Source organism: Bacillus salacetis (genome assembly GCF_003581585.1).
In the GTDB taxonomy this organism is placed as follows: domain Bacteria; phylum Bacillota; class Bacilli; order Bacillales; family Bacillaceae_B; genus Rossellomorea; species Rossellomorea salacetis.
Genome location: NZ_QXIR01000033.1, coordinates 1 through 56,936, shown reverse-complemented (window position 1 = coordinate 56,936; position 56,936 = coordinate 1). Strand labels below are relative to the sequence as shown.

Here is a 56,936-nt window from a genome sequence, read left to right as displayed (position 1 = left end):
GTAGTTGGGGGATCTCCCCCTGTGAGAGTAGGACGTCGCCAGGCTGTTATGAATTTTATATCGTCGCGGGGTGGAGCAGTTCGGTAGCTCGTCGGGCTCATAACCCGAAGGTCGCAGGTTCAAATCCTGCCCCCGCAATACCATTTTTGTCAAAATATCCTGCCTTGAGGCAGGATGTTTTGACTCTTATATCTCTCGTTACTTTAAGGAAGGATATTATCACTTAGTATCTGCTCCTTATATTAAGGATAGATAATTTGATAAGTAGTATCTGCTCCTTACATTAAGGAGAGATATTTTGACAAGTAGTATTCGCCCCTTAAATTAAGGAAGGATATTTTGCTTGTCAGCAAAAATCCCTGGTCCGGTAGTTCAGTTGGTTAGAATGCCTGCCTGTCACGCAGGAGGTCGCGGGTTCGAGTCCCGTCCGGACCGCCATCTATTAAATTGTGAGATTAGCGAAACGATGTTTCGTTATTTTTTTTGTCTTCATGAAAGATTTTTTGCTCAACCCGTGGAAATCGGGTAAACTACATATATACTTCATCCTTAGGAATTGATCATGCTCCTAAGGTTTTTTTATACTATTAAAGGAGAATTGTATGTCTGTATATGAATTAGAGACAAGCAGCCCTGAACAAACAACTGAATTTGCCATGCGGCTTGCTGAACTGCTTCAGGAAAATGATCTCCTGACACTGGAAGGTGATCTGGGAGCGGGTAAGACCACTTTTACAAAGGGGCTTGCCAGGGGTCTGGGAGTCAGGCGCAATGTGAACAGTCCCACTTTTACCATCATCAAGGAGTATCAGGGACGGCTGCCGCTGTATCATATGGATGTTTATCGGTTGGATGATTCCTTTGAGGATCTGGGATTTGATGAATATTTCAATGGCGGAGGGGTAACGGTTGTTGAATGGGCGCATTTAATAAAAGAGCAGCTTCCGGATGAGAAGCTTGCGATATCGATTATGAGAAAGTCCGACGATGAGAGGGTCATTACACTTAACCCGTCAGGTCAGAGATATGAAATGTTATGTAAGGAGATTTTTGAATGAAGATCCTTGGGATTGATACTTCCAATTACCAATTGGGAATTGCTCTTGCCAGTGATGAGGAAATCATTGGCGAATATATCACAAATATAAAGAAGAATCACTCTCTTAGAGCCATGCCGGCTGTGGAGATGCTTATGAAGGAGTGCGGTGTTTCTCCGGCTGAATTGAACAAGATTGTGGTTGCAGGCGGCCCTGGTTCCTATACAGGGGTAAGAATCGGCGTGACGATTGCGAAGACCCTTGCATGGACTCTTAATATTCCTGTTATCGGGGTTTCAAGCCTTGCCGTTTTGGCATCATCAGGAAGATATTTTGATGGGCTGATCTCTCCATTATTTGATGCGAGGAGAGGGCAGCTTTATGCTGGGCTATATAAATACAGTGAAGGCAAGCTGCAGTGTATGATCGATGATGCTAATCTGCCAGCAGAAGAATGGGCTGACAGCTTAGCGAGGTATGGGGAGAAGATTCTGTTCGTCGGGCATGATGTGAAGATTCACCAGGATGTCTTAAAAGATAAACTTGGAGAACAGGCAGTGCTCGCTGATATGACAAGCAGCAATCCCCGGCCATCCGAACTTATCAGGATTGGGATGGGGATGCCCGTGGAAAACGTCCATGGGCTTGTACCGAACTATATCAGACTGGCTGAAGCAGAAGCAAAGTGGAGAGAAGCGCAAAAATAGCAAGTAAACTGGGGAATGGTTATGAGTGAGTATACAGTAAGGTTGATGAATACAGAGGATTTGGACCAGGTCATGGAAGTGGAAAGCCATTCATTTTCCATACCCTGGAGCCGGGATGCATTTTTTAATGAATTGGAAACAAACCATTTTGCTACATATATTGTCATTGAGGACAATGATCAGGTCATCGGGTACTGCGGGGTCTGGATTATCGTCGACGAGGCCCATATTACCAATATCGCAGTTCTTCCCTCATACAGGGGCAGAGGCCTAGGCGGGAAGCTGATGGGGAGTATGATTGAGATTGCAAAGGAAATGGGTGCCAGGACCATGACGCTTGAAGTAAGGGTCAGCAATGATCCTGCCCAGTCTTTATATAGGAAGTTCGGCTTCCATGATGGCGGGATCCGCAAAAATTATTATTCTGACAACCAAGAGGATGCATTAGTTATGTGGGTGAAATTATATGAGTAAAGACACGTTTATCTTAGGAATGGAAACAAGCTGTGATGAGACAGCTGTTGCTATTGTCAAAAATGGAAAAGAGATTCTTTCTAATGTGGTAGCGTCTCAGATAGAAAGCCACAAACGCTTTGGCGGGGTTGTACCTGAGATTGCTTCCAGGCATCATGTTGAACAAATTACGATTGTGATCGAAGAAGCATTGAGCCGGGCTGGAATGACAATGAAAGAAATGGATGCAGTTGCGGTAACTGAAGGGCCGGGATTGGTAGGTGCGCTTTTAATTGGAGTCAACGCGGCTAAGGCTTTGGCTTTTGCCCATGGACTGCCTCTTATCGGGGTTCACCATATTGCCGGGCACATTTACGCCAACCGTTTAGTGACAGAAATGAAGTTTCCTCTTCTTTCATTGGTCGTCTCTGGCGGGCACACCGAGCTGGTTTACATGAAAGAGCATGGTTCCTATGAAGTCATTGGGGAGACGCGGGATGATGCAGCTGGTGAGGCCTATGATAAAGTAGCCAGGACCCTCAGCCTTCCTTATCCAGGCGGCCCGCATATCGACCGGCTTGCTGCTGAAGGTAACCCGGAAATTAATTTGCCTAGGGCATGGCTGGAAGCTGATTCTTTTGACTTCAGTTTCAGCGGCTTGAAGTCAGCGGTCATCAATACTGTCCATAATGCGGAACAACGTGGGGAAAAGATTGCACCGGAAACCCTTGCTGCCAGCTTCCAGGAAAGCGTCATTGATGTATTGGTCACCAAGACACTTAAAGCTGCAAAACAATATGAAGTAGAGCAGGTCCTGCTTGCAGGTGGAGTTGCAGCGAATAGAGGATTAAGAAGCAGGCTCGAAACGGAATTCGGGTCCCTGGAGGGTATAGAACTCGTAATACCCCCATTATCACTCTGTACAGATAATGCAGCGATGATAGCTGCTGCCGGGACGATTGAATTTGAAAAGGGAAAACGGGGGTCGATGGCGATGAATGCCAACCCTGGTCTGGATATCGAGAATTTTTAGGCTTGAAAGAGAAATCTTTCAAGTCTTTTTTATTTTCCGGGCTTGTCTGCAGCAGCTTTGGGGACAAGTTGTGGATATGAATTGGATCTTTGAAGGATGGCTGACACCATGGAGGGATACAGGAGCTGATTTGTATTAGAGTGGGGGTAAAAGTGTGGAAATGGCTACAATTTCTGCGTGTATTTGTAGGAGAGTGACGGACTGAGCGGGATGATACATACAAAAAGGGTTCAGATTAGTACTAGAGTGGGGATAAAAATGTGGAAAAGCCTACAAATCCCGAGGTATTTGTAGGAGAGTGACAAGCAGAACGGGAAGAAACCTACAAAAAAACATCCATATTTTTATTAGAGACAGAAAAGAACGTAAAATCACCTGCCAATCCTGGGTTCATCCCCAGGAAAACCACCTCCACACTAAAAGTTACCCTCAGGTCATCCACAATGCCCCTAAAAACCGCTAAAAAGTTTAAGGTTATTAAAAACAGGGAATAAGAAAATATATAATTTTGCCTAAATAAGAACATGTGTTTTGTACACAGGTTGTGGATAAGTTGTTAGTAAGTCAAGCTGCAGTTGTGTAAAAACACGAGGAAAAATTTCCTATTTTTTTGTGAGTAATGGGGATAATTGTGGATTAAATTGTGGATAATGTGGAAAAGTCTAGTGAATAAAGAGATATAAGCAACTCTTCTGTTAATAACTTTGTGGAATAAAGAGCATCTCAATGAAAATGAAAAACGGCTCAGGGTCTGTCTGTCCCTGAAGCCGTTTTTATTAAGGTTGGAGAAGTTCTTCGATTTCAGCCCATTCATCCATGTATTCCTCCAGTGACTTCTTGGAGGATTCCAGCTTTTCATTCAGATCCGACACTTTTTCATGATCTTGGAAGACATCCGGATCACATAGCTCTGTCTCCAAGGTGCCAATGCTTTCTTCCAGCTCTTCCATCAGTGCCTCGAGTTCTTCTACACGCCTTCTCCGCTGCCTATCAAGCTTTTTCGCTTCTTTATCCTGTTGATAATTTTGCTTTTCCACTTTTACAGGAGCATGGCTTTGAACCTGCTTGCTTTCTTCGAGTTGAGCCAGTTCGAGGATTTCATTTTTCTTTTGAACATAGTAATCGTAGTCACCGAGAAATTCGACTGCCTCGTCGGGAGATAACTCGACTACCTTGGTGGCAATCCGGTTGATGAAATAGCGGTCATGGGACACAAACAGGATGGTTCCCGGATAATCAATCAGTGCGGATTCCAATACTTCCTTGCTGTCGAGATCCAGATGGTTCGTCGGCTCATCCAGAATCAACAGATTTGCCTTCTGGAGCATCAGTTTTGAAAGAGCAAGCCTGGCTTTTTCCCCGCCGCTGAGAGTGGTGACAGGCTTTAGCACATCTTCACCGGAGAAGAGGAAGTTGCCCAATACTGTCCGGATTTCCTTCTCATCCTTCATCGGGTATTCATCCCAGAGCTCATTCAAAACGGTTTTGTTGGAAGAAAGCTCGGCCTGTTCCTGATCGTAATAGCCGATGGATACATTTGACCCAAAGGAAAAACTTCCGCTGACTGGCTGCAGCCTCTTGATGAGTGTTTTTAACAGCGTGGATTTTCCGACTCCATTTGGCCCCACAAGGGCAGCACTATCCCCTTTGGACAACGTCATATCTATCGAGGAGGAAATTGCATCATTTTCATATCCGATTGAAAGATCATTGACTTTAAGGACATCATTTCCGCTTGGCCGATCGATGGTAAAAGAAAATGTTGCCGACTTTTCATCCCCTTGAGGACGGTCCAGCAAGTCCATTCTTTCAAGTTTCTTTCGCCTGCTCTGGGCAAGCTTGGTGGTGGACGCACGCGCAATATTTTTCTGGATGAAGTCCTGCAGTTTGGCGACCTCTTCCTGCTGTCGCTCGTACTGCTTCATTTCCCTTTCAAACATTTCCGCTTTCATCTCAAGGAACTGGCTGTAGTTTCCGTGGTATTTCTTTGAATTGGATCGGGAAACCTCATATACCTGGTTTACGACCTTGTCTAAAAAGTAGCGGTCATGGGAAACGATGAGGATCGCACCTTCATATCCTTGAAGATACTGCTCGAGCCATGACAATGTATCGATATCAAGGTGGTTGGTAGGCTCGTCCAGAATCAGGATATCCGGTTTGGTCAATAACAGTTTTCCCAGGGCAAGGCGTGTCTTCTGCCCGCCGCTCAAGGTTGAAATCGGCGTGCTGTAGTCGAACCCGGCAAAATTCAAACCGTGAAGGACGGAGCGTATATCCGCTTCAAACTGATAGCCTCCGGATTCTTTGAATTTCACTTGGATGTTATCATAATCTTTCAGGATTCTATTATACCTATCCGCATTCTCGTAGATATCCGGATCAGCCATTTCCTGTTCGAGCTTGCGAAGGTCTGTTTCCATTTTGAGAAGATCGTCAAAGACCGAAAGCATTTCTTCCCAAATGGATAATCCGGATTCCAGGCCGGTATGCTGGGCAAGATAACCGATGGAGACCTCCTTGGGTTTAATGATTTCTCCTGAATCATAGGAGAGCTGTCCGGAAATAATCTTTAATAAGGTAGATTTTCCGGCGCCGTTCCTTCCAACAAGAGCAACGCGGTCCCGGTTCTGGATTTCGAGTTTAATATTGGATAAGATCACATCAGCCCCGAAGGACTTTACGATTTGATTGACTTGTAATAATATCATTTCATTCACCTCTATATAGTAGGCTCTCATTTTTTTAAAGGCTGGCGTCACATACTTTTATAGCAGAAAAGGCCCTGGTATAAGAGTAAGTAAAACCAGTCATGGTTCTATTAGTATAGTGTATCTCAAAATCAATGGGGACGGAAGCGGAAGCCTCCTGGCACAACAGACAGCATAGGCAAAATAGTGTATGATAATAGAAACGGAAACGGCGGGAATATAGGGTTTACCATGAAAAGGAATTGACATATTGCTGTAACAAGCACAGAATGAAAAGGGTGACTTCGTACGCTCTGATGGAAGCGTTATCAGATGGTATGAAGTGAGAGGCAGGTAAAAAAAGCTCAAGCGAATACAATGTGGGGGAATGGCAATGAATCAGGAAAGTACAAAGATTCCACAAGCGACAGCTAAACGGCTGCCGTTATACTATAGATTCATCAAAAACTTACACTCCTCGGGAAAGCAGAGGGTGTCTTCTAAAGAGTTGAGTGAAGCGGTAAAGGTAGATTCCGCAACGATCAGGCGTGATTTTTCGTATTTTGGTGCGTTAGGAAAGAAGGGGTATGGGTACAATGTTAACTACCTGTTATCTTTCTTCAGTAAAACGCTTGATCAGGATGCACTGACAAAGGTCGTGCTGATCGGTGTCGGGAATCTGGGCACAGCTTTTTTACACTATAACTTTATAAAAAATAATAACACAAAAATTGAAATGGCATTCGATGTCGATCCGGGCAAGGTAGGTTCTATCATTGGCGATGTCCCGGTATACAGTCTGGATGATATGGAAAAGCATCTAGAGGATAATGGAATTGAAGTGGCCATCATGACCGTCCCGGCAGGTGCCGCCCAAAATATCACCGACAGGCTCGTGCAGGCAAACATCAAGGGAATCTTGAACTTCACCCCTGCAAGGCTGACTGCACCGGACCATATCAGGATCCACCACATCGACCTGGCAGTAGAGCTGCAATCGCTGGTCTACTTCCTGAAGAATTATTCTGAAGATGACACCGAAATGTCACAAGAAGAAAATAGAACATGATAGCAATAATAAACCGGATAAGTTATGATAGAACAAGGAGGTGAGCGTTATGCCACTAGGACCAGGTAGCCTCATATTGATCGCAATTGTTGCTCTATTGATTTTCGGACCGAAGAAATTGCCGGAATTGGGGAAAGCAGCAGGAAACACTTTGCGTGAATTCAAAAACGCAACAAAAGGCTTAGCAGATGACGACGACGATACAAAGAATAAAGATGCTAAGTAAATGTAAGGATTGAACGCTATGAGTCATAATGAAATGACACTTTATGAACATATAGGAGAACTCAGGAAACGGCTCATGTTTGTAGTCGTTTTCTTCATGTTGGCGTTTCTTGGCAGCTTCTTCCTCGCCGAACCGCTGATCAGGTACTTACAGCATGCGGATGAAGCAAAAGAACTGACAATGAATGCATTCAGGCTGACAGATCCGCTGAAGATCTATTTGGAGATGATGGTGTTCATCGCTCTGATCATCACCTCTCCGCTCATCCTTTATCAATTGTGGGCATTCATCAGCCCCGGCTTGCTTGATAGAGAGAGAAAGGTAACATTAAGCTACATCCCGATTTCGCTGTTGTTATTTCTGGGAGGATTATCGTTTTCTTATTTCATTCTCTTCCCATACGTAGTCAAATTCATGATGAACTTGTCGAATGAATTGAACATCCAGCAGGTAATCGGCATCAATGAATACTTTAACTTCCTATTCCAGCTGACACTTCCTTTCGGCTTGCTGTTTCAGCTGCCGGTCGTGATGCTGTTTTTGACAAGGCTGGGGATCATCACCCCGATGTTCATGGGCCAAATGAGACGCTATGCGTACTTCATTTTGCTTGTCATTGCAGCCTTCATCACGCCGCCGGACATCGTCTCACATATGATGGTAACCGTACCACTGCTGCTTTTATATGAAGTCAGTATCTGGATTTCAAAGATCGGTTATAAAAAAGTGCTCCAGGCGGAACAGGAACTGCAAAGGGAACTATATGAAGAAGAAAGAAAGAGAGAGGAATGACCTGACGGGTTGTTCCTTTTTGTGTTGTTCAGGGTGTTACCATCCCATGGGGCTTAAGTGACTTTCATATATTGTAAAACCAGCGGCTGTCCTGACTTGTCTAATGGCAGACGTTGCACAAAAAATGGAAAACAAGGATGAAAACCCAAGAATATTCCTCCGCTGGTTCATAGTCTATATTGTCTCTGATAAAAAAAAGAATGAGGAGGAATATGTGTATGAATCACAATGGATTTAATCTTCAAGATCAAAGGGTTTTTGGCCGGCCGGGGTTCGGATTTGGCGGATTTGGGCGTCCAGGCTTTGGGTTTGGCTTCGGCAGACCTTTCGGGTTCGGGTTTGGGTTTCCATTCTTAACGGGGTTGGCAGCAGGAGCTTTGCTGGCACCACGGCCGTACTACTACCCGTATCCTTACTATCCGTATGCCCCGTATCCTTACTATTATTGAGTAGAAAAGCTCTCCTGTTGACGCGGGAGGGTTTTTTGGTTTGATTGCCGATCAGGAAAAAGCGGCCTTTGAGGTGGTCGAGGTTTTTTTTAAGATGTTTGATGTGTCATAGACATAGGATAGAGCGTGTAAGGGGTTATGGAATTCAGTTTTGGAAAAATCGATAGGTCATAGAGGGTGAATGAATGCGTGGAATTCAGTTTTGGAAAAATCGATAGGTCATAGAGGGTGAATGAATGCGTGGAATTTAGTTTTGGTGAAAAAGAGGAGGTCATAGAGGGTGTATGGAGGTGTGGAATTCAGTTTTGGTGAAATCGATGAGGTCATAGAGGGTGTATGAGGGTGTGGAATTCAGCTTTGGAAAAATCGATGCTGTCATAGTAAACGAAAGAAGAAGCAGAAGGGGGTATTTTTAAAACAAACAGCCATAGACCAAGCAGCCCGGATGCAGACTTTTTTTCTCCGAATCACCGCCCAAAAAAAGAAGCCCCAAAAGGACTTCTTCTATTTCTTGTTATTCAAATGTTTCTTGATCTTGAAGTGCATGGCGACCATCCTGATCCCTGATCCGAAATCAAGTGTGGCCAGCAGCACCATCAGGTATGAGAAAAATCCCCATCCATGGTCATTTACATTTCGAATGGCAAAGTACGTAAATAGAACCCCGAGGAGGATATAAAGTATGCCGCTGAACAAAGGTGATCTCCTCATTAAAAGAATCCTCCTATAAATCCTTGTATTTTTTCTGCTTCCTGCATCATTCTTTCAATATCTTCCCTGAAGATGGACTGCATCAAAACCACCAGGGAGTTCATCGAGACGTGGGCAATGATCGGTACGATGATTCTTTTCGTTCTTACATAAAGGAAAGCAAAGGTGAAGCCCATGGCCGAGTACAACAGAACATGCTCCGGCTCGAAGTGGGCAAAGGCAAAAATGACCGAACTGATCAGTGCAGAGATGATGAAGGAAAACCGCTCATATAGAAAACCGAAAATGATTTTCCTGAACACAATCTCTTCAAGGATAGGGCCGATTACGGCAGCAACGATCATGGCCAGGGGCACATAGTCAATGATGCGGACGATATTCTGTGTATTCTCGGAGCCCATTTCAATTCCAATCAACCGCTCGATATTGATTGCCAGGCCTTGGGCAAAGAATGCCATGAAGATACCCGCAATTGCCCAGAGAGCTGAAAATAGGGCTGACATGGGTGCTTCTCTTTCAAGCTTCGTGCTTGTCTCGGTTTTCCTTAACAGGACCCAAACGACGATGAGCGCAATCGAGAATGAAAAAATCAGCCAGTATCCCGGAACAATCGCTTTCGCCTGTTCGCTCGTCTGGTTGAACCAATTCACAGCGATATTATAAAAAACCGGAATTCCGATAATGCTCGATAGCTGCATGATGATATAGGCGATAAGAACGTAGCCGTACTGTTTTTTCAAGATGATATCTCCTTATATAGAATCAGTTAAGGTGATCCTTATTAGCTTCTGCTTTTCTTTACAATTTTACTAATAAAGCGGCTTTTTCGCAAAGAAAGAGGTCTTATACTTGTATACGATAGCGCCTGTCTTAAAAGAACCCGAAGTTAACAAATTTGAGCAGGAATCACAATTGCATAATGATAGCCAGTCCCGCATAAAATAAGAGGGTGTGTTTTTTGATGGAATTTGACGAAAAAAAATTTAAGCAGGACTCTTGCAAAATGAAAACGAATTATTTATTATAATAAATGTGTTAGCACTCACTGTTAATGAGTGCTAATAATAAAGAATACTTACATAATATATGAGGAGGTTGTTTCACTTGTTAAAACCACTAGGTGATCGCGTCGTTATTGAGCTAGTAGAGTCAGAAGAGAAAACAGCAAGCGGTATTGTTCTGCCGGATTCAGCTAAGGAGAAGCCTCAAGAAGGCAAAGTTGTTGCTGTAGGTGCAGGCCGTGTTCTTGATAATGGTGAACGTGCAGCTCTTGATGTAGCTGCCGGCGATAAAATCATCTTCTCTAAATATGCTGGTACAGAAGTGAAATACCAAGGCACAGAATACCTGATCCTTCGTGACAGCGACATTCTGGCTGTAATCGGCGAATAATCGATCTTTAACTGAAAAAATAAACCTAACCACTTACAAGGAGGTCTTTTATAATGGCTAAAGATATTAAATTCAGCGAAGAAGCACGTCGTTCCATGCTTCGCGGTGTGGACCAATTAGCAAATGCGGTAAAAGTAACTCTTGGACCAAAAGGACGCAACGTGGTACTTGAGAAAAAATACGGTTCGCCGCTAATCACAAATGATGGTGTGACAATCGCGAAAGAAATCGAACTTGAAGATGCATTCGAAAACATGGGTGCAAAGCTTGTTGCCGAAGTAGCGAGCAAAACAAACGAAATCGCTGGTGACGGTACAACAACTGCAACGGTTCTTGCACAAGCGATGATCCGTGAAGGTCTTAAAAACGTTACAGCTGGCGCGAACCCTGTAGGTATCCGCAAAGGTATCGAAAAAGCGGTTCAATCAGCAGTTGAAGAACTTAAAAACATCTCCAAGCCAATCGAAAGCAAAGAGTCCATCGCACAGGTTGCGGCAATCTCTGCTGCTGACGAAGAAGTCGGCCAATTGATCGCTGAAGCAATGGAGCGCGTTGGTAACGACGGCGTCATCACAATCGAAGAATCTAAAGGATTCTCTACAGAGCTTGACGTTGTGGAAGGTATGCAGTTCGACCGCGGATATGCATCTCCTTACATGGTGACTGATTCTGACAAAATGGAAGCAGTCCTAGATAACCCGTATGTCTTGATCACTGACAAGAAAATCGGAAACATCCAGGAAATCCTTCCGGTACTTGAGCAAGTTGTTCAACAAGGCAAGCCATTATTGATTGTTGCTGAAGATGTTGAAGGCGAAGCCCTTGCAACATTGGTAGTGAACAAACTTCGCGGAACATTCAATGCAGTGGCTGTTAAAGCTCCTGGATTCGGTGACCGCCGTAAAGCTATGCTTGAAGACCTTGCCATCCTTACAGGCGGTGAAGTGATCACAGAAGATCTTGGACTTGATCTTAAATCTGCGAACATCAGCCAGCTTGGACGCGCAGCGAAAATCGTTGTTACAAAAGAAAACACTACAGTTGTTGAAGGTGCAGGCGAGCCGGATCAAATTTCTGCCCGCGTGAATCAAATCCGTTCTCAAATGGAAGAAACAACTTCTGAGTTCGACCGTGAAAAATTACAAGAGCGCCTTGCTAAGCTTGCAGGCGGTGTAGCGGTAGTCAAAGTTGGTGCGGCTACTGAAACAGAATTGAAAGAGCGCAAACTGCGCATCGAAGACGCCTTGAACTCAACTCGTGCGGCTGTTGAAGAAGGTATCGTTTCCGGTGGTGGTACTGCCCTTGTGAACGTATACAACAAAGTAGCTTCCCTTGAAGCTGATGCCGATGTGAAAACTGGTATCAACATCGTTCTTCGCGCACTTGAAGAGCCAATCCGTCAAATCGCACACAACGCTGGCCTTGAAGGATCCATCATCGTTGAGCGCCTTAAGAAGGAAGAAATCGGAACTGGCTACAACGCAGCAACTGGCGAGTGGGTAAACATGATCGACTCTGGTATCGTTGACCCAACAAAAGTTACGCGTTCAGCACTACAAAACGCAGCATCTGTTGCAGCAATGTTCCTAACAACTGAAGCAGTAGTTGCAGACATCCCTGAAGAAAACCCAGCCGGCGGCATGCCAGACATGGGCGGAATGGGTGGAATGGGCGGCATGATGTAATCTGCTCCCTCAATCCCTTGTAATATAAGGGTTTATGAGTATTTGCTAACATAATGCTAACATGATATTAAATAGAAGCTTCTCATTAGTTAAATTAACTTATGAGAAGCTTTTTTTATTTCCCAAGATTCAAAAAGATTACTAACCCATTTTTAAAAATTTTAACACTTTACTGGAAAAAACAGGTTTATTTTACAAAAAGAAGTGGTAAAAAATACTGATTTATCTACAAAGAAGTCATGACCATTGTACTACCACCTAATTTATTGGAATAAAAAACCATACAAAGGATCTATTTAATTTTAAGTAATATTCTGGAAAAATAAAGTGGAACAGTTTTGCCTTCTAGTATTTATTACCACATGATCGTGATGATTCGCAATAAGATAACAGAGAGCTTAATATTTTCAATATCACCCCAGCACTGTAGTTTGCATAATTCTTCTCTTTTTCGTGTAATTCATACTGATGATTAAATCATTTGTTATCTTGCATAACCAATAAAACCAGGAGGATGAGAAAATGACGGAAATCAAAATGGAATACGGAGAGATTGAAGTAAATCTGAATGAAATTCGGAATGCTTGCGGATCACTTCAACCCCAAGGAACACAACCTATAGAGGGAAACATGCTTGAATGCACAAGAAGACTGGAAGAGACTACAAAGAGCCTTCAAAACTTGTTATTTAGATACCAAAAAATTTTAAATCAAAATATATCATCGACTTACAAATCAGTGGATTTCATGAGGGAAACAGATAGACAAGTTTCAGGGAACATTAAAGATCATGTGCAAATCCAGGAACATAGGTAAATGAGGTGAGAGAGTGAAAGTACTAAAAGCACTGCCTTTTCACGAAGGCATTAAAAGTCAGCAGGAGAACTTGAAACGCTTGCAGGGAGAAATTGAAGCTATTCTAGAAGCAATCGAAAGCTTTTCCAGAATGGAAGAATCTCTTAAAGGAAAGGGAGGAAGTGCGATAAGGGCATTTTATAGAGATTGTCATGTTCCTTTTTTAGAATTTTTCTTAACCTTTAGGGACAAATTCAACATTATGCTAGATCAAATGCTGTCTGCATTAAATTCTCTTGAACCTCATTCTTCTGGTGTCATACGGGAGGATTTCCTAGAAGGTGAGATCCAGTCAAAATTAAATGAAGTAAGACAGCTGACTGCCAGTCTCACTGATGAAGGAAATGCTATTATACGCTCTGTTTCGGATATTGTTATGATTCCTAAGCTGAATGATGAAAATTTTCAAGATAGCGTCTGGAGAGCTGTAAAGAAAAAAGATGATACAATTACTGACCTTCACCAATTTGACCGGTCTCAAACTACTGCAATGGACATGATTGCAGATGACATTGAAACTATGGAGCAATGGCTGTCCGATCTTGAGGGTATGATTAAGGATGGACTGGTGAATAACAACTTTCCTACTAAACAGTGGAAAGAGTATATATCTGTTTCGCCCTTAACAACTGAACTGGCAAAGCGAAATGGGGAGGAAGTTAAGGAGGACCTTCGGCTTAAGCAAAAGGAAGATGTTTCTTCCCAAAAAAGGTATAATGCTATTGTATCTGGTGCTATTACAAGCTTTAGAATGTTTAGAGCAGGGCGAAAAGACGGGTTAAGAATAGAAAAAGTGTACAATCCGCAGACAGGAAAACATTCTTATAGAATGTATGCAACAGAGCGAGCTCTAGAGTCTTTTGGTGTGCTGCCTGATAGAAAAGCTAAGGGGGAGCTGATGAAAAGTCTCCCTAAAAACATGAGAAAATATACAGAAAAGCATAAAATTATTGCGGAAAATAAAGTAGTTACCTTAAAATATGCTTCTAAAAAGCCAGGTCAGTCGGGATGGTCAAAGGTCGGAGATGATATACTCAAAGAACATGCACCGCTTGCTTATTGGAATAACCAGGCTACCAATACTGAAAAATTGAAAACTGTTGGTAAAGCTGCTATTTCAGGAGCGGGTAAATCTTTTAAAGATGCAGTAGACTTTAAAGGGATTGCTACTAGCGGTCCGGGAAAAAGCTCCATAAAAGCTCTAGGACCACTAGGTGCAGGACTCACCTACTATAGTAACCATCATAAAGCAGTAGAAGATGGTCTTACTGGAAGTGCAGCGGTGGGGAGAGCAACTGTAGATACTACAATTGACCTCGCTGTTTCGGGTGCGGTACAAGCTGCATTTACTGCTGCTGGTACAGCGTTTATTCCAATTCCGGGAGTAGGAACTGCCATAGGGATTGGAGCCGGTATGTTTGCAAACTACCTGTTAAACAAGAAAAGCGAGAAATCGGGCAAATCCGTTTTAGACAACATCAAAGGCTGGTTTCGCTAAATTGGAGGATGTAAGATGTTTAAAAGATTGACAGAAGAAGATTTTGCCGTATTAAGAGAGCCACTGAGATCTGGCAGACAAAGCCCTGGTTCCCTCGGTGGTATCCTTTTCCTTGGCTGCTTTCTGCAATTCCTGCTTTACTATTTAATTTATTATATCGCTGCTGAAAGTACAGTTTATCCCAATGTGGAAAAGATTAAAATAATTCATTTTTGGATTACCATTCTATTAACTGTTTTTTCGGCTATTTTTGCAATTTCAGCCGTGTATAAGAAGTTTGAAAAAACTCAGTACCTAACGTCAATTATCGTTTCTCAAAACCTTTTCGGAGTATATCTTTACATTGGTGCTCTGTTTTTAATCGGTGAAAAGGATGGTGCAACAGCAGAATTTCTAATCTCTTTTACATTTATCACGTTATCGGTCGCTGCAGCCCTGTTTCTGGCTGTATTTGTCCGTTTTTACGTTCTTCTTCAAAAGGGACAATACCGTGAGGGCTCAGCAAAAGGGGAACTAAGAGAGAAGTTTGAAGCTACCTCGTATATTCCGATTGCCATTATAGGCGGCACAGGAGTTGTCCTTATTGTCAATTCTTTGTTGAGAAATGGAGTAATGGGAGGGTCTCTTGAATCGAATATATTTACAGTTCTTCCACTGCTCATATTCTATACAATGATTTTCGTCTTGCCCGAGCAACTGGTGATTCTTTATTGCAAATTCCGTTTTAAAAGCTTTAATTTTAACTGGAGCGGTCATTTGTACCCTATGGAGGATCCAAAACCTAATGCTTTAAAAAAGACCAGGTGATTTTTAGGAAGTATCTGAAGGTGGATGTTAAGGGTGAAATTACTTTTAAATTACCGATCTATAACAATATGCACTATTGCTCAGGCAGATTGAGACTAAACTAGATAAGATATAACAGATGACTTTTTAATAAAGAGGGTGAATATCCTTGCTAAATAAATTACCTGAGCACTATTTTGAAGTTTTAAAAGCACCCATTATTACAGGGAGGCAAAGTCCTAATTCTTTTGGGGGAAATATGATTATGGCTATCCCTCTTCACTGGCTGCTTTATTATATAACTCATTCTACGGCCTCTTCATACACAAAGTATCCTGGTACAGAAACGATAAAGGAGATACATTTTACAGCAACCATCTGTATCAGTATATTAAGCTTGTTGTTCGGAATCCCTGCAATTTATAAAAGGTTTGAGAAACTGCAATATCTTGTGTCAATTCTGGTTTCTCACATGCTTTTTACTGTTCCGGGTCTATTATGGCCCCTGTTTACCATTGGACAAGGAGAAATAGCTACTGCAGAGTCTTTAGTAACTTTTACTGTAATTATTTTTACCACTGCAGCAATTTTACTGGGAGTTACAATCTTTCGTTTTTTAAGGCTGTTAAAAAAAGGAGAGTATCAGGAAGGATCAGCACGAGGGGAAATCAGGGAGCGGTTTGAGGCTAAATCCTACTTTCCTATTGCCGTTGTAGGTGGTCTCATAGTTGTATTCATTACTCAGTATTTCATCAGGAACTTCCAAATGAATTCAATAGAATCCATAACATTGATCATCCTCCCCCTCCTGATTTTTTACGCCATGATTTTCGTCCTGCCCGAGCAGCTGGTGATTCTTTACTGCAAATTCAGGTTTGATAGTTTCAATGTTTATCAGAGAAGTGTAAAACCTTCTAAAAAAGTTGTATTGGAAAGGAAGGGATAAGAATGGATATCAGAAGAGGTTCTCTCTATTTTGACCACTTGATGACGTATTCCATGATAGGGAAAAAAGAGGATTGGCAGGAAGGCTTTGCTGTTCTTGAAGAGCTGGAATTGGAGCAGAGAGTCTATAAAAATGGACCTGTCTTTTTTACTTTTAAATCCAATGAAGCTGGCGGCGAAGGGGAGTTTACATACTATCTGCCAATCAATGAAGAGGTCGAGATGGCAGGAGACTCGGATATTCAATACCAGGAAAAGGTGGATGTGCGGGATGCCCTTCTTCTAAGGCAGGCTGATCAATATCAGGATTTCAACCAAGCGTATGATAGCATCAAGACCTATGCATCCGAAAACGGAGTGGATGTAGAAGATTCATTTTATTGTGTTTTGCTGGAAGTCTATGATGACATCATGCTTGATCTCTATGTCCCTGTGGCGGGTACAGGTGATTCCTATGGTGCATGATCAGCATGCCATTACATATAAAAACGTAGCTTCCAAACTGTACCGGTTCCTTCCAGAAGAAATTAACCTGGCTTTTGAGGACTTTGAAGAGCTGTTGACAAAGCATGGATACCACACCACTGGTGAAATGTTTTTCGCAATCATGAGCAATCCCTTCGATGAGTTGATGGTGGCAGAAATTTTCTTTGTCATGGAAGAAGACCGGATGGAGCTGCGGAAAGATGAAAATGTGAACTTCCGGAGTTATTTCTTCGTTAAGGAAATGGTCATGACAAGGGCTCTTGAAGAATTCGAGATGAGTTCACAGGAAAAGTTCTGGGAGATACTAAATTATATCAAGACGAAAGATCAGGTTCAGACTACCCCTATTTTCGTAGATTATAAGCAGACCACCAAAGGGACAACCTTTGTGGAAATGAGTGCCGGCATGAGCCGATATTGATTAAAGAAAGGCTGTTCCTTCATTAAAGAGGGACTGCCTTTTTGAGTTGGAACTAGGCGGTCATTACATAGCAAATAGTTTTATTGAGTCTAAGGATAGGGTATGGGGAAGTGTTGGTACAGAATACTTATGAATTCAGCAGAGGAGATGTGATTTTTGAGAAAATGGTGGGTAATTAGTTTGGTCTTGGCAGTTTTATTAACAGCATGTGGTGATAATGAGGGAAATAGTACAGAAGCCAGCGGTGAACAGGAAGCAGAAAAAACCGAGAGCAACAAAGGCAATAAAGGTGAGGGAGTTGCTGAAGGCGGGGAAGTACTGGGTTTAGGTGACACCATAGAGTTTCAATCGAATATAGGAAATTATAAATTAACGATAAATTCAGTAGAATCTATGGAAGAGTATCAGGGGGAGACTCCGCAGCGGGAAATATTCCTGGCAGTTGAAGTTACAGTAGAAAACTTAGCGGAGGAACCGTTAGTTGCTGATGATGCTGCCTATTTACGGTTGACCAGTGACGTGGATTCATCAGGCACATTGAACATTCTTTTGGGTGATATGGAAGTGTGGGATAAAGAACTGGAGAAAGGTGAATCTGATACCCGGAAGCTGTTCTATGATACACAAAGAGCGACGGAGTACAGCTTATTATATAATCATGCTACTGAAAACCATAAATTACTTGAGGATGTAAAGTGGGTCTTTACAGATGAAGAAGTCGACTAGCGTATTTCGAACCTTGCCAGGAACTCTCTATTACACTCAGTAAATCTGGAGCAACAAAGGCGAATGTAATTGGGGCTCGCAATTTACGTGACGGAGAATGAATTCCAATTTAGTAAGATGAGTGAAATCACTGGATTATGGACTTCAGAAAAACTCCCAGATTACTTTTTTAATACGAACCTCAATCAATCAAGTTCAAGGAAATTATGCATTAGAAAAATCCTCACAGAAGTACTAGTGAGGATTTTTCTTTATGTATAGAAGTTTTCTATCGATTGTTTTATTTAGAATGCCGGCCGCTGTGGATAGCCTCAATTGCCTGGTGTATTCGTTCTTGATCGCCTATTGCATCCAGTAGGGCTATGCCTTCAATGGTGACAAGGGCAAGCGAAGCCATTTGTTCTTTATTTTCGTGATCTTCCACTTGCAGCACGTTGATATAGAACTGATGAAAACTATCCATGATTTTTTTTGCAGTGCTGTAAAAGGGGTCATTCTCTGAACCTGTCCCTATCAGTTCAATCCATAACTTCATATAGGGGCGAACCTGGGGGTTTTGCATCGTGTCATATAAGAATGGAACAAGGTCTTGAAATGAAAGTTTTTCTGTTTTTGTATTTTTCAGCATATGAATAAGCCTGTCGGAAATGGCAGACAGGATGGTGGTCAGTAATTCTTCTTTGTCATTAAAGTAGTGGAGAAGCATCCGGTCACTTGTTTCCGCTGCTTTGGCTAAGTTTCTCAAGCTGGCAGCCTGCAAGCCATTTGAGAGAATATAGTCGGCCGTTTTCTCAATGATATCCTGCTTCTTTAGTTCTCCTTTTTTCATGAAGAGCTCCTTACATCCTTTTTGAGTAGTATAACACACCACCTGAAAAAGCTAGTGTGGCAGGAAGTTATTTTCTTCATTGATTAAAAATGTAGTGAGTGCTACACCATTTATGTAGCAGTTGCTACATTCTTAGGAAGAGGTGATGATGGTGGCGGGAGAAAATGTTCTTGAGAAGGATGGCAAGTGGAATCCTTTGAAATCCCCCCAGGTATTACTTGTATTCGTGATTGGGTTGTTTGGTATCTTAACGGGTTTGGCTGTTTATCAACACGGGCTTTTGGGAATCTTTGCTCAGGCATTCAGTAATTCAGCTTCTTTACAGGTCTTCGCCGATTTATTCATCTCATTAATTCTAGTGTTGGTTTGGATGTGGTACGATGCCAGGAAATCGAATCGATTTTTCTGGCCTTGGGCATTCCTCACATTAGGAATCGGTGTTTTTGGTCCGCTGTTGTATTTGCTGTTTCGCAGGCAGGCACAGGGGTGAACTTGTAGAAAGTTTGTTTTCTCATCAGTTTGTGCTTGCGTATTCTTTTTCACAAAAATTTTCTAGGTGAATTAGGGATATCCATGGAATTTCATCATGCACCAGCAGCAAAGTTTACTATCAGTAATTGCTAAAGGCCGCCCTTTATGATGGACGGCCAAATATGTTTATAAAGGAGGAACTTCATTCCACATCCCGAAACCTGAACATGGATTCATAGAAATGGGTTTGATGCTCTGTTTGAAAAGAGTATTTACTCCAAACGCTTGAATTCTCTAATGTTTCCTCTGTCTCGACTAACCTCAGCTCTCCTGCATCAAGGGTCATGATGACGGATTCAACTATTTTCAATTCTTTTTTATCGTAGTCCAATGCCCTTATGCGCACCTGGACTTCTTTTTGTTCGTCCAAATTGTTTTTGACGAAGAAAAAGTTGTTGTACTCCTCGCCGGCACAGCTGTTTGTCCTGCGGCGGATGCAGTCTTTTTCAGAGTTCATGAAGAGCACGGTGAATTCTTTATCGGCTTCGGTTTCTGCCAGTGCGTCCATTGCGGTCTCAATTTTGTTAACGTAGGAGGCCTTTTGGGCAAAAGGAAAAACCCATGTGAATAACAGCAGAAATGTCAGGCAGAACACACCCGTAAAGATCCAAATGGCTTTTGGATTATGAATCGATTTTGGGGCTCCTCTATAGAGGATGCTTACAACGATATTGATGATGGACAAGATGATCAGGAACGCCCCTGTAATCATAAGGCCGATCATGTTTTCGAAAAGATTGGAAAAGAATGCGAGCTGATAGGAGCTGTAGAAATACCAATTAACGATTCCACTGATCAGGAGCATGATGATAAGAAGACCAGCAGGTTTCTTCCACTCGATTTTTTCCCGTTTCCCGCTTTTTACATCGGATGCAGACCATATTACCCATAAGAATGGGATCATAAAGATCAGAGTGATGATAGCGATGATTCCCATGTCATTCTTCCTTTCCTGCACGGGACTATTAGATCCCTGGTTTGTATTGAAAACTAAGCATTTATATCCAGTCTTACAAAGACTTAATACCTTAGTACGGAAGGGTGTAAACCGAAAGTGACCGTAGAGGACTCTTGAAGCCTGCTTTATATTATGGAGCAGGCTTTTTTTGATGTATAATTTTAGAAGTGAACACTGTTGCAATAGTCAGAAGAAAGACAATTTCCATGGAGTGAAGATACATATGAGTAAAAACAAAAATCATAAAAGAATTAGATTTAGAAGAATCCTGCAAGTCATCATGGTCATCATTGGCGGTTTCATTGCTGCTTATGGGCTGGAAACGGTATTGATTCCCAACAGTGTATCCGACGGAGGTGTGACCGGTGTGAGCATCGTCGGTTCGCAGCTTTCAGGCATGCCCCTTGGAATCCTGATTGCTGTCCTTAACATCCCGTTTATCTGGCTGGGATATAAGCAAATCGGGAAAAGCTTTGCCATCCGTTCGGTCATCGGCATTGTCTCGCTTGCTGTCGGAACAAGCCTTATGCATCATACACCGGCCATCATTGAAGGGGATACCCTGCTTGTAACTGTGGTTGGAGGAATCATACTCGGCTTCGGGATGGGAGTGGCTTTGCGTAATGGCGGTGCCCTGGATGGCATCGATATGCTCGCTGTCCTGTTATCAAGGAAGCTGCCATTCGGTACCAGTGACCTCATTCTGTTTCTGAATGCTTTCGTCTTTATTTTCGTTTCAACTGTGTTTGGTTTGCAGGGGGCATTTCTTTCTGCCATTGCCTACTTCATAGCATCCAAAGTGATTCATATTGTGGAGATAGGGTTAAGCGGTTCGAAATCCTTCCAGATCATCACTACGGAGCCTGAGATCATGGTCGAGACGATACGTGACCGTTTAGGGCGCAGCGCCACTTATAAAGAAGCGTACGGCGGATTTTCCCATGAGAGGTTCAAGGAGATTACCTGTGTCATCAACCGCCTGGAAGAAACCAAGCTTAAGGAAATTATCAATGAAATCGATGAAGGTGCCTTTGTGACCGTTTATGATGTAGCGGAAGTCAAAGGAGGCAATTTCAAAAAGCATAATATCCACTAGAAGGTGTGAAGCTCCGTCACCTGCGGGGCTTCTTTTTTGGTTCTAAATTTTTGTTTTCAAAATACAGGAAAAACTATATAATACATCTATTCAGAAAGGAGGTGCGCGCGTGAGGAAGTATTTGTTGACTTGGCTGCTGGTCATCATGGCTGGTTCATCATCTTTAATGATTTCTTCGCAGCAATCAGGACAGTTCGCTGCTGACTCAATGGACGGGCATAGCCTTACCGCAGTAGATACGATTTCTGATATCGAGGCTGTGACTGTTTCAGCTATCACCATAATAGAAAAAGTGCCTGTGAAATATCTTTTTCCTTTGGATGGATTTCCGCTGAAACCTAAGGGTATTCTCATGCCGGTAAAGTCTGTTTCTCATGTGAAAATAAGCGCAGATACTTCTGGATTCATGTCCGCTGTACACCACCAATCGAATTACCTCTCCCTATACCTCTGACAAAAGCCTGAGAAAGGCTTATTTCGTTATCCATCAAATAATTTTTCCAAAAGAGAATAGTAGAATAAGAGAAGCTTTATTTCTCTTATTTAGAGTAGAAATAAAGCTTCTCCAGGAGGAGTTTTAAAAAATGAATAGTGAGAATCATTCAAAGGAAACCCTTTATTGTTTCGTTGTGATAACAGTGGGCATTGCTAGTTTCTATGGAAGCATCATTCTTTCAGGGTTCCTGACAGGAAATGAATGGTGGGCTATGCTGCCGGATTTCTCTTGGGATATCAATACCTGGAAAGAGATATTTAACTAGTTAGAGGGATGATAATGAATTTTATTATGATAGTAAAAGCAATCCTTTTGGGGCTTGTGGAAGGCCTGACTGAATTTGCGCCTGTTTCTTCGACGGGACATATGATCATTGTTGATGATATGTGGCTGAAGTCGGAGGTTTTTCTGACTAAATATGTAGCGAACACGTTTAAGATAGTCATACAACTCGGCTCGATTCTGGCTGTCATAGTCGTTTTCAGGAATCGGTTCGCAGATTTACTGGGCATTAAGAGCAGGAAAAATCATGCAAGAGATGAAAAGAACCTGAAGATTTCACAAGTGATAGCCGGGTTGATACCAGCCGGAATCCTGGGTGTTTTGTTTGAAGACTATATTGATGAATACCTGTTTTCCATTCAATCCGTATTGATAGGACTTGGGAGTGGTGCTGTCTTAATGATAGCGGCCGACCTACTTGGGCCGAAAACAGCCAGGGCAGAAACAGTGGATCAGATTTCCTATAAACAGGCATTGTTGGTGGGGCTGTTTCAATGTTTCTCTTTGTGGCCGGGGTTCTCCCGGTCCGGTTCCACCATTTCGGGAGGTGTCTTTGCCGGCATGAGCCACCGGGCTGCGGCCGATTTTACGTTCATCATGGCCGTCCCCACCATGGCGGGGGCCAGCGGCTTGTCACTGCTGAAGAACTGGGAGTACTTCACAATTGAAGCCCTGCCATTTTTCATCGCAGGTTTCATCAGTGCGTTTATCTTTGCGTTACTTTCCATAAAGTATTTTCTTAAGTTGATCAGTAGAATAAAGCTTATCCCGTTTGCTCTGTACCGGTTTGCCTTAGTAATCGTCATATGGCTGATTTATTTTTGAGTAAAAGAAGGCTGCTTTCATGAATTTTGGAAGCAGCTTTTTATGTTCTACGCAAGAATTGGGTCGGTATATCATTATTGGTTTACAGCTCCAGCCGAGCGGCCGTCCAGTTCTAGAGAAATCCCCGGCATCCGCCTATAGGAATTTTTTAGAAACCAATAATGTATGCTGGTAATCAGTATTGAGATATCATTATCCGCCCCTCTTTGTTTCTAAGAATCCCCCTAAGATCTCATTGAATTTTTCGCTGTGCTCCCAGAACATGAAATGACCGCCAAGAACTTCAATGGAAGCATTTGGCGCAAGCTCGTTCAGGTAAGGTATGGCAGCTGCTGACCAGTGTTCTGCAATAATGTACAGGGTAGGCACGGACTTACTGCTTGCTGCTGCTTCTTCACGGTAATCAGAGAAAAGCCCTGACGAAAAAAGATTGGCTGCTATATAGTACGGTGTCCGCAGTGACTGTTCGACAATCCATGTCAGTTCCTTTTGGGATAGGTCCCGTTGAACCATCACCCCTGCGGCATAAGCGGAAATGAAATCCCGTTGTCCCTTGGAATCACGAAGGTAATTCGTATAAGCTGCAGCCATATCATCGAGTGGACCTTCCACCCAGTCCCGGTCTTGCTGAAGGGACAAGGACTTAGGAGGCATATCGATCAGCACCAGGGATTGGATGGAATCAATCCCGGATTGGCGGATGAATTCCCAGACAGTCAAGCAGCCGAATGACCATCCAACAAGGACCGGTTTTTCAACACGTAACTCCTTAAGCACCTTTTGCAGGTCTGTTCCATGTGTAACATAATCATTTCCATGAACCGTAATGGTGGAGCGGCCGTGGCTTCGGGGGTCAATGACAATGGTGCGGTGAGTTTTGGAGAAGTGCTCGACTTGCGCTGTAAAGACTTCAGAAGTGAAAGTGAAACCAGGAATGAATACAACCGGGTCGCCGCTCCCGGTCTCCTGGACATACAATTCGATCCCCGGCTCGACTTCAACATAAGTAGAGGCAGTGTTCATATTCAACCTCCTGACTGTAGGATTTCTACAAGCATATTCATGAATATGAAGTTCTATTTCTTCTTTTTCCGCAATTTCATAATTGTAAAAAATGTGGAAAAAGGAACGTTTGTCCCAAGCGTCTCTTTCATTTCTGCATAGAATAATATGAACGGGTTACTAGAAAGGGTGTGAAGAAATGGACAATAATACAACAGGCACGAAAAAGAAATCGTCCTGCGGCTGCGGCAGCGGAACAGCCCGAAAGGCAACGGTCATACGCTATAATGGAGTTCCTCTTAAAGCAAAACCATGGTATAAAAGATGGTTTCGTTTTTTATTTAAATAGGATAGGTAAGATGCAGAAAATAGGGATGATCAATAGAAATGATCATCCCTATCTTATTTTTTTACATGAAAAAAGAGAAACGGCTGCACCGTTTCTCTTCAATCAACACTGCTTGGTTCCATTCCTGCCAGGAGGGAGGTGCCTGAATGAGCACCGGGGCAGAACTGGTTCTGTCAGCGGCAAATCAAGTTTGGAGAATTGGCATCAGCCGTTTCTCTATTTTTTTGATTATGCTCCAGGACAGTTGAATACAGGCTGACCGGAAATAGTGATAGTGTTATCGTCATTCAATACAGCTGACAAGTTTTCGATACCAACCAATGGACATTCACTGTCTGGCAGACATGGCATTTCGCAGTAATAGCAGTATTGTGTGCCGATGTCCACAGGAATATCAAAAGTTAGTGCTTCAGGAAGCGGGCATGTTTCACCGTCAAAAACCGGTACACTGATGATAAAATGGATAGTACCTGAATAGGCTGCAGTATAAACATCAACTGCACATTCAAGCGAAGTACCGTCCTCGCAGACTGGTACCAACACATCGACTTGGCATCTTCCTACTTCTCTATCTAACTGTGGACATCCATGAAATTCAGTAGGATCACCAATGTCAGCTACACAAGGTGATACTTCAAACGTTTCTTCAAATGAAGGCAGAATAGTACTGCCGCATGGACAGTTTGGCAAGCAATTTGACATAATATCTTCTCCTTACTTTTTAAAAAGTTCCATTATATGGAACTTACTATATTCTATGAAAAAGGGTTTGAGTTGTTTGGACAAGTTAACTATTAATGGAATTATTTTTGCAAAATAGGAAATACACTTACATTTTATTGACCTTTTTTAAAAGATTTACTATATTGGGGGTTTTGCTAGACTAGTATCAGGGACTTTTGGCGCTAAAAGGTTCTTGGTTTTCACAAATCAGCCCCCAATACTTCGCAAAGATTTCAAATTTATCATTTATACTGGTAGTTGTTGGGCAAACTTGAACTAAAAGAAAGGGTCAGAGGGTATTCATGAATAGAATCTTGCTTTTTGTTTTCATAAGTTTGTTATTCATTGTTTCGGGATGCCGGGAGGAAACTCTGGATATCCCTGAAAATGCGAAAAATGCCATCATGGTATCACATCTGAAAGATGCAGAATTGACGTTTATTGATGAAGAGTCCCGGCAGGTGGTGGATTCTGTGAAGCTGGATGCTGCCATTACCGATATGGTGCGCATTGATGACAGCCGCATAGCTTATACGAGTAAAGAAAGCGGCTTATTATCTGTGTTAAATACTGAAAATGGACAGGTAAAACAGTGGGAAGGCGTCGGAAGAGGTGTCAGCGAACTGCTCTTCAGCCATGAAACGAACCTTTTATTCCTGGCTGACAGCGGAAATAATCAGCTTAAGGTTTTTGATATAGAAAAGGAAAAAGTCAAAGCCGAGATCCCTGTGGGGACATTTCCTCTCTCGATGACTGTAAATCCGGATGAGAATCTTTTGTTTGTCGTGAACCAGAAGGATTCTTCGGTATCAGCCATCGACATGAAGAAGCTCAAGGTAGTGAGGGAGCTGTTGGTTCCGTATCTTCCGGAAGGGATCCTGTATAAGGATTCGAAGCTGTATATCGGCGGCCACGGGCCGGTCCATGGAGACTTGAACCGCTTTGTTCATGTCATCGATCCGGAGAGCGGCCGGCAGCTTGGCCGGATAGAAGTCGGACTGATGCCTGTTAAATTCTTCAGTCCCCGTTCAAGCAGTGATTTGTATGTCGTTTGCCATGGGTCACATGAGCTTTACAAAATTTCAGGTGATGAAAACACGGACAAGATCAAAGTCGGGGCGAATCCTTATGACATTGCCGGCAATGAAAAGGAGATGTACGTTTCGAGTATGGACAGCCAGTCGCTTTCCATCCTGGACGTTGAGAGCTTCAAGATTATATCTGAAATCGATATCAGCGGGGCCCCTGTAGCTATAATAGAGGGAGGAGGATCAGAATGAACATACTTGCAGTGGATGATGAAAAAGATATGATCGGGCTTCTGACCTCTTACCTGAAGGCGCATGATTACACGGTCTTCTCTGCCGGCAACGGCCTGGAAGCCATCAATACCCTGAAAAAAGAGAAAATCGATCTGGTGCTGCTTGATATTATGATGCCTGTTATGGACGGCCTGGAAGCTGCCAGGGAAATCCGTACTTTTTCGGATGTACCGATCATCATCCTGACAGCGAAAGGAAATGAAGACGATCGTGTCACAGGCTTGAAAATCGGGGCAGACGACTATGTAGTCAAGCCTTTTTCTCCAAAGGAACTTGTGGCAAGGATCGAGGCGGCATTGCGGAGGTCGAAGGGATATCCTATAGGGCGTCAGCGTCAGGGTGATGACATCATCCGCCATGAGGAACTTTCCATCGATTTGAAAGGCTATGTTGTGAAGGTGAATGATGACCCGGTGAATTTAACCAGGAAAGAATTCCTTTTGCTATCACTCCTCATCCAGAATAAAGGACAGGTTTTTACCAGGGAACAATTGCTGGACAGGGTATGGGGATTTGAGAGTGAAGGGACTGCCCGTACGGTGGACACTCACATCAAGACGTTAAGATTGAAGCTGAAGTCAGCTGGTGTTCATGTGCAGACAGTGTGGGGTGTTGGCTATAAATTCACTTAGAAACAGGCTGACAGGCATTGGCCTGAGGCAGAAAATCTGGCTGACGATTGCGGTTCTCACGTTAATTACCGTCTCACTCACAATCGGACTTACATTTTACTTATATGAAAATTTTTATGTTGATAAACAGAAAGACCTCCTGCTGCTTCAAGGGAACAGTTTGAAATCCGCTTATATGGAACAAGATGGTGATGGGTTCCGGGAACGCCTGGAGTGGACCGAGGAAAATTCGGAGGCGGAAATCATCTATACGGAAGATCCGATGAAGCTGAGCGGGTCCCTTTATGGGGAGGCAGTGAATGATACGCTGATCACCTATGAAGAAAGGCAGCAGCTGTTGAACGGAGAGACCGTGACGATGGTCAGGCAGCATCCGGTATTCGATCAAGACATACTCGCTGTTGCCATTCCTTTACTGGAAGAAGATGTTCTCAGCGGGACCATCTTTCTTTATATGCCATTGGAGGATGTATATGCTCCGTTCGATTCGATCCGGTATATCCTTGCAGGATTATTCATTTTGGTCCTGCTGTTGGTCATCTGGTCTGGAAGAAAGATCGCTTCTCAGCTGATTCAGCCGCTAAAGAAGATGGAAATGGTGTCTGGGAGAATGGCTGCCGGAGATTTTTCCAAAAGAATTGATGTTTCCTCTTCAGACGAGGTTGGATCCCTGGCTGGTTCATTTAACCGGCTGGCAAAATCATTGGAGGAAGTGGAACGCAGCAGAAGAGAATTTCTGCAGAATGTCTCCCATGAACTGCGGACTCCCCTCAGTTATATGAGAGGGTATACGGAAGTCCTCCTGGAGGATGTCACCGTAAGCGGGGAGGAACGGCAGGAATATTTGCAGATCATCCATAACGAAACAGCCCGGCTTACCCGTCTTGTGAATGACTTACTGGACCTGGCCCAGCTTGAAGGGGATTCGTACCCGATGAAACGGGAGCCGATCCCTTTCGCCCAGCTGGTGATGGATGTTGCGGAGCGGTTTAAGCTGCCGATCGGGCAAAAGCAGATCCGCCTTCGTCTTGAATTGGACGAAGAAGCCATTATTGAAGGGGATGCGGACCGGCTTGAGCAGGTCATCAGCAACCTTCTGGACAACGCGGTCCGCTATACACCAAGTCAAGGCGGGATTTTGATGAAGGTGGAACAAAACAAGGAGAAGGCGGTCCTGGAAATCCAGGATACAGGCCGTGGAATACCTGAGCAGGACCTGGAAAATATCATGGACCGTTTTTACAGGGTCCATAAATCACGGACAAGAAATGAAGGAGGGTTTGGACTGGGGCTTGCGATCGTCAAGCAGATCGTGCTGAAGCACGGCGGTGAAATCGATATCAGCTCCAAACCGGATGAAGGGACTGCAATATCCCTGACATTTCAGTCTATGGCATTTGATGAAGAATAAAGAGAATCAGGAGGATAAAATCAATGAAACGCAATTCCCTATGGATGACACTTACACTAAGCAGCGCCTTATTTCTTGCTGCATGCGGGGCGCAGGATGAACAAAACACTTCAGAATCCCAGGAAAGCAGTGAAACTCCAAAGGCTTTGGAGGTCGATCTTTCAACTAAGCCTGGAGTGGATGAACTTGAAGACGGAAAAGAGTTTACGATACAGGCAAAAGTCACGCAGGGTGATGAAAATGTAGATGACGCCAAAGAAGTCGAATTTGAATTCTGGAAAAAAGGCGAAGAGTCAGAAGAACATGAGATGATTGAAGGGGATTCCCAAGGAGACGGAGTATATACCATCTCCAAGAAGGTGGACGAGCCGGGAGTCTACTATGTCATTTCCCATGTGACGGCAAGGGACATGCATACAATGCCAAAACTGGAGCTGGCCATAGGCGATGTTGAAGAACATGCCCACGAAGAAGGCGGGGAGCATGGAGAAGAAGGTTCCCATGATCATGGACATGGAGAAGCATCCGCCCATATCATGGCGGACGATACAGTGGAAGCGGGGAAAGAGGTTGAGTTGACCGCCCATGCGATGAACGGTGAGGAGCCGCTGACAGAAGCGGATGTCCGATTCGAAATCTGGAAGGATGGAGAAGAAAAGCATGAGTTCATCGATACTGAGGAGACCGATGCCGGCAAATACCAGGCAACCCACACCTTCGCTGAACCGGGTTCTTATAAAGTGAAGCTTCATGTGGAGAAAGGCGAAGTGCACACTCATACAGAAAAAATAATGACAGTGGAATAATGAGAGAAAGAAAGTGAGGCTTCCAGAATGACCGGGAATCCTCACTTTTTTAGTAGGTGCCCAGATCTGTCAGCCATCACTTTCTGTGTGATATTTGTAGGTATTGAAATGGACCATTGTCACATCCACTTTGACATCCGTTAAGGACTCTTTTGTTAAGTAGAATCCTTTAGATCTCTGTAGCTCCTGGTACTTCTTTGGGTGTTCCCTATACCACGTTTCACCTGCATTCAGGACATCGATTTTGTTCTCTACTCCTGTTTTAAATAAAGACGTCAGCTGCTTTTGGAAGTCTTTTTTGATAATGTTCTCCAGCTCCTGCAGTGGAATGTCCCGGTTTTTTTCAAGGAGGTCGCCTTGTAAGGACAGGCTGATTGAGAATTTGGGCGCATTATTGCTATCTTCATATTCAATCTTCATTTTCGGAGAACTGAATCTGATGGCAGCAGCCAGTTTTCCATCCTTTTCTGCCCTATGATCAATGGTGACATTGTCTTCCAGCAGCCAATTCGTCAGTAAAGCATCTTCAAATGACAGCTGCGTCTTCAACTCCTGCTGCTGAAAAACAGCATAACCATCGAAATATAGAACAGGGAATTCCTTATCGGCCTGCCATGCATCAGGGTCAATCTTGACGGTGGGGATGCGCGCGGTTCCCATCGGCTCGTAAAAATCCCGCAGGAAATTCATTAGTATCATGGGTTTAAGCTCATCCTGCACAAGCTCATTCTTCTTGCCCTTAAAAAGGACAGTGTAAATCGCAGGATAGTCAAACAGGGCTTTTGTATTCAAGGTCTCTTCCATGTTTTCTTTGGATATGACGATCCTGAGAGTCGGCCTGAGCGACCGATTGCGCCCGACTTCCCTGATCACTTCATTGAATTTTTCCTGAGCAACCTTTTCGCTTAGGACAAGCGTGACGGTATGCCCGAAGAATAGAGCCGGCTCCGATTTCTTATAGAGCTTGCTGACAGCCAGGTTCAAGGTTTCCCCGGTGGCCAAGGCGACAAAAATCGGAACAGGTTCAGTGGGCCTTCCGCCTTCCTGCTTCGCGACATTGGCAAAATTAAGACCTTGGATAAAAACCTCATATTCATTTTTTTCTTCATCATAATCCAAACCGATCGAAACGATATAGGTTAAATCCTGGATGTTCCTGGAGCCTGTACATCCGCTGAGACATAGCATGCATAGAAATATCCACGACAGGTTGCAGAGTGTTTTCATGATTGATCACCACCCCGTGTCGGGTCTTCCGGACTTGTCAGGGGTGATCTGGTTTTGAAAAACTGCCGGGGCACTCTCAAGATGGATCTGAGAGCTTCTCCAAGGCTTATCGGTGCCAATGATCCAAGATAAGGACTGCCGAAAGAAGACAGGGTGCCAAGGTAGATAACTGTAAGAATGAAGGCGATGATGACCCCGAATAATCCGAAAAAAGTACTCAGCAGCAGCACGGTGAACCGGATGATGGTGAACGTGGCGCTTAGTGACTGGTTCACCAGGGTGAAGGAAGATATATAGGTTATGGCTGCCACGACCAGCATGGTAGGCGATGTCAGCCCCGCACGGATTGCGGCATCACCGACGATCAATCCGCCCAATACAGCAACGGTTTGTCCAATGGCCCTCGGCAGGCGGACCCCGGCTTCATTGAATAGTTCGAATAGGAACAGAATCACAAATATTTCAATCGGTGCCGATAACGGCAGCCCGAATCTGGACATCGAGATGGTTGCGACCAGCAAGTATGGAATCTGCTCAATATTATAGGCGGAAAAAGAAATCCAGATGCCCGGCAGAAATCCTGCCACCGTCAGGCCCAGAAACCGGATCACTCTCTCTAAGGAAACATAAGCAAAATTATTATAGGTGTCCTCTGGAGATTTGGTCTGGAGCAGCAAATTGACTGGAGCGAACGAAACAGTGGGGTTGCCGTCTACCAATAGAGCAAACCGGCCTTGATTCAAGGCTTGGACAATAAAGTCCGGCCTGCCCGTGTAATCCATCAAAGGAAAAAGCGAAAATGGGCGGTCGTGGACATACAATTCAAGGTCATAGATATTCGTTAAGATATCAAGGTCTATCTTTTCCAGTCTGTTGCGTATTTCCTTGAGGACCTCCGGGTCGATGATATCCTCCAAATACATTAAGGCAACCTTTGTCTTGGTCCGCTTCCCTATTGTGTATTTTTCCAGGCATAAGGAAGAGGTATTGAGCCTGCGCCTGATCAGGGAGATATTTGTTTTTAAATCTTCAACAAAGCCATCCTTCGGCCCTCTGATCGACGTTTCAAGGGAAGATTCTTCAGGCAGTCTCTTTGGGAACTCTGCTGCCCGGATACATAACAGGCTTTTTTCAAAAACAAAGAGGACGTTGCCTTCGAAAAGGAAATCGCTCATGTCATCAACCGGCTTTTCTGTGGCATCGACTGCTTGGAACAAGGTCACTAAACTCTCCTGTATCGACTCTCCCTGATGTGCCTCCAGCTTTGGAAGAATGAATTGATCCAAGTACTGAAGGTTGATCAGGCTGTCAAAGTAGATGAGTTCAAAGCTTTCATTCTCCGTTCTGTGTATCTTGGATTGGAGATCCTGGCTTCTTTGTAATTTGGTCTTCAAATCATTGACATTTTTTTTAGATCAGAAGCCGATGCTTTTGCCATACTGTTCACCCCTTTTCTTTAGTACGAATAAAATCAAGGCGGATAACAGGGTATAGGTCATGAAAAATATCAAGCTGCCAGGCAGAAAGTAATGATAAATATAATTATTGAAGTCATACGGCTCCAATGGAATGAAATGGACGGCCCCGAACAGCAGAAGGTACATAAAGAGAACTATTAAAGGCTTCAAGCGATAATGCTTTAGCCCTCTTGTCAAAAACACACCAAGCAGGTACATGAATAATCCAATTCGGATCAGCGCACCGCTCAGCCACTGGTATAGAGCGAAAAAATCCAGGTGGTTGATATATTCCCCGATGCTCAAAATCCGCCATTGTTCATAGGCAGGGTAGCGGAAGTTGGTTGATTCGACAGGGCCGAATTCCATGATTGAGGCTGACAGCGGCCCCAGGATCAACCCTGTCAGGATAACAAGTAAAACAAGCAGGTGCCGGAACTTGATGGCTTCCTGGGAAAACGGCTGAAGCAGGGTGATGATATAAATTTCAAGGAGCCCCGAAAGTGTGTAAATCATGCCTTTCAGGACAGGGTTCCATCCCTGGCTGAAAATCGGCAGCAGCAAGCTGGGATCCTTGACGCTGGAATTGATGGCGGCAATCATGATGCCGAAAAGGATGACCAGCGGCAGCAGCAGCCCGCTGGCACTCGCCATGGATTTGATGCCTGCAAGGGTAGCGAAGAAACAGGCAGTAACGAGGACGAAGGTAATCATGAAAAGCGAAAAATCGGCCAGGAAGTAGGCGTTCAACCAGATGATCAAATCCTTTAATGTTACATAAGAGCTCAGAAATAAAAACAATAGGACAGGGACCGTTAAAAGGCTGTAAACGACTTTACCGAAGCGGTGCTTGATTAAGCTATAAAAACCTTCAGGAGGACTGTTTTTGACAATATAGTAGATCAGATAGAGAAAGAGGACCGAAATGGGGAAGGCTGCAATGACCCCGATCCAGCTGTCCCTCCCGGCCGCCCGCAGGAGACTGGGTATAAGGATGACGTGATTGAGCAAGCCGGTCGCAAGTATGAGCAAAAGCAATAATTGCCGTGGAATCAGGATTTTGATTAAGCTTTTCATGTGGTGACCACCAGACCTTATTAGGATAGGTAGTAGTGTTTCCTATACCGCTTTATATATGAGTCAAAGGTGCAAATCAACCAGTATAGTCAGTCTGCTGCACGGGGAAAATAGAAATAAAATAAACTCTAAAAGGCGGAATGGAAATGAGTATGAGAGAAAAGTTCCCGGTAGCGGATCTGAATGAAAGCCAGCTGACAAAGGTAACGAGGCTGGAAAACGAATTAAGGAAGGAACTTAACGAGAATATTGTATGGATCGCGTATGATGAAAAAGACGAATAAGAAGACAGGAGAAAGGAAGCTGGGGTCGGCGGCATCGCTTTAGCGCTTTAAAGCAGCCGGGGACAGTCCCCGGCTGCTTTAAAGCGCTAAAGTGTGAAGGGATTAAGCCTTCATGAGTGACCCTCATCTTCATTTTCTTTATAATATCAGGCAACGACGGGTAAAGGAGATCTAAAATGATTTCATTAAGCATCCTGGATTATTCTCCAATAGATGAAGGAGCAGATGCCCACCAGGCACTTTGGGAGACGACAGAACTTGCGAAGCATGCAGATGCACTTGGCTATAAACGATTTTGGGTATCAGAACATCACATGGTGGACTCTGTTGCCAACAGCAGCCCTGAAATGCTGATGATGCACTTGGCGGCCCTGACTTCCACCATACGGATAGGATCCGGCGGTGTCATGCTTCCGCATTACAGCAGCTACAAGGTCGCGGAGAATTTCCGCATGCTGGAAGCACTGCATCCAAACAGAATCGACCTTGGAATCGGCAGGTCACCAAGCTACAGGATCGTCAATACTGCGCTGAATGAAGGAAAGACCAAGAAGACTTCCTATGAACAGCAGGTGGCGGATCTGATGAAATATTTCACTAACAACACAGTGGAAGAGCATCGCTTTCAATCACTTCTCGCAGCACCGAAAATCCCGACAGCACCACAAATGTGGATGCTGGGGACGGGTGAAAGAGGCGCCCGCACCGCGGCAGCCCAGGGGACAGGATATGTCTTCGCTCTTTTTGCCAAACCAGGGAGTAAAGGGGTTAGCATCGTTGAAGAGTACCGGAAGCAATTCCAGCCGTCCAGTCTTCTCGGCCGCCCGAAAACAATGGTTTCGGTTTTTGCGGTGGCAGGCGAAACAGAAGAGGAGGCAGAGGACCTGGCAAAAGCTTTCGACCTCTGGCTGTATTTTGTAGAGTCGGACAATCAGCCGCCCTATTATCCATCCATTGAAACAGCGAAAAAACGGGGCTTTACTGCCACCGAGGATCGGAAAGTGAGGCAGAACCGCAGGAGAATGCTCATCGGGACCCCCGGGAAAGTAAAAGCAGAGATTGAACGCATTGCAGAAACGTTTCAAACAGATGAAATCTTGATCATCCCCAATGTTTCAGGAATTGAAAATCGGAAAAAGGTGATCGGGCTCCTGGCCAAAGAATTCAGATTGAATGATAAAAAAGACCTGTGAATGGATGCAGGATGTGGGTCTTTGGTTTAAGATGCCGTTCCTCGGGAAATCTAAATAAATGGCTGTTTTCGCATATATTGCTGCTTTTGTGAAAATCCTGAGTGCCGGATTTTTCCGCCTGTACTCTGAGATTTCCCTCTGAAAAGAAAGAGCAACTCTTTTCTTTCCTGCTTACCAGGGGATTTCGGAGATTTACCAGGATATTAGTTGAAATTTATAGTGAATAGCAACAAAGTTTACGAAAAGAGCCTTTCGGAAAGATCCTTAAGACCCTTGAGACTGGGAATTCCCCCTTACCAGGGAAGTCAGTTCTTCATTTCTTGTTTACAAAGGTTCAAACAGCAATACAGATTACGAAAAGAGCCAAATAAAAAAGATCATGGGAGTGGTATCTTGGAATTTTCTTTAAGTTTTTTCGTTAATATCATCATTGCGATTTATCTGTTTGTTGATGCCAGAAAGCGCGGAAAGAATCCATGGCTATGGGGGATTCTCGGACTCATTTTCGGTGCGATCGTCCTGGGCATCTATTTTATCCAGACGGGCAGAAGAACCTTAGGCTGGATCATCGTCGTCCTTTCTATTCTGTGGTTCATCCTTGCATTGGTACTGGGGATGATCGGGGCATTGTTTGGGCTTTTGATTTGATATAAGAAACACCGGCTGAGAGTTTCAGCTGGTGTTTTTTATATCAGGACCAAAGCCCTGTTTTTTCCAGTGGTGATACCGGCGGATGAAACTTTCCGTATTAAAAGGCAGGAGGGTGATACGATGGATGATTATATGGGAGAGAAAAATAATACACCTTTTAAAGAAAGTAAGCTTATACCTTCAGCAGCAACTTATGTTATTCTTGCTTTCTTGTTTAGTGCTGTGCCGGAATGGTCAAAAACGATTTTTATCATGAATTCGATTGTAGCTGGTACAGCACTCTTGATAACAGTGATTTATTGGAAAGTTGCTGAATACAAGAGGAGATACTTCTCTGTAGCCAGTTATTGTCTGTTATTTACAATATCTTTCACCAGTGTCCAGCCCGTCCTCAGGGTATCTTGGGCAGAAGGGAACTCATTATGGATGTACCTTGGATTTCTATGGATTGTTACATTTATGGTTACGCATATTCTCAAGGAAGGAATTTTTCAGGCCTTCTCTAAGACATTTGAAAGTCGTTTCAGCATCAGCTTTCATATCGTTTTATTTGGAGTACTATTTACTGCTCCTATCGTGATTTTCCTGACAAATCTTGAGAGTATATTCAATCAGAATACCCAATTCTTTCTTTTAGGAATGCTGCTTTATGTTATTTCGCTCTTTTTATTAATAATGCTTCCTGCTCTTCTGAAACATCCTAAGGATATCATTAAGGAAAGGAATCCTGGTGTCCGGCCTGACTAGTTCAGTCCAGGTTTTCATTTTAATGCTAACTGAAAATCCCCAATCCGGTGAAAATCTCAAATTATGGTTAAAATATAGAAAATAGTCTATTTATATAGAGTGAAGAGTGATTAGATCACCGCAACCCGAAGGAGTGAATAGGATGTATAACTACCCTGATGACAGCCTTGCTTTACATACAGACCTTTATCAAATCAATATGGCCAAGACGTATTGGGAAGATGGGATCCATGAAAAGAATGCAGTGTTCGAATTGTTTTTCCGGAAGCTTCCTTTCGGTAACGGATATGCGGTTTTTGCCGGCCTTGAGAGAGTGATCCGATTTATTGAAAACTTTCAATTCAGTGAGACCGACATTGAGTATCTCCGTGAAGAAGTCGGTTATGAAGAAGAATTTTTGCAATACTTGAAGGAAATGAGATTCACAGGCAGTGTCCGTTCAATGAAAGAAGGCGAGCTGGCTTTCGGGAATGAACCGATGATCAGAGTGGAAGCTCCCCTTGGCCAGGCCCAGCTTCTCGAAACAGCCCTGCTGAACATTGTGAATTTCCAAACATTGATTGCCACCAAAGCAGCCCGCATCAAGGAAGTCGTTGAGGATGAAGTCGTGATGGAGTTCGGAACACGCCGCGCCCAGGAAATGGATGCAGCAATCTGGGGAACCAGGGCCGCATTCATCGGCGGTTTTGATGCAACGAGCAACGTCCGTGCAGGCAAGCTGTTCGGCATTCCGGCAGCTGGAACACATGCCCATTCGATGGTGCAGGCATACCGTGACGATTACATTTCTTTTAAAAAGTATGCCGAATCCCATAAGGATTGTGTTTTCCTGGTTGATACCTATGATACCCTGCGCTCCGGAGTGCCTGCTGCCATCCAGGTCGCAAAGGAAATGGGAGACAAAATCAATTTCAAGGGGATCCGGCTTGACAGCGGTGATATGGCCTACCTTTCTAAAAAAGCAAGAGAGATGCTGGATGAAGCAGGATTCCCGGAAGCCAGGATAGTTGCTTCCAATGATTTGGATGAGTACACGATCTTGAACTTGAAGGCCCAGGGAGCGAAGATCGACACATGGGGAATCGGGACGAAATTGATCACCGGTTTTGACCAGCCTGCGCTCGGAGCCGTTTACAAGCTGGTGTCCATCGAAAACAAAGACGGGGAAATGACGGATACCATCAAGATTTCAAGTAACGCTGAGAAAGTCTCGACCCCTGGCTTGAAAAATGTGTACAGGATCATCAATAAAACCAGCGGTAAATCAGAAGGGGATTATATCACCCTCGAAGGAGAAAAGCCGCAGGAACAGGATCGGATCAAGATGTTCCATCCCGTCCACACCTTTATAAGCAAGTTTGTCACTAACTTTGAGGCGAAAGATCTGCACACCGATATATTTGAGGATGGCAGACTGGTTTACGAGACACCGTCACTGCAGGAAATCAGAAACTATTTCAAGGAAAGTGTGGATGTGCTGTGGGACGAGTACAAACGCCTCATGAACCCGGAAGATTACCCTGTCGATCTCAGTGAAAAATGCTGGAATAACAAGATGCGGAATATCGAGGAAGTCAAACAGAAGGTGCAGGCATACCAGGATCAAGCCCGGTAACGAATGTTTGTGGCTTCGGAAGCAATGGTATTATAATAATAGAATATTTTTTACTAATACCGCCTGGTCCTGCGCAATCAGGAAGGGCGGGGGCAGAGCCGGCGTTTCTGGAGGGAAAGCGAATGTCTTCGCACAGGCGTCCGCATGTAACCAGAATACGTTCGAAAACAGTCTAAAAATCCCGGTAGGAGAGTGAAAAGACAAGATGGATTCTTTGCAGAAACAAATCGTTGAAGAGATGAAAGTGAAACCCGAAATTGATCCAAAGGAAGAAATAAGACGAAGCGTCGACCTCATGAAGGATTACCTGAAGAAAAATTCATTTTTGAAAAGCCTGGTACTGGGAATCTCCGGCGGACAGGACTCCACCTTGGTCGGGAAGCTTGCCCAAAAAGCGGTGGATGAACTGAATGAGGAAAACGGGACGGATGAATATCAGTTCATCGCGGTCCGCCTTCCGTACGGCAAACAGAATGATGAAAAGGATGCCCTTGACGCAGTCGAGTTCATCCAGCCAAGCAAATCCTACACCGTCAACATCAAGGGTGCGGTGGATGCGAGCGCGGCAGCCATGAAGGAAGCGGGAGTTGCCCTGTCAGATTTCACTAAAGGAAACGAAAAAGCCCGTGAACGCATGAAGGTTCAATACAGCATGGCAGCCATGAACAAAGGTGTTGTGCTTGGCACGGACCACTCCGCAGAAGCGGTAACTGGTTTCTATACGAAGCACGGTGACGGAGCAGCCGACCTTGTGCCGATCTTCCGTTTGAATAAGCGCCAAGGAAGAGCGCTGCTGAAAGAGCTTGGCGCACCGGAACATCTTTACACAAAGATTCCGACTGCCGACCTTGAAGACAACAGACCAATGATCCCGGACGAAGAAGCACTGGGTGTTACTTACGAACAAATCGACGACTTCCTGGAAGGAAAAGAAGTATCTCCGGAAGCCGCCAAGGTCATCGAAGGCCACTACCTGAAGTCCAGACACAAACGGGAGCTGCCAATCAACGTTTTCGATGACTGGTGGAAAAATTAATTTTATATGGACCGGCGGGGGGCTAAGTCCCTTGCCGGTTTTTTATCTGGATTTCGATGCGGTTATTGTATAAAATTTACATATAAAGCGAAAGGAGTGAAACTGATTGATTTTTAAAAAGCGAAACGTGCCAAAGGAACTGCAAATATTGAGAGCGCTGCGGCCGAGGATGAATTTTACCGAAGAGGAAGAAAGCTATTACCAGTACAAAGAAAAAGGATACCAAGGGGAAGTGGCCTTCGATAAATGGGCAGAACCGCTCGAAAGCTTGATCTTCCTGAACGACGTGAACCTCAATGTGAACAACAGCCACTTCCAGAACGACTCCCTCGGAATCACCTCCGGAATTCTCCATATCTTCGAAGTCAAAAATCTTGAAGGCGACTACACTATCAAAAACGACAAATGGCACTCCCCAAAAGGAAATGCCGTCAAAAACCCTCTCCTCCAGCTCGAAAAAGCCGAAACCCTCATCACCCAGCTCGTCAAAAGCATGGGCTGGCGCATCCATGTAAAACCCCATCTTGTATTTGTCCACCCGGAATTCCACCTATACAACGTCCCCGCTAATTTACCGATCATTCATCCCGGCCAGCTGGGGCGCTTCAGGGAAAAACTCCAGCAGCAAAGCGCAAAACCCACCCGCACCGAAATCCAGATAGCAGAGAAACTGTGTTCCCTTCTGATGGACGAACTGCCGTATTCCAGTGTGCCCGCCTTTACCTATGAGGGGCTGAGGAAGGGGATTGTTTGTCCTGGGTGCGGGGGGTTCTATGGTGCTTTTCATAAGGTGTTTAACTGTGGATACTGTGGAAACAGGGAAAATTGTTCTGATGCAGTATTGCGAAGCATTGAGGAATTTAAGATTCTATTTCCTGAATCGAAAATGACAACAGGAGGGATTCTTGAATGGTGTAAGGTGATTAAGGATGATAGAACTATACGGAGGATTCTTAAAGGAAACTTTGAGTTGACTGGCCATACCAAGTCTGCGTTTTATTTATAAAACGGGTGTTACTGAAAAGCTGCCTGCTAAAGGCGGCTTTTTTGACTGTTTAGACTGTAAAGGAGTGAGCGCGTCCAAGGATGTACTACGAATAGATGGACGATTCCGGCATCAAAAAGCAGAGCAGCAGAAAGTGATGCTGAAAAAGCGGTGGGATTCCGGCATCAAAAAGCGGGGTAGCAGAAAATGATGCCGTAAAAGGGGTCGGATTGCAGCATCAAAAAGCAGAGTGGCGGAAAATGATGCTGTAAAAGGGGGCGGATTGCAGCATCAAAAAGCGGAGTGTCGGAAAATGATGCTGTAAAAGGGGTTGGATTGCAACATCAAAAGGCGGGGTAGCAGAAAATGATGCTGTAAAAGGGGTTGGATTGCAGCATCAAAAAGCAGATCAGCAGAAAATGATGCCGTAAAAGGGGTTGGATTGCAGCATCAAAAAGCAGATCAGCAGAAAATGATGCCGTAAAAGGGGTTGCATTCCGGCATCAAAAGGCGGAGTAGCAGAAAATGATGCTGTAAAAGCGGTTGGATTCCAGCATCAAAAAGCAGATCAGCAGAAATGATGCCGTAAAAGGGGTCGGATTCCAGCATCAAAAAGCAGATCAGCAGAAATGATGCCGTAAAAGGGGTTGCATTCCGGCATCAAAAGGCGGAGTAGCAGAAAATGATGCTGTAAAAGCGGTTGGATTCCAGCATCAAAAAGCAGATCAGCAGAAAATGATGCCGTAAAAGGGGTTGGATTCTAGCATCAAAAAGCGGACCAGCAGAAAATGATGCCGTAAAAGAGGTGGGATTGCGGCATCAAAAAGCAGACCAGCAGAAACTAATCCGGCAAAAAACACCAAAAAGAATTCACGCAAAAAGCCTACACCCCGCCACCAATCCTCCCCAAATTCCCAAATCCTAAATTTTGTTATATAATTGTAACAGAAAATTCTGATTTGTCGTGAACGTGAAAAGAATGCAAAACTCATATTCTATTATTCAGCCGCCTGCACGACAGAATTAAAGCACCAGAACTACCCAAAAGCACAAAGCAGCAAGAAACAGCCAGCCAAAGAAAATTAGACAAATTACCTAATAATTCCCTATATTCGAAAAGGGTTTTTCCTATTTCTACAGAATGTAATAAGTAATTAGGCAGGTAATGTCAGTCAGAGTCTCAGGAGGGAATAGAATGACGACTAATGTAATGAATCCAAAGTTACAGCATGTAATTGAAAATATTGAAAAAGTGATGATCGGGAAGAGGTCGGTTGCGGAACTAAGCTTGGTGGCGCTGCTGGCAAACGGCCATGTGCTTCTTGAGGATGTGCCGGGTGTCGGGAAGACGATGATGGTCCGGGCGCTTGCTAAGTCAGTCGGCGCTTCTTTTAAACGGATCCAGTTCACACCGGACCTGCTTCCTTCAGATGTCATCGGGGTTTCTATATATAATCCAAAAGACAGCGAGTTTCATTTCCGGCCGGGGCCGATCATGGGGAACATCATCCTGGCTGACGAAATCAACCGTACATCACCGAAGACACAATCCGCGCTGCTTGAGGGGATGGAAGAGCACAGTGTCACGATTGACGGGGTGACACGCAAGCTGGATAAGCCGTTTTTTGTTATGGCGACACAGAATCCTATCGAGTATGAAGGGACCTATCCGCTTCCGGAAGCGCAGCTGGATCGTTTCCTCCTCAAAATGAAAATGGGGTATCCGGAAATGGAAGAAGAGATGGAGATCCTTACGCGTGCACAGAAAAGGGCGCCAATCGAAGAGCTTGAGGCGGTCATCACACTCGAAGAGCTGCGGATGATCCAGGAAGAAGTAAAGGAAGTCATTATGGATGACACCTTGAAGAAATATATCGTGGATATTGCACACAGGACGAGGCAGCATTCCCAGGTTTACCTTGGGGCGAGCCCCCGTGGATCCATTGCGCTGATGAGGGCTTGCCAGGCTTATGCTTACCTGAACAGCAGGGATTATGTGATTCCTGATGATGTGCAGTACCTTGCTCCATTTGTATTCTCTCACCGGATCATCTTGAAATCAGAGGCGAAATACGAGGGCATCACCGCGGAAGAAGTGGTGGAAAGAGTGATCACCAGGATTCCGGTGCCAGTCCAAAGGCTTGTGAGATAAATGAAAAAGAAGCTGCAGATTGTAAAAGTGATAGCCAAGCTGCTGCTGCTCATCGTCCTTTGGGCGGTAACGCTTGTCTATGCATTATTCCAGGGAGGGTTCGTCAGCTGGTTCCTGTTTTACAGCTTTGTTCCCTTCGCCTTGTTTTCTTTGTTGATCTCCATTTATCCGCTTTCCGATTTTGAAGTGGAACGCTCTTTTAAATCAACCGATTTTAAGGCCGGGGACTCTATGGAAGTGTCGCTTATCATAAAAAGGAGGCTTCCTTTCCCGCTGTTTTATGTGGTTGCGGATGATATCGTGTCTCCATCGATATTTTACAGATCCTCTTTCCAAAAGGCTAAGTCGATGATCTATCCTGGCTTCAGGAGGGAGATCCATTTGAAGTATACAATCGATGAGCTGCCGCGCGGGGAACATCATTTCAGTGCGGTCCGCTTAAAGACGGGAGATTTTTTCGGGATATTTGAAAAAGAGGTCACGGTCCCGTGCCTCAATACGCTCCTGGTGTATCCAGCGTTTGTGGATGTCATCTACAGGCCGCTTGAAAGCAGGTATGACCAGGGGATGGCTTCTTCCAATGTGAAGATCCAGAAGGATACTACCATGGCGACCGGCGTCAAGGAGTATCAGCCGGGCGACCGTTTTTCGTGGATTCATTGGAAGTCATTTGCGCGTACCAATCAACTGATGACGAAAGAATTTGAAGAAAGGCAGTCGCATGATGTACTTGTCGTCCTGGACCGCGAACCTTCGCAGGCATTTGAGCCTATGGTGACTTTTACGGCATCTGTTCTCAAAGCAGTGTTGAAAAGAGGGGCACAGGCTGGTCTGCTTTCGATTGGTGAAGACCATGTCTCCTTCCCGCTCAGAGGGGGAGAAGAACACCAGCGCCAGCTGTATCATCACCTGGCAAAAGTAAAAGCGGACAGTAAATTTGACCTTTCAAAGGTCCTTCATGGGGAAGGGGTCAACTATCAGCAGTCGGCTACTGTGATGCTGGTCACTAGTTCGATCTCCAAGAAGCTTATTTCGACTGTCAGATCTTATGCGAAACGAAACTCTTCGGTTGTCATTTTCCTGATAAAAGAAAAGGGCGCACAGCTTACGGCTGAAGAAAAAGCGCTGAAGGCCATGGCAGCCGGCAGGGGCATCTGGCTGAAAGTGAGCTATGAGGGCGAATTTGGTTCTGCGTTTTCGGAGGTGAAGAACGCATGAGTGGAGGAGTGCAAAAAAGGGATCTTCAGCGTGGCGTTCTTTATGGGCTTGCATTCATTTTATTGTGGGAATGGCTGAGGCCACTGAATGATGTCACCGACACAGGGAACCTGGGATATTTTGTTGTTTTTATCCTTTTGTCGATCACCCTTTATTATTTGAACATAAACAAATTTTTATCATTTTCAATTAAGCTGGTCTTTATCGGTTATTCTCTGTATCACTTATATGCAGACGATACGTTCATGAACCCATTGGCTGCCATGATGGCAGACCTTTGGGAGAATATCGGTTTGACCATCGGGCGCGAGTGGTCCATGCTTTCCGATATGTACCGCAGCCTGTTATTCTTCGTTCTTCTATGGTTGATGACCTATCTTATCCATTACTGGTTATCTGTCCGGAAAACGATGCTTTTGTTTTATATCATGACGGTCATTTATGTCTCGCTTCTCGATACATTTACTTCATTTGATGCCAAGGGAGCCATCATCCGGGTCATCATACTCGGGTTCCTGCTGCTGGGGATGCTGGCCTTGCTGCGGCTGAAGGATCAGGAGAGCCTGCGGGGGACGACAAGGGCTACCGGCAGATGGATGATTCCGCTTGTGATTATGATCGGTTTCAGCTCGGTCCTCGCTTTTGCGGCGCCGAAAATCGATCCTGTATGGCCTGATCCCGTTCCGTACCTTAAGGCATTTGCGGATGACAACGGGGGTGGAAGCGGCGTTTCGAGGCTTGGGTATGGAGAGGATGACAGCAAGCTTGGCGGTCCGTTCCTTGGGGATCCGAAAACCGTTTTCACGGCAGATGTAATACGTGAGCACTACTGGAGAATCGAAAGCAAAGATATCTATACCGGAAAAGGCTGGGAAAGAACCGGTTCTGAAGAAACTGAGCAGGCTGTTCCTTTTAATGCCGGGGAAGAGGTGCCGCTCGACTTGACGCCGCCGGATCCGGAAAAGGAACCTGAAACAGAGTTCATTGACGTGAAAGAACAGTACTCCCATGTGGTCTATCCTTACGGGATCAATACTTTCCAAGGGAATGAAGAGGGCTACTTCTCCCTGAGTGAAGATACATCAAAAATCACCACTCTCGAAGGGGAAGAAGAAGTGAAATTGGAGGAGTACGCGATAGATTATACTAATCCTGTATACTCTTTAAAAGGATTGGAATCCGCTTCAGCCGAAACGCTTCCGGGGGGATCCGAAGCATTCCTGGAAAGATACACGCAGCTCCCGGATACTCTGCCTGAACGCGTAAAAGAACTGGCGGAGACGATTACGGCTGATGAGGAGAACTGGTACCGCAAAGTGACAGCGATCGAGGAATATTTTGAAGCAGAAAACTTTGTCTATGAACAGTTCGAAGTCCCGGTGCCGGAAGAGGGCCAGGACTATGTAGACCAGTTCCTGTTTGACACTCAAATGGGCTATTGCGATAACTACTCAACAGCGATGGTTGTCATGGTCCGTTCCCTTGGGATCCCGGCAAGATGGGTCAAGGGCTACACGGAAGGTGAATATCAAAGAAGCATTGATACCCAGTACAAGACCTACAAGGTCACCAACAATAATGCCCATTCATGGCCGGAAGTCTATTTTCCGGGTGAAGGCTGGGTTCCGTTTGAGCCGACAGTCGGTTTTACGGGCAGTTCCATCGTGAATTATGATTATGAACTGCCGGAATCCGAGGAGACAGCTGTTCCTCCGGTTGATCAGGAAAAGCCGGAAAAGGATTTGGCTCCGGAAGATGAAGCATCTGCAGGAAGCAGTTCTTCAAGCTTTTCCCTTAAGAGGCTATGGGACGATACGGTGACGTTTGTGGAAGAGAATTGGGGCAAGATCCTGCTGGCCATCCTGGCATTGGCGATCATAGCGGTTGGGGTATTCCTGGTCAGAAGGCGCTGGCTTCCGTTCATGCTGATTCCGTATTATAAGTTCAAGAAGGATGAGGATGCCTTCCCGAAAGCATATGTCTCATTGCTGAACCAGCTGAAGCGCTATGGCCTGAAGATGGATGATGGGCAGACCCTGCGTTCATATTCCCGATATGTGGATTCATTCTTCGGCACGAGGGAGATGACATCCCTGACAGATAAATATGAACGTGCGCTGTATGGACAAAAGCTTACAGGTCATGACTGGAAGCAGACCCGCAAATTGTGGGAAAATTTAATTAAAAGGACAACAGGTTGACCAATGCTCCAACTCATTATAAAATGAGGTCGAAATGTAGATAAATACGGTTTGCATACCTTCATATATCCTCGATAATAGGGTTCGAAAGTCTCTACCGGATCACCGTAAATGATCTGACTATGAAGGCAGTATTCATTTTGATGTGAGATGCGCGTGAGGTATATCAAAACCAGAATTCTGCCTTTATATAAGGCTGGATTCTGGTTTTTTTTACTTTTGGGGCAAACTGTATAGAGTCATAGATTAAAACGAAATAAATTGATGAGGTGAGCAGGATGACGGGAAAAACGGAATTGCATAATCAGGAAATGATTGTTGTATTGGATTTCGGCAGTCAGTATAATCAGTTGATCACGAGAAGGATTCGTGAATTCGGGGTCTACAGTGAGCTTCATCCCCACACGATTACTTTAGAGGAAATCAAGGATATGAATCCAAGCGGCATCATTTTTTCCGGAGGGCCGAACAGTGTGTATGGAGAGAATGCCTTCCGTTGTGACGAGAGAATCTTTGATTTGGATATTCCGGTTTTGGGCATCTGTTACGGAATGCAGCTTATGACCATGCACTTTGGCGGTAAGGTGGAAAGAGCGAAGCACCGTGAATATGGTAAAGCCAAGATCAATGTTCAGCATTCTTCAAAGCTGTTCGGGAACCTGCCTGAAGAACAGGTTGTCTGGATGAGCCACGGCGACTTGGTAATGGAAGCTCCGGAAGGTTTTACAGTGGATGCCATCAATCCATCCTGCCCGATTGCTTCAATGAGTGATGAGGAAAGAGGATTGTATGCAGTGCAATTCCATCCTGAGGTGCGCCACTCTCAATATGGAAACGACATGCTGAAGAACTTTGTGTTCGATGTGTGCGGATGCAATGACGAATGGTCCATGGAAAACTTCATTGAAATTGAAATGGAAAAGATCCGCAAGACTGTCGGGGATAAAAAAGTTCTTTGTGCGCTGAGCGGCGGAGTTGATTCTTCCGTTGTTGCGGTCCTGATCCACAAGGCGATCGGCGACCAGCTCACTTGTATATTCGTCGACCACGGTTTGCTGCGAAAAGATGAGGCAGAAGGCGTGATGAAGACATTCTCGGAAGGCTTCAACATGAATGTCATCAAAGTGGACGCGAAAGACCGCTTCTTAAACAAACTGAAAGGTGTTTCCGATCCGGAAGAAAAACGCAAAATCATCGGAAACGAGTTCATCTATGTGTTTGATGATGAAGCAACCAAGCTGGAAGGAATTGAATACCTGGCACAGGGTACGCTTTATACAGATATCATTGAGAGCGGCACTGCGACTGCGCAGACAATCAAGTCCCACCACAATGTGGGCGGGCTTCCTGAAGATATGCAGTTTCAGTTGATTGAACCTTTGAATACTCTTTTCAAAGATGAAGTTCGCGCGCTTGGAAGCGAGCTCGGAATTCCGGATGAAATCGTTTGGCGCCAGCCTTTCCCTGGTCCTGGTCTAGGAATCCGTGTCCTTGGCGAGATTTCTGATGAGAAGCTTGAGATTGTCAGGGAATCCGATCACATCCTTCGCGAGGAAATCAAGAAGGCAGGACTTGACCGCGATATCTGGCAGTACTTCACGGTTCTTCCTGATATCCGCAGTGTCGGCGTGATGGGGGATGCCCGTACGTATGATTACACAATCGGCATCAGAGCGGTGACATCCATCGACGGAATGACATCCGACTGGGCGAGGATTCCGTGGGATGTATTGGAACTGATTTCCACCAGGATCGTCAATGAAGTCGACCATATCAACCGCGTTGTGTATGATATCACGAGCAAGCCGCCAGCAACGATCGAGTGGGAGTAAAATAATTTCACGAACGTTATAAAAATAATTGTCGGAAATGTTCGGATTTTGTATTGACTAATAGAGTTCCTGTTGATACAATGACAGTGAACTTAATAAGAACTGAAACATTACGTCGTATAATTTTGGGGATAAGGCCCAGCAGTTTCTACCGAGCTACCGTAAATGGCTTGACTACGAGGTGATGGTCTGATGAAGACTAGTCGATACAGATTCATGCTATTATTTTTCTATTAAACTAGTTCTTTTCTTTCCCTTACCAGTATGTCACGCCCTGAACGACGGTTGTTCAGGGCGTTTTTACGTTCAAACGGGGCATCTCGAAGATAGACGGCGGATATTTTAGAGGAGGTAAGGAAATGAAAAAGTTTTTCCAGTTTAATGAACTTGGAACGAATTACAGCCGCGAAATCATCGGCGGACTGACAACGTTTTTATCCATGGCTTATATTCTGGTCGTCAACCCGATTACACTTTCGCTGGAGTCGGTGCCGGATCTTCCGGACAGCATGAGGATGGATTATGGAGCAGTATTTGTCGCAACGGCACTGGCTGCCGCAATCGGATCACTCATAATGGGGCTCATAGCCAAGTATCCGATCGCACTTGCCCCGGGTATGGGACTTAACGCATTCTTTGCTTACACAGTCGTTTTGACGATGGGGATTTCATGGCAGGCTGCCTTGACGGGCGTATTGATTTCCGGTTTGATTTTTATCCTTATGACCCTGACAGGGCTTCGTGAAAAAATCATCAACTCCATTCCTGCTGAATTGAAATTCGCGGTAGGAGCGGGGATCGGCCTTTTTATTACTTTTGTAGGTTTTCAGAATGCAGGTATCATCACGAATAATGATGCGACACTTGTCGGCCTTGGGAACCTTGGTGACGGCAACACACTTCTTGCGGTATTCGGGATCTTCGTTACAGTCATCCTGATGACGAGGGGAGTAAAGGGCGGCATTTTCTTCGGAATGGTGATCACAGCCATTGCTGGTATGATTTTCGGCTTGATCGATCTACCAAACCAGATTGTCGGTGCAGTGCCGAGTCTTGAACCGACATTCGGAGCTGCAGTGGAACCGCTTTTCAATGATGTTTCAAGTGTTTTCACGATCCAGATGCTTGTAGTCGTACTGACTTTCTTGTTCGTTGACTTCTTTGATACTGCAGGTACGCTTGTAGCGGTTGCCAATCAGGCAAATCTGATGAAGGATAACAAACTTCCAAGAGCAGGCAAGGCGCTTTTCGCGGATTCCTGCGCAACAGTAGTTGGAGCGGTGCTTGGTACTTCGACAACGACTTCATACATTGAATCTTCTGCAGGGGTTGCAGCCGGCGCGAGATCAGGCTTCGCTTCTGTCATAACGGCAGTACTATTCCTGCTGTCACTGTTCTTCTTCCCGCTGCTTGAAGTAATCACGGCACCGGTAACGGCACCAGCATTAATCATCGTCGGTGTCCTGATGGTTTCTGCCATCGGTAAAATCGACTGGAACCGATTCGAGATTGCTGTGCCAGCATTCCTGACTATCATCGCTATGCCGTTAACGTACAGCATCGCAACGGGTATTGCAGTCGGCTTCATTTTTTACCCGATCACGATGATCATGAAGGGACGCACAAAAGAAATTCATCCAATCATGTATCTTCTGTTCATTATCTTTGTACTGTACTTTATCTTCTTGATTTAATAATTAAGAGGGCTTCCGCATTGGAAGCCCTCTATCTGTTTTCAGTAGACCAGTCAAAGCCTATTGTTTCATCATCCCAGGGGATTCGTTTCTCATCAGGATTGCGGGGATTATAGGACTGGGTTGTGCAGTACACAATGGTGGCCGGCTCTTGTCCGAGGACCCGGTATCCATGGGCGACTCCTTTAGGAATCAACAATAAGATCGGATTGTGTTCTCCCATATAAAAAACGTTTGTTTGACCTTTGGTAGAGGAGTGCTCCCTGAGGTCATAGAGGACTGCCTGCACATTTCCTGAGGGGAAGAACCATAGGTCATCCTGATTTTCATGGTAGTGAAACGCCTTGATGACCCCCGGATAGGAAGTGGACCAGGAAAGCTGTCCGAATCGGGACAGGAGGTTTTCATCATCCCTGAGCACTTCAGCGAAAAAACCCCGGTCATCCGTATGTTTGACCAGTTTTTTTGTTGCCACGCCGTTAATCTTCATTCCTATCACCCTCCTTCGTCAGATATTCATGTAATGCTTCTTTCCAATTCCGCATGAAGATTCCTTTTTCATTTATTTTTTTATGGCTTAGTACAGAATATGCCGGCCTTGGAACAGTGCTTCCGTACTCCTGTGAAGTTACCGGTATAACGGTGCACTCTTCATTCAGCAGCCTGACGACTTCACTGGCAAAATCATGCCAGCTGCAGCTGCCTGAATTCGAGACATGATAAATCCCGGGCGGGCAGTACAGCAGTTTTTCGGTGCAAGCGGCCAGGTCACAGGTATAGGCAGGCGATCCGAATTGATCGCTCACAACTTGGATCGACTCCCTGCCGCGGGCCAGATCACGGATAGTCTTGACGAAATTCCTTCCGGTATGTCCGAACAACCAGGAAGTCCTGATGATGGTCGCATCCGGATTGATGGACGAGACGAAGTATTCTCCCAGCAGCTTGCTTTTTCCGTAGACGGTTCCAGGCCGGGCTTCATCATTTTCCTCATATGGGGTTGAACGTTTCCCTGAAAATACATAATCTGTACTGAAATGGATGAATTTCATATTAAGCCTCTTTGTTTCCAAAGCGAGATAACAGGGTGCGGCAGTGTTGATGGAATATGCTTTTTCCTGTTCGCTCTCACAAACATCCACCTTTGCAAAAGCAGCAGCATTCAGCACAGTGTCCGGCCGGTCTCTGTCCAATGCTTTCCGGATTGCCTGAAGCTGGGTGACATCGCACTCGCTTTTAAGGTAAGGGATCACTGTATGCCCTTTTTTTGTCAGGAACTCTGCAAGGTCTGTTCCTAATTGTCCGCCGGCGCCGGTGATGGCTATTTTCATGGCCGGTCACCTTTGTGATGCTTGCCAAACCAGTTCACTGTATATTCAAGCCTGTCAATGAATCTCCCTGATGGCTTCCATCCTGTTTCACGTTGGAGTTTGGAGGAATCAATGGCGTATCTTCTGTCATGTCCCGGGCGGTCTTTTACATATGTTATCAAGCTGTCAGGTTTCTTGAGGAGCTGCAGGATGGTTCTGGCGATTTCAATGTTTTGGTGTTCATTTTCTCCGCCGATATTATAGACTTCCCCAGGCCTGCCTTTTTCGAGGATTTGCAGGATTGCCATGCAATGGTCTTCTACATAAAGCCAATCGCGTATTTGCCTGCCGTCTCCATAGACAGGTATTTCCTTGTCTTGCAGAGCATTGCGGATGACCGTCGGGATGAATTTTTCAGCATGCTGGAATGGGCCGAAATTATTGCTGCACCGGGTGATGATCAAAGGAAGACCATAGGTTTCGAAAAAAGACCGGACCAGTAAGTCTGCACTCGCTTTTGTTGCCGAATACGGGTTGTTTGGTTGGAGAGGGGAATTCTCAGTAAACGGCTGGTCGTCAGGAGCCAGGGTCCCGTACACTTCATCGGTGGAAATCTGTATCATTTTGTTGGCGAATCCTTTTTTTGCGTATTTTAATAGATTATGTGTACCGGTGATATTGGTCTGAAGGAAGAGATCGGCATTGTGTATGCTGTTATCTACATGAGATTCTGCTGCGAAATTTATGACAGCGTCATATTCTCTGTCAAATATGTGTGCTATGTCCATTTCATTGGAAATATCCCTTTTTAAAAAGCGGAAACGGGGGTTGGTTGACAGGGTCTTTATCTCTTGTGGATGGCTGGCATATGTGAGCGAATCTGCCACCGTTACTTGATGATGGGAGCAGGCAAGTACCATCCTGACAAAATTCATTCCGATGAATCCTGCTCCGCCAGTGATGAGCAAGTTCATTTAAAGCCCTCCTTTCCTGTTTTTGTGTTGAGAAGCCAGCTTCATCAGATACAATCCGTAGTCGTTGCTTTTAAGCGGTTTGGCCAATTCTGCCAGCTGATATTCGTCAATATACCCTTTTCGAAAAGCGATTTCTTCAATGCAGGCAATTCGGAGGTTCTGTCTTTCCTGGATGGTCTGAATGAAAAGGGCGGCATCAAGCAATGATTTGTGGGTGCCGGTATCAAACCAGCTGAATCCCCTGCCGAGAAGTTTGACCTGAAGCGCGTTTTCTTGTAAATAGAATTGGTTGATAGAGGTGATTTCGTATTCGCCTCTTGCTGACTTAGAGAGTTTTTTAGCAAAGTCCACAACTCTATTATCGTAGAAATATAGACCGGTCACTGCATAATTTGATTTGGGATGGGAGGGTTTCTCTTCAAGAGAGATGACCTTCTGGTGCTGGTCGAATTCCACGACCCCGAAACGGCCGGGATCTTTTACTTGATAGCCGAAAACGGTGGCACCGATATTGGTTTGCGCAGCGGTTTCGAGTGTTTTCGTAAAATTATGTCCATAAAATATATTGTCTCCAAGTATCAGGCATACCGGATCTTCTCCTATGAATTCCTCTCCAATGACAAAAGCTTGAGCGATTCCCTCTGGCTTTTCCTGGATAAGGTAATGAAGGTGGAGCCCCAGCTGAGACCCGTCACCGAGCAACTTCTCGAACCGGGGAATATCGGCTCTTGTGGAGATGATCAATATTTCCTTGATCCCCGCGAGCATGAGAATGGAAAGCGGATAGTAGATCAGTGGTTTGTCGAATACAGGGAGAAGCTGCTTGGACACTGCATTGGTCAGCGGATACAGTCTGGTGCCGCTGCCGCCCGCTAGAATGATTCCCTTCATTTGATTTCCACCTCCTTAATGCGATACGGGAACGTATTTTGAAAAAACTTGCTACTGGCATATGATAACTTCCTGCCTGATACCGGAAGTGCAGTATTCTCCATACCGGATGAAATAGTCCAAGGGACGGCCTTCCTCCATCTGCCACCATCTGACCGCACCGGCAGGAGCTTTTGCAGCAAAGTGTTCAATGTCTTTCGGCACATCTCCTACAACGATGATTTCACAATCTTTGAAGTTATTTTCCAGTGAATCTTCCAGTGCTTTATATAAAGCATCTGTTTTGGCTTCTTCATAGGGGATGGCAAAAATCAATGATTTCCTGCCTGGATTCCTGGCCGTTATGTGGGTTGTTTTTCGGAAAGGGTCATCCCGAGAGGCTTCCCACACTCTCTGGTAAGGAAGCGCGCCCGTCATATCAAGCTCACTCAACCTGCTGCTGACTCTTTGTGAGTAGTAATCCTTTAGTTCCTTTACAAGAATTTGGATCTGTTTATTTCTTATGAAAGTAGAGTTGTTTCCGTTTGAATTACGATATTGGATATACAGCAAATCGGGGATTGCGGCATATTTGGTAATCAGGAAGGTGCGTATCAATAGATCGTAATCATCAGCGACAAGAAGTTCTTCCCGATGCCCGCCGGCAAGGTGATAGCATTCTCTCGTCCATGCCCTCGGATGATTCGGCAGTCCAACCAGGTGCCGCAGTGTATTGCCGTTGATGGCTGTGTTTCTATAAACATTCTGCCAGCGGCCCATTTCATGCAGCCAGACCCGGTAGTATACAGAATAACCAAATCCACAGTCCCACCCGTACCAATGGCCCTGCTGGTTCTCTTCATAAACCTCTGAACAATCCCCGAAAACAAACCCGCAGTCCGGATTGTTCTTGAAGGCATCGGCAATCTTTTGCAGACAATCTGCGGTGAGTTCATCATCGTGATCCACTTCCACAAGGATCTCGCCCGTGCAGAGGCTTGCAGCATACCTTTTAACGGCACCGATATAACCGTTATATTCATCTTGCCGGTATCTTCTCACTCGTGGATCATCAAGCTTGATGAGATATTCTTTATAGGTTTCTCCTCCGTCATCTGAATCATCTACAATGACCCACTCCCAGTTTTGGTAGGTTTGCTTCAATAGGGATTGAAAAGGCCGTTGAATTTTATCCTTTGAACGGTAGGCAGCTGTAAATATTGAGATTAAGGGAGTATCGGAAGAAAACCGGGAAGGAGAAAGCTTCTTGTTTTCAATCAATTGTTCTGTGCATGACAGCCAGCAATAAAAGAGTTGGCGGGACTGGACTTTGTCCGGGCCGGAAAAATGAAGCCAGCGTTTTTTCTCGTGCAGCGGCATTGAAACCAATGAGGGGAATTCCCTCCAGTTGCTGCCGATGGAGACATATACCCTCGGATTCTTGGTGAACAGTTCAGGCACGGAGCTGTTTTGATCCAGGATTTCAATAGAAATATGATCCTTTTCCAGCCTCTCAATCAGTGAGATTAATTCTTCGCTGTGTATGTTCTTGTCAGGAAATAGATATACAGATAATAAAGGCTTAGTCTTTGAGGCCATGATATTCTCCTTGCTTTTCATTATTTGAGAATTCATCCATGTTTTCCTCAATATTTATATGTATCGGAAATAGAGGTTGTTCCATAGCGGCCTTAATAAAGGCTAACTTACCAAATAAGCTGAAAGGAAGATTGCCGAAAGCCGGCCGGGTCAGGTATTCTTTCGTTGAAAAAAGTATGCGCTTTCGTTAGAATCATACAATATGTTAAGTCTCAACTGAAAAAAGAGGGAAATCACTCATGGTTCATATAGAAGTAAAGAAAGTCCTGAATAATAATGTCCTGATTGCCAAGCATGAGGGCTATGGAGAAGTTGTGCTGATAGGTAAGGGAATCGGCTTCAATGCAAAAAAAGGAGACTTTCTGGAAAACGATTTAGCAGAGAAGATGTTTGTGCTGAAAGGGGAAAAGGAACAGGAGCAATACAAAATGCTTCTCCCTTATCTTGAGGAAGATATGCTGGATACCATCATTTCAGCCATCGAGCTGATCCGGAACAGAACAAACTCTTTTTTGAATGAACACATCCACGTTGCCCTTACCGACCATATTTTGTTTGCGATAAACCGGCTGATGAAGGGCATGGCGATACGGAATCCTTTTTTGATGGAAACAAAGGCGCTTTATCCATTTGAATATGAAGTGGCAAGAGAAGTAGTCGCCCTATTGAATAAGGAGACGAATGTCGAACTGCCTGAAGGGGAAATCGGATTCATTGCGCTGCATATCCATAGTGCCATGATGAACAAAGACTTATCACAGGTCAACCAGCATTCTCAATTGATCGGAACCTTAACCTCCACAATTGAAGATGTATTAAAGGTGGATATCGATAAGGAAAGTGTCCATTATATGAGATTGGTGCGCCATCTTCGTTATACGATAGAGAGGGTGCTGAGGCAGGAAAGGGTCCAGGAACCGGAAAAAATCGCTTTGCTGTTGAAAGAAGAATACCCACTGTGCTATAATCTCTCGTGGAAACTAATCAAGATGATGCAGCAAACACTGAAGAAACCAGTGGATGACGCAGAGGCGGTCTACCTGACCATGCATCTGCAGCGCATACAGAATAAAGTTAAATAATGAACTAATCTTTTAACGTGTTACTGATACGATCAGGCATGAGTTAAAGAAGATGATTGATTCGTGTACTTTGGGGGAAGTCTATCCTTATACACAATCAGAGTCTCCTTTTGCTCATGCCTTTTTTGTGTTTGCTGCTATTATCTTGTCCATACAAAGTACTAGGGAGGTCATCAATTTGTTTAAAAAAGCATTCGGTGTTTTGCAAAAAGTAGGTAAAGCGTTGATGCTGCCGGTTGCCATTCTGCCTGCGGCAGGGATCCTGCTTGCACTGGGGTCTGCGCTCGTCAATCCAACCCTGTTGGAAATCGCCCCATTCCTAGGGACAGGCTGGGTGTCGACGGTAGCAAATGTAATGAAAGAAGCCGGCGGTATCATTTTCAGTAACCTTGCGTTGTTGTTCGCTGTCGGGGTAGCCATAGGTCTCGCCGGAGGAGAAGGCGTTGCCGGTCTTGCTGCGATTGTTGGTTACTTGATTATGAATGCAACCATGGGAGCTGCCCTTGGCATTACAGCAGCAGATGTTGAAGCTGATATGGCGTTCGCCAATGTATTGGGGATTCCGACGCTCCAAACTGGGGTATTCGGGGGTATCATCATGGGTATCCTCGCTGCTTATATGTACAATCGCTTCTTTAATATTGAACTGGCGCCATACTTGGGTTTCTTTGCCGGAAAGCGTTTTGTTCCGATAGCAACTGCTGCCTCTGCAGTGATTGTCGGATTATTGATGCTGGTCATCTGGCCGCCCGTCCAACATGGGCTTAATACATTCTCTAACTTCATGCTTGGAGAAAACAGAACGATTGCTGCTTTCATCTTCGGTGTGGTTGAGCGTTCGTTGATTCCATTCGGGCTTCACCATATTTTCTATTCACCATTCTGGTTTGAATTTGGTTCTTATACTACTCAAGCAGGAGAAGTGGTCCGCGGTGACCAGGCAATCTTCATGAAACAGATCCAGGATAATGTACAGGATTTAACTGCTGGAACATTCATGACAGGTAAATATCCGTTCATGATGTTCGGACTGCCTGCAGCAGCGTTGGCAATCTATCACGAAGCACGTCCTGAAAGAAAGAAAATCGTGGCAGGTATCATGGGGTCCGCTGCATTGACTTCATTCTTGACAGGGATCACAGAGCCGCTTGAGTTCTCGTTCCTGTTCGTGGCACCGGTCCTGTTCGGAATTCACGCGATCTTTGCCGGTTTGTCGTTCATGACCATGCACTTGCTTAACGTTAAGATCGGTATGACATTCTCCGGCGGATTGATCGACTATATCCTGTTCGGTGTCATCAACCCGCAGACGAACTGGTGGCTCGTCATTCCGGTAGGTTTGGTCTTTGCGGTCATCTATTACTTTGGTTTCCGTTTTGCCATCCGCAAATTCAACCTTGCGACACCGGGCCGTGAAGAGGTGGATGAAGATGAAGAAGAAGGAGCACCTTCCAAAGGATCAGACCTTGCCCATGATGTACTTGAGGCAATGGGAGGAAAAGAAAACATCGCGCACCTTGATGCATGTATCACTCGTCTGCGTGTATCGGTAAATGATGAAAAGCAAGTTGATAAAAACAGACTGAAGAAACTGGGGGCTTCCGGCGTGCTTGAAGTAGGAAACAGCATCCAGGCAATCTTCGGACCAAAATCGGATACATTGAAATCGCAAATGAAAGATATCATGATGGGCAAAACTCCTCGAAAAGCTGAAACAAATACTGATGAAGAAGTTGAACAGCAGATCGAAGAAGTGAACCCCGATGCTTTACAGAATGAAGAGGAATTTGCCAATGAAAAATTTGTTTCTCCTATTAAAGGGGAAATAAAAGATCTATCAGAAGTTCCTGATCAGGTATTTTCTCAAAAGATGATGGGTGATGGATTTGCCATCCTTCCAACAGACGGACTAATCGTTTCTCCGGTAGATGGAAAGATCGTCAATGTCTTCCCGACAAAACATGCGATCGGCATTGAGTCCAAAGGCGGAAAGGAAATACTGATCCATGTCGGTATCGATACGGTCAAACTTGAAGGTAAAGGGTTTGAGTCGTTGATTAAAGAAGGAGATCAAGTGGAGGCGGGGCAGCCGCTGTTGAAAGTGGACCTCGACTACATCAAAGACAATGCTCCTTCGACAATTACGCCAATCATCTTTACCAACCTTAAAGAGGGTCAGGCGGTTACGGTAGAAAAAGAAGGCAGCGTAAACGCCAAAGATGAAAACATCATCACTATAGATTGATGATTAAAAAGACCGGATCACGGGCAACTTGATCCGGTCTTTTCTTTGGATAAAACAGGAAGGAATAAAATTTGAAAAAGTGTGTTGACTCAATATGGCTATCTTGTTATACTTTACAGACCGTCGCAATAACAAATCATTTAGACGGACAAGCTGATCTGAAAAAAGTTATTAAAACTTGTTGACAGAGAATGCTTGGGATGATATGATTTAAAAGTTGCTCCGAACGAGTAACGAAAAATACTTTTTCGCAGAAGTTGACAC

At 44.7% G+C, this 56,936-nt stretch carries 58 protein-coding genes, 2 tRNA genes and 2 riboswitches; of the genes, 44 read left to right on the top strand and 16 right to left on the bottom strand.

The window, feature by feature from the left end:
* Positions 1-64 precede the first annotated feature (64 nt).
* The 6 genes from D3H55_RS19220 (at position 65) to tsaD (ending at position 3,230) form a co-directional block, all read left to right on the top strand.
* Positions 65-138, top strand: a tRNA-Met gene (locus D3H55_RS19220).
* Positions 139-361: 223 nt separating this feature from the next.
* Positions 362-438 (top strand) — tRNA-Asp (locus D3H55_RS19215).
* A gap of 164 nt (positions 439-602) precedes the next feature.
* The gene (tsaE, locus tag D3H55_RS19210; protein WP_119548919.1) at positions 603-1,058 is read left to right on the top strand and encodes a tRNA (adenosine(37)-N6)-threonylcarbamoyltransferase complex ATPase subunit type 1 TsaE; all 456 of its coding nucleotides are present in this window, start codon (positions 603-605) and stop codon (positions 1,056-1,058) included.
* A complete protein-coding gene (tsaB, locus tag D3H55_RS19205) occupies positions 1,055-1,744 on the top strand; it encodes a tRNA (adenosine(37)-N6)-threonylcarbamoyltransferase complex dimerization subunit type 1 TsaB (RefSeq protein WP_119548918.1) in 690 nt (229 codons plus the stop codon). The genes tsaE and tsaB overlap by 4 nt, the downstream gene beginning before the upstream one ends.
* A 15-nt stretch (positions 1,745-1,759) precedes the next feature.
* Entirely contained in the window at positions 1,760-2,218 is a 459-nt protein-coding gene (rimI, locus tag D3H55_RS19200; protein WP_119548917.1) for a ribosomal protein S18-alanine N-acetyltransferase, read from the top strand.
* Positions 2,211-3,230 carry a tRNA (adenosine(37)-N6)-threonylcarbamoyltransferase complex transferase subunit TsaD gene (tsaD, locus tag D3H55_RS19195; RefSeq protein WP_119548916.1) on the top strand — a complete coding sequence of 340 codons (1,020 nt, stop codon included), beginning with the start codon at positions 2,211-2,213 and terminating at the stop codon, positions 3,228-3,230. Before rimI ends, tsaD begins: the two co-directional genes overlap by 8 nt.
* A gap of 776 nt (positions 3,231-4,006) precedes the next feature.
* Here tsaD and D3H55_RS19190 read toward each other — a convergent pair.
* The gene (locus tag D3H55_RS19190; protein WP_119548915.1) at positions 4,007-5,941 is read right to left on the bottom strand and encodes an ABC-F family ATP-binding cassette domain-containing protein; all 1,935 of its coding nucleotides are present in this window, start codon (positions 5,939-5,941) and stop codon (positions 4,007-4,009) included.
* Between the two features lie 373 nt (positions 5,942-6,314).
* Between D3H55_RS19190 and D3H55_RS19185 the strand changes: the two genes are divergently transcribed.
* The 5 genes from D3H55_RS19185 to ymaG all read left to right on the top strand — a co-directional run bounded on the left by D3H55_RS19185 (position 6,315) and on the right by ymaG (position 8,456).
* On the top strand, positions 6,315-6,989 hold the full coding sequence (locus D3H55_RS19185; RefSeq protein ID WP_119548914.1) for a redox-sensing transcriptional repressor Rex: 675 nt from the start codon (positions 6,315-6,317) through the stop codon (positions 6,987-6,989).
* 49 nt (positions 6,990-7,038) lie between these two features.
* Complete coding sequence (locus D3H55_RS19180; protein WP_119548913.1) at positions 7,039-7,215, top strand: twin-arginine translocase TatA/TatE family subunit; 177 nt, start codon at positions 7,039-7,041, stop codon at positions 7,213-7,215.
* Between the two features lie 18 nt (positions 7,216-7,233).
* Positions 7,234-8,007, top strand: a complete 774-nt coding sequence (gene tatC, locus D3H55_RS19175) for a twin-arginine translocase subunit TatC (protein WP_119548912.1) — start codon at positions 7,234-7,236, stop codon at positions 8,005-8,007.
* A gap of 103 nt (positions 8,008-8,110) precedes the next feature.
* A complete protein-coding gene (locus D3H55_RS25315; protein ID WP_276310255.1) occupies positions 8,111-8,245 on the top strand; it encodes a hypothetical protein in 135 nt (44 codons plus the stop codon).
* On the top strand, positions 8,226-8,456 hold the full coding sequence (ymaG, locus tag D3H55_RS19170) for an inner spore coat protein YmaG (RefSeq protein ID WP_119548911.1): 231 nt from the start codon (positions 8,226-8,228) through the stop codon (positions 8,454-8,456). Before D3H55_RS25315 ends, ymaG begins: the two co-directional genes overlap by 20 nt.
* An 89-nt stretch (positions 8,457-8,545) precedes the next feature.
* Here the strand turns inward: ymaG and D3H55_RS25505 are convergent, their stop codons facing one another.
* The 3 genes from D3H55_RS25505 to D3H55_RS19160 all read right to left on the bottom strand — a co-directional run bounded on the left by D3H55_RS25505 (position 8,546) and on the right by D3H55_RS19160 (position 9,907).
* Positions 8,546-8,731 (bottom strand): RepB family plasmid replication initiator protein, encoded by a 186-nt coding sequence (locus D3H55_RS25505; protein WP_420808776.1) that lies wholly within the window; start codon positions 8,729-8,731, stop codon positions 8,546-8,548.
* Between the two features lie 229 nt (positions 8,732-8,960).
* Positions 8,961-9,167, bottom strand: a complete 207-nt coding sequence (locus tag D3H55_RS19165; protein WP_119548910.1) for a YdiK family protein — start codon at positions 9,165-9,167, stop codon at positions 8,961-8,963.
* Positions 9,167-9,907 carry a CPBP family intramembrane glutamic endopeptidase gene (locus tag D3H55_RS19160; protein WP_119548909.1) on the bottom strand — a complete coding sequence of 247 codons (741 nt, stop codon included), beginning with the start codon at positions 9,905-9,907 and terminating at the stop codon, positions 9,167-9,169. The genes D3H55_RS19165 and D3H55_RS19160 overlap by 1 nt, the downstream gene beginning before the upstream one ends.
* 364 nt (positions 9,908-10,271) lie before the next feature.
* On the opposite strand from D3H55_RS19160, the gene groES reads away from it, so the two are divergent.
* From groES to D3H55_RS19115, 9 genes are all read left to right on the top strand, one after another.
* A complete protein-coding gene (groES, locus tag D3H55_RS19155; RefSeq protein ID WP_113927142.1) occupies positions 10,272-10,559 on the top strand; it encodes a co-chaperone GroES in 288 nt (95 codons plus the stop codon).
* 53 nt (positions 10,560-10,612) lie between these two features.
* Positions 10,613-12,244, top strand: coding sequence for a chaperonin GroEL (gene groL / locus D3H55_RS19150; protein ID WP_119548908.1), 1,632 nt, complete (start codon positions 10,613-10,615; stop codon positions 12,242-12,244).
* Positions 12,245-12,766: 522 nt separating this feature from the next.
* On the top strand, positions 12,767-13,060 hold the full coding sequence (locus D3H55_RS19145) for a YwqI/YxiC family protein (RefSeq protein ID WP_119548907.1): 294 nt from the start codon (positions 12,767-12,769) through the stop codon (positions 13,058-13,060).
* Between the two features lie 13 nt (positions 13,061-13,073).
* The gene (locus D3H55_RS19140; protein ID WP_119548906.1) at positions 13,074-14,597 is read left to right on the top strand and encodes a ribonuclease YeeF family protein; all 1,524 of its coding nucleotides are present in this window, start codon (positions 13,074-13,076) and stop codon (positions 14,595-14,597) included.
* Between the two features lie 186 nt (positions 14,598-14,783).
* Positions 14,784-15,404 carry an ABC transporter ATPase gene (locus D3H55_RS19135; RefSeq protein ID WP_240628679.1) on the top strand — a complete coding sequence of 207 codons (621 nt, stop codon included), beginning with the start codon at positions 14,784-14,786 and terminating at the stop codon, positions 15,402-15,404.
* A 244-nt stretch (positions 15,405-15,648) separates the two neighbouring features.
* Entirely contained in the window at positions 15,649-16,329 is a 681-nt protein-coding gene (locus D3H55_RS19130) for an ABC transporter ATPase (protein ID WP_119548904.1), read from the top strand.
* A gap of 2 nt (positions 16,330-16,331) precedes the next feature.
* Positions 16,332-16,793, top strand: a complete 462-nt coding sequence (locus D3H55_RS19125) for a DUF5085 family protein (protein ID WP_119548903.1) — start codon at positions 16,332-16,334, stop codon at positions 16,791-16,793.
* Positions 16,786-17,235, top strand: coding sequence for a DUF5085 family protein (locus tag D3H55_RS19120; RefSeq protein ID WP_240628677.1), 450 nt, complete (start codon positions 16,786-16,788; stop codon positions 17,233-17,235). The genes D3H55_RS19125 and D3H55_RS19120 overlap by 8 nt, the downstream gene beginning before the upstream one ends.
* Before the next feature lie 156 nt (positions 17,236-17,391).
* The gene (locus D3H55_RS19115) at positions 17,392-17,961 is read left to right on the top strand and encodes a DUF4352 domain-containing protein (protein ID WP_119548901.1); all 570 of its coding nucleotides are present in this window, start codon (positions 17,392-17,394) and stop codon (positions 17,959-17,961) included.
* 280 nt (positions 17,962-18,241) lie between these two features.
* Here D3H55_RS19115 and D3H55_RS19110 read toward each other — a convergent pair whose 3' ends face one another.
* Positions 18,242-18,790 carry a TetR/AcrR family transcriptional regulator gene (locus D3H55_RS19110; RefSeq protein ID WP_119548900.1) on the bottom strand — a complete coding sequence of 183 codons (549 nt, stop codon included), beginning with the start codon at positions 18,788-18,790 and terminating at the stop codon, positions 18,242-18,244.
* A gap of 151 nt (positions 18,791-18,941) precedes the next feature.
* Here D3H55_RS19110 and D3H55_RS19105 point away from each other — a divergent pair, with 151 nt between their 5' ends.
* Positions 18,942-19,280: a DUF2834 domain-containing protein gene (locus tag D3H55_RS19105; RefSeq protein ID WP_240628675.1), complete on the top strand. Its 339-nt coding sequence runs from the start codon at positions 18,942-18,944 to the stop codon at positions 19,278-19,280.
* A 183-nt stretch (positions 19,281-19,463) separates the two neighbouring features.
* Here the strand turns inward: D3H55_RS19105 and D3H55_RS19100 are convergent, their stop codons facing one another.
* Complete coding sequence (locus tag D3H55_RS19100; protein ID WP_119548898.1) at positions 19,464-20,258, bottom strand: hypothetical protein; 795 nt, start codon at positions 20,256-20,258, stop codon at positions 19,464-19,466.
* Between the two features lie 244 nt (positions 20,259-20,502).
* On the opposite strand from D3H55_RS19100, the gene D3H55_RS19095 reads away from it, so the two are divergent.
* The 4 genes from D3H55_RS19095 (at position 20,503) to D3H55_RS19085 (ending at position 22,978) form a co-directional block, all read left to right on the top strand.
* On the top strand, positions 20,503-21,375 hold the full coding sequence (locus tag D3H55_RS19095; RefSeq protein WP_119548897.1) for a YitT family protein: 873 nt from the start codon (positions 20,503-20,505) through the stop codon (positions 21,373-21,375).
* Between the two features lie 109 nt (positions 21,376-21,484).
* A complete protein-coding gene (locus D3H55_RS19090; RefSeq protein WP_119548896.1) occupies positions 21,485-21,829 on the top strand; it encodes a hypothetical protein in 345 nt (114 codons plus the stop codon).
* Positions 21,830-21,959: 130 nt separating this feature from the next.
* On the top strand, positions 21,960-22,136 hold the full coding sequence (locus D3H55_RS24515) for a hypothetical protein (protein WP_168413176.1): 177 nt from the start codon (positions 21,960-21,962) through the stop codon (positions 22,134-22,136).
* A 14-nt stretch (positions 22,137-22,150) separates the two neighbouring features.
* On the top strand, positions 22,151-22,978 hold the full coding sequence (locus tag D3H55_RS19085) for an undecaprenyl-diphosphate phosphatase (protein WP_119548895.1): 828 nt from the start codon (positions 22,151-22,153) through the stop codon (positions 22,976-22,978).
* A 192-nt stretch (positions 22,979-23,170) separates the two neighbouring features.
* Here D3H55_RS19085 and D3H55_RS19080 read toward each other — a convergent pair whose 3' ends face one another.
* The gene (locus tag D3H55_RS19080; RefSeq protein ID WP_119548894.1) at positions 23,171-24,001 is read right to left on the bottom strand and encodes an alpha/beta fold hydrolase; all 831 of its coding nucleotides are present in this window, start codon (positions 23,999-24,001) and stop codon (positions 23,171-23,173) included.
* A 178-nt stretch (positions 24,002-24,179) separates the two neighbouring features.
* Here D3H55_RS19080 and D3H55_RS24510 point away from each other — a divergent pair, with 178 nt between their 5' ends.
* Positions 24,180-24,329, top strand: coding sequence for a hypothetical protein (locus D3H55_RS24510; protein ID WP_168413175.1), 150 nt, complete (start codon positions 24,180-24,182; stop codon positions 24,327-24,329).
* Between the two features lie 228 nt (positions 24,330-24,557).
* Here D3H55_RS24510 and D3H55_RS19075 read toward each other — a convergent pair whose 3' ends face one another.
* Complete coding sequence (locus D3H55_RS19075) at positions 24,558-25,031, bottom strand: hypothetical protein (RefSeq protein WP_119548893.1); 474 nt, start codon at positions 25,029-25,031, stop codon at positions 24,558-24,560.
* Positions 25,032-25,354: 323 nt separating this feature from the next.
* Between D3H55_RS19075 and D3H55_RS19070 the strand changes: the two genes are divergently transcribed.
* From D3H55_RS19070 to D3H55_RS19055, 4 genes are read left to right on the top strand one after another with little or no spacing between them, the layout of a single operon-like run.
* Entirely contained in the window at positions 25,355-26,332 is a 978-nt protein-coding gene (locus D3H55_RS19070; RefSeq protein ID WP_119548892.1) for a YncE family protein, read from the top strand.
* Positions 26,329-27,006: a response regulator transcription factor gene (locus tag D3H55_RS19065; protein ID WP_119548891.1), complete on the top strand. Its 678-nt coding sequence runs from the start codon at positions 26,329-26,331 to the stop codon at positions 27,004-27,006. Before D3H55_RS19070 ends, D3H55_RS19065 begins: the two co-directional genes overlap by 4 nt.
* Positions 26,987-28,417, top strand: a complete 1,431-nt coding sequence (locus tag D3H55_RS19060) for a sensor histidine kinase (protein WP_240628674.1) — start codon at positions 26,987-26,989, stop codon at positions 28,415-28,417. Before D3H55_RS19065 ends, D3H55_RS19060 begins: the two co-directional genes overlap by 20 nt.
* A gap of 23 nt (positions 28,418-28,440) precedes the next feature.
* On the top strand, positions 28,441-29,223 hold the full coding sequence (locus D3H55_RS19055) for a FixH family protein (RefSeq protein ID WP_119548890.1): 783 nt from the start codon (positions 28,441-28,443) through the stop codon (positions 29,221-29,223).
* Positions 29,224-29,292: 69 nt separating this feature from the next.
* Here D3H55_RS19055 and D3H55_RS19050 read toward each other — a convergent pair whose 3' ends face one another.
* Genes D3H55_RS19050 through D3H55_RS19040 form a run of 3 tightly spaced genes read right to left on the bottom strand, consistent with a single transcriptional unit; the run spans position 29,293 to position 32,984 of the window.
* A complete protein-coding gene (locus D3H55_RS19050) occupies positions 29,293-30,450 on the bottom strand; it encodes a Ger(x)C family spore germination protein (protein ID WP_119548889.1) in 1,158 nt (385 codons plus the stop codon).
* Positions 30,447-31,844: a spore germination protein gene (locus D3H55_RS19045; RefSeq protein WP_119548888.1), complete on the bottom strand. Its 1,398-nt coding sequence runs from the start codon at positions 31,842-31,844 to the stop codon at positions 30,447-30,449. Before D3H55_RS19045 ends, D3H55_RS19050 begins: the two co-directional genes overlap by 4 nt.
* A gap of 21 nt (positions 31,845-31,865) precedes the next feature.
* Complete coding sequence (locus tag D3H55_RS19040; protein ID WP_119548887.1) at positions 31,866-32,984, bottom strand: GerAB/ArcD/ProY family transporter; 1,119 nt, start codon at positions 32,982-32,984, stop codon at positions 31,866-31,868.
* A gap of 146 nt (positions 32,985-33,130) precedes the next feature.
* Here D3H55_RS19040 and D3H55_RS24505 point away from each other — a divergent pair, with 146 nt between their 5' ends.
* The 12 genes from D3H55_RS24505 (at position 33,131) to D3H55_RS18985 (ending at position 48,592) form a co-directional block, all read left to right on the top strand.
* The gene (locus D3H55_RS24505) at positions 33,131-33,268 is read left to right on the top strand and encodes a hypothetical protein (RefSeq protein WP_168413174.1); all 138 of its coding nucleotides are present in this window, start codon (positions 33,131-33,133) and stop codon (positions 33,266-33,268) included.
* A gap of 176 nt (positions 33,269-33,444) precedes the next feature.
* Complete coding sequence (locus D3H55_RS19035) at positions 33,445-34,461, top strand: LLM class flavin-dependent oxidoreductase (protein WP_119548886.1); 1,017 nt, start codon at positions 33,445-33,447, stop codon at positions 34,459-34,461.
* A gap of 393 nt (positions 34,462-34,854) precedes the next feature.
* The gene (locus D3H55_RS19030) at positions 34,855-35,109 is read left to right on the top strand and encodes a hypothetical protein (RefSeq protein ID WP_119548885.1); all 255 of its coding nucleotides are present in this window, start codon (positions 34,855-34,857) and stop codon (positions 35,107-35,109) included.
* Positions 35,110-35,232: 123 nt separating this feature from the next.
* A complete protein-coding gene (locus tag D3H55_RS19025; protein WP_119548884.1) occupies positions 35,233-35,859 on the top strand; it encodes a hypothetical protein in 627 nt (208 codons plus the stop codon).
* Positions 35,860-36,001: 142 nt separating this feature from the next.
* A complete protein-coding gene (locus tag D3H55_RS19020) occupies positions 36,002-37,474 on the top strand; it encodes a nicotinate phosphoribosyltransferase (protein ID WP_119548883.1) in 1,473 nt (490 codons plus the stop codon).
* Positions 37,475-37,679: 205 nt separating this feature from the next.
* Positions 37,680-38,510: an NAD(+) synthase gene (nadE, locus tag D3H55_RS19015; RefSeq protein WP_119548882.1), complete on the top strand. Its 831-nt coding sequence runs from the start codon at positions 37,680-37,682 to the stop codon at positions 38,508-38,510.
* Positions 38,511-38,616: 106 nt separating this feature from the next.
* Positions 38,617-39,516, top strand: coding sequence for a nuclease-related domain-containing protein (locus tag D3H55_RS19010; protein WP_240628672.1), 900 nt, complete (start codon positions 38,617-38,619; stop codon positions 39,514-39,516).
* A 1,174-nt stretch (positions 39,517-40,690) separates the two neighbouring features.
* Positions 40,691-41,647, top strand: a complete 957-nt coding sequence (locus tag D3H55_RS19005; protein WP_119548881.1) for an AAA family ATPase — start codon at positions 40,691-40,693, stop codon at positions 41,645-41,647.
* A complete protein-coding gene (locus D3H55_RS19000; protein WP_119548880.1) occupies positions 41,648-42,865 on the top strand; it encodes a DUF58 domain-containing protein in 1,218 nt (405 codons plus the stop codon). It abuts the gene before it with no gap.
* Complete coding sequence (locus tag D3H55_RS18995; RefSeq protein WP_119548879.1) at positions 42,862-45,066, top strand: transglutaminase TgpA family protein; 2,205 nt, start codon at positions 42,862-42,864, stop codon at positions 45,064-45,066. The genes D3H55_RS19000 and D3H55_RS18995 overlap by 4 nt, the downstream gene beginning before the upstream one ends.
* 41 nt (positions 45,067-45,107) lie before the next feature.
* Positions 45,108-45,209: riboswitch (purine riboswitch) on the top strand.
* Positions 45,210-45,344: 135 nt separating this feature from the next.
* Positions 45,345-46,898, top strand: coding sequence for a glutamine-hydrolyzing GMP synthase (gene guaA, locus D3H55_RS18990; RefSeq protein WP_119548878.1), 1,554 nt, complete (start codon positions 45,345-45,347; stop codon positions 46,896-46,898).
* A 95-nt stretch (positions 46,899-46,993) separates the two neighbouring features.
* Positions 46,994-47,095, top strand: a riboswitch (purine riboswitch).
* 162 nt (positions 47,096-47,257) lie between these two features.
* Positions 47,258-48,592, top strand: coding sequence for an NCS2 family permease (locus tag D3H55_RS18985; RefSeq protein ID WP_119548877.1), 1,335 nt, complete (start codon positions 47,258-47,260; stop codon positions 48,590-48,592).
* A gap of 31 nt (positions 48,593-48,623) precedes the next feature.
* On the opposite strand, the gene D3H55_RS18980 is transcribed toward D3H55_RS18985, so the two are convergent.
* Genes D3H55_RS18980 through D3H55_RS18960 form a run of 5 tightly spaced genes read right to left on the bottom strand, consistent with a single transcriptional unit; the run spans position 48,624 to position 53,345 of the window.
* A complete protein-coding gene (locus tag D3H55_RS18980; protein WP_119548876.1) occupies positions 48,624-49,082 on the bottom strand; it encodes a dTDP-4-dehydrorhamnose 3,5-epimerase family protein in 459 nt (152 codons plus the stop codon).
* Positions 49,072-49,923 (bottom strand): dTDP-4-dehydrorhamnose reductase, encoded by an 852-nt coding sequence (gene rfbD, locus D3H55_RS18975; RefSeq protein WP_119548875.1) that lies wholly within the window; start codon positions 49,921-49,923, stop codon positions 49,072-49,074. The genes D3H55_RS18980 and rfbD overlap by 11 nt, the downstream gene beginning before the upstream one ends.
* Positions 49,920-50,876, bottom strand: a complete 957-nt coding sequence (gene rfbB / locus D3H55_RS18970; protein ID WP_119548874.1) for a dTDP-glucose 4,6-dehydratase — start codon at positions 50,874-50,876, stop codon at positions 49,920-49,922. The genes rfbD and rfbB overlap by 4 nt, the downstream gene beginning before the upstream one ends.
* The gene (gene rfbA, locus D3H55_RS18965; protein ID WP_119548873.1) at positions 50,877-51,767 is read right to left on the bottom strand and encodes a glucose-1-phosphate thymidylyltransferase RfbA; all 891 of its coding nucleotides are present in this window, start codon (positions 51,765-51,767) and stop codon (positions 50,877-50,879) included.
* 51 nt (positions 51,768-51,818) lie between these two features.
* Positions 51,819-53,345, bottom strand: coding sequence for a glycosyltransferase (locus D3H55_RS18960; RefSeq protein WP_119548920.1), 1,527 nt, complete (start codon positions 53,343-53,345; stop codon positions 51,819-51,821).
* A gap of 239 nt (positions 53,346-53,584) precedes the next feature.
* On the opposite strand from D3H55_RS18960, the gene glcT reads away from it, so the two are divergent.
* Together glcT and ptsG are read left to right on the top strand one after the other, a co-directional pair.
* Positions 53,585-54,427, top strand: a complete 843-nt coding sequence (gene glcT / locus D3H55_RS18955; RefSeq protein WP_119548872.1) for a glucose PTS transporter transcription antiterminator GlcT — start codon at positions 53,585-53,587, stop codon at positions 54,425-54,427.
* 178 nt (positions 54,428-54,605) lie between these two features.
* Positions 54,606-56,672, top strand: coding sequence for a glucose-specific PTS transporter subunit IIBC (gene ptsG / locus D3H55_RS18950; protein ID WP_119548871.1), 2,067 nt, complete (start codon positions 54,606-54,608; stop codon positions 56,670-56,672).
* Positions 56,673-56,936: the final 264 nt, after the last annotated feature.

Excerpts from the sequence above, each read along its gene's own strand:
- tsaE (WP_119548919.1), top strand. The coding sequence starts at position 603 with ATGTCTGTATATGAATTAGAGACAAGCAGCCCTGAACAAACAACTGAA.
- tsaB (WP_119548918.1), top strand. The coding sequence starts at position 1,055 with ATGAAGATCCTTGGGATTGATACTTCCAATTACCAATTGGGAATTGCT.
- rimI (WP_119548917.1), top strand. The coding sequence starts at position 1,760 with ATGGTTATGAGTGAGTATACAGTAAGGTTGATGAATACAGAGGATTTG.
- tsaD (WP_119548916.1), top strand. The coding sequence starts at position 2,211 with ATGAGTAAAGACACGTTTATCTTAGGAATGGAAACAAGCTGTGATGAG.
- D3H55_RS19190 (WP_119548915.1), bottom strand. The coding sequence starts at position 5,941 with ATGATATTATTACAAGTCAATCAAATCGTAAAGTCCTTCGGGGCTGAT.
- D3H55_RS19185 (WP_119548914.1), top strand. The coding sequence starts at position 6,315 with ATGAATCAGGAAAGTACAAAGATTCCACAAGCGACAGCTAAACGGCTG.
- D3H55_RS19180 (WP_119548913.1), top strand. The coding sequence starts at position 7,039 with ATGCCACTAGGACCAGGTAGCCTCATATTGATCGCAATTGTTGCTCTA.
- tatC (WP_119548912.1), top strand. The coding sequence starts at position 7,234 with ATGAGTCATAATGAAATGACACTTTATGAACATATAGGAGAACTCAGG.
- D3H55_RS25315 (WP_276310255.1), top strand. The coding sequence starts at position 8,111 with ATGGCAGACGTTGCACAAAAAATGGAAAACAAGGATGAAAACCCAAGA.
- ymaG (WP_119548911.1), top strand. The coding sequence starts at position 8,226 with ATGAATCACAATGGATTTAATCTTCAAGATCAAAGGGTTTTTGGCCGG.
- D3H55_RS25505 (WP_420808776.1), bottom strand. The coding sequence starts at position 8,731 with ATGACCTCCTCTTTTTCACCAAAACTAAATTCCACGCATTCATTCACC.
- D3H55_RS19165 (WP_119548910.1), bottom strand. The coding sequence starts at position 9,167 with ATGAGGAGATCACCTTTGTTCAGCGGCATACTTTATATCCTCCTCGGG.
- groL (WP_119548908.1), top strand. The coding sequence starts at position 10,613 with ATGGCTAAAGATATTAAATTCAGCGAAGAAGCACGTCGTTCCATGCTT.
- D3H55_RS19145 (WP_119548907.1), top strand. The coding sequence starts at position 12,767 with ATGACGGAAATCAAAATGGAATACGGAGAGATTGAAGTAAATCTGAAT.
- D3H55_RS19130 (WP_119548904.1), top strand. The coding sequence starts at position 15,649 with ATGGCTATCCCTCTTCACTGGCTGCTTTATTATATAACTCATTCTACG.
- D3H55_RS19125 (WP_119548903.1), top strand. The coding sequence starts at position 16,332 with ATGGATATCAGAAGAGGTTCTCTCTATTTTGACCACTTGATGACGTAT.
- D3H55_RS19110 (WP_119548900.1), bottom strand. The coding sequence starts at position 18,790 with ATGAAAAAAGGAGAACTAAAGAAGCAGGATATCATTGAGAAAACGGCC.
- D3H55_RS19100 (WP_119548898.1), bottom strand. The coding sequence starts at position 20,258 with ATGGGAATCATCGCTATCATCACTCTGATCTTTATGATCCCATTCTTA.
- D3H55_RS19095 (WP_119548897.1), top strand. The coding sequence starts at position 20,503 with ATGAGTAAAAACAAAAATCATAAAAGAATTAGATTTAGAAGAATCCTG.
- D3H55_RS24515 (WP_168413176.1), top strand. The coding sequence starts at position 21,960 with ATGAATAGTGAGAATCATTCAAAGGAAACCCTTTATTGTTTCGTTGTG.
- D3H55_RS19085 (WP_119548895.1), top strand. The coding sequence starts at position 22,151 with ATGAATTTTATTATGATAGTAAAAGCAATCCTTTTGGGGCTTGTGGAA.
- D3H55_RS19080 (WP_119548894.1), bottom strand. The coding sequence starts at position 24,001 with ATGAACACTGCCTCTACTTATGTTGAAGTCGAGCCGGGGATCGAATTG.
- D3H55_RS24510 (WP_168413175.1), top strand. The coding sequence starts at position 24,180 with ATGGACAATAATACAACAGGCACGAAAAAGAAATCGTCCTGCGGCTGC.
- D3H55_RS19075 (WP_119548893.1), bottom strand. The coding sequence starts at position 25,031 with ATGTCAAATTGCTTGCCAAACTGTCCATGCGGCAGTACTATTCTGCCT.
- D3H55_RS19070 (WP_119548892.1), top strand. The coding sequence starts at position 25,355 with ATGAATAGAATCTTGCTTTTTGTTTTCATAAGTTTGTTATTCATTGTT.
- D3H55_RS19065 (WP_119548891.1), top strand. The coding sequence starts at position 26,329 with ATGAACATACTTGCAGTGGATGATGAAAAAGATATGATCGGGCTTCTG.
- D3H55_RS19055 (WP_119548890.1), top strand. The coding sequence starts at position 28,441 with ATGAAACGCAATTCCCTATGGATGACACTTACACTAAGCAGCGCCTTA.
- D3H55_RS19050 (WP_119548889.1), bottom strand. The coding sequence starts at position 30,450 with ATGAAAACACTCTGCAACCTGTCGTGGATATTTCTATGCATGCTATGT.
- D3H55_RS19040 (WP_119548887.1), bottom strand. The coding sequence starts at position 32,984 with ATGAAAAGCTTAATCAAAATCCTGATTCCACGGCAATTATTGCTTTTG.
- D3H55_RS24505 (WP_168413174.1), top strand. The coding sequence starts at position 33,131 with ATGAGTATGAGAGAAAAGTTCCCGGTAGCGGATCTGAATGAAAGCCAG.
- D3H55_RS19035 (WP_119548886.1), top strand. The coding sequence starts at position 33,445 with ATGATTTCATTAAGCATCCTGGATTATTCTCCAATAGATGAAGGAGCA.
- D3H55_RS19025 (WP_119548884.1), top strand. The coding sequence starts at position 35,233 with ATGGATGATTATATGGGAGAGAAAAATAATACACCTTTTAAAGAAAGT.
- D3H55_RS19020 (WP_119548883.1), top strand. The coding sequence starts at position 36,002 with ATGTATAACTACCCTGATGACAGCCTTGCTTTACATACAGACCTTTAT.
- nadE (WP_119548882.1), top strand. The coding sequence starts at position 37,680 with ATGGATTCTTTGCAGAAACAAATCGTTGAAGAGATGAAAGTGAAACCC.
- D3H55_RS19005 (WP_119548881.1), top strand. The coding sequence starts at position 40,691 with ATGACGACTAATGTAATGAATCCAAAGTTACAGCATGTAATTGAAAAT.
- D3H55_RS19000 (WP_119548880.1), top strand. The coding sequence starts at position 41,648 with ATGAAAAAGAAGCTGCAGATTGTAAAAGTGATAGCCAAGCTGCTGCTG.
- D3H55_RS18995 (WP_119548879.1), top strand. The coding sequence starts at position 42,862 with ATGAGTGGAGGAGTGCAAAAAAGGGATCTTCAGCGTGGCGTTCTTTAT.
- guaA (WP_119548878.1), top strand. The coding sequence starts at position 45,345 with ATGACGGGAAAAACGGAATTGCATAATCAGGAAATGATTGTTGTATTG.
- D3H55_RS18985 (WP_119548877.1), top strand. The coding sequence starts at position 47,258 with ATGAAAAAGTTTTTCCAGTTTAATGAACTTGGAACGAATTACAGCCGC.
- D3H55_RS18980 (WP_119548876.1), bottom strand. The coding sequence starts at position 49,082 with ATGAAGATTAACGGCGTGGCAACAAAAAAACTGGTCAAACATACGGAT.
- rfbD (WP_119548875.1), bottom strand. The coding sequence starts at position 49,923 with ATGAAAATAGCCATCACCGGCGCCGGCGGACAATTAGGAACAGACCTT.
- rfbB (WP_119548874.1), bottom strand. The coding sequence starts at position 50,876 with ATGAACTTGCTCATCACTGGCGGAGCAGGATTCATCGGAATGAATTTT.
- rfbA (WP_119548873.1), bottom strand. The coding sequence starts at position 51,767 with ATGAAGGGAATCATTCTAGCGGGCGGCAGCGGCACCAGACTGTATCCG.
- D3H55_RS18960 (WP_119548920.1), bottom strand. The coding sequence starts at position 53,345 with ATGGCCTCAAAGACTAAGCCTTTATTATCTGTATATCTATTTCCTGAC.
- glcT (WP_119548872.1), top strand. The coding sequence starts at position 53,585 with ATGGTTCATATAGAAGTAAAGAAAGTCCTGAATAATAATGTCCTGATT.